56 protein-coding genes and 1 tRNA gene (1 of these 57 only partly in view) are annotated in these 56,262 nt (G+C 69.7%); 27 read left to right on the plus strand and 30 right to left on the minus strand.

The features are described 5' to 3' along the window. Nucleotides 1-122 precede the first annotated feature (122 nt). From xseA to HFP15_RS27375, 5 genes are all read left to right on the plus strand, one after another. Nucleotides 123-1,373 carry an exodeoxyribonuclease VII large subunit gene (gene xseA / locus HFP15_RS27355; protein WP_168519633.1) on the plus strand — a complete coding sequence of 417 codons (1,251 nt, stop codon included), beginning with the start codon at nt 123-125 and terminating at the stop codon, nt 1,371-1,373. 3 nt (nt 1,374-1,376) lie between these two features. Continuing rightward, entirely contained in the window at nt 1,377-1,772 is a 396-nt protein-coding gene (locus tag HFP15_RS27360) for a hypothetical protein (protein WP_168519634.1), read from the plus strand. Beyond that, on the plus strand, nt 1,735-1,965 hold the full coding sequence (locus HFP15_RS27365; RefSeq protein ID WP_168519635.1) for an exodeoxyribonuclease VII small subunit: 231 nt from the start codon (nt 1,735-1,737) through the stop codon (nt 1,963-1,965). The genes HFP15_RS27360 and HFP15_RS27365 overlap by 38 nt, the downstream gene beginning before the upstream one ends. Nucleotides 1,966-2,049: 84 nt before the next feature. Beyond that, the gene (gene glpX, locus HFP15_RS27370) at nt 2,050-3,111 is read left to right on the plus strand and encodes a class II fructose-bisphosphatase (protein WP_168519636.1); all 1,062 of its coding nucleotides are present in this window, start codon (nt 2,050-2,052) and stop codon (nt 3,109-3,111) included. Beyond that, entirely contained in the window at nt 3,108-3,986 is an 879-nt protein-coding gene (locus tag HFP15_RS27375; RefSeq protein ID WP_168519637.1) for a S1 family peptidase, read from the plus strand. Before glpX ends, HFP15_RS27375 begins: the two co-directional genes overlap by 4 nt. Here the strand turns inward: HFP15_RS27375 and HFP15_RS27380 are convergent, their stop codons facing one another. Next, on the minus strand, nt 3,987-4,961 hold the full coding sequence (locus HFP15_RS27380; RefSeq protein ID WP_168519638.1) for an NAD(P)/FAD-dependent oxidoreductase: 975 nt from the start codon (nt 4,959-4,961) through the stop codon (nt 3,987-3,989). A 101-nt stretch (nt 4,962-5,062) separates the two neighbouring features. Between HFP15_RS27380 and HFP15_RS27385 the strand changes: the two genes are divergently transcribed. Then, the gene (locus tag HFP15_RS27385) at nt 5,063-6,460 is read left to right on the plus strand and encodes a class II fumarate hydratase (protein ID WP_168519639.1); all 1,398 of its coding nucleotides are present in this window, start codon (nt 5,063-5,065) and stop codon (nt 6,458-6,460) included. 114 nt (nt 6,461-6,574) lie between these two features. Continuing rightward, nucleotides 6,575-8,278, plus strand: coding sequence for a PstS family phosphate ABC transporter substrate-binding protein (locus tag HFP15_RS43965; protein ID WP_168519640.1), 1,704 nt, complete (start codon nt 6,575-6,577; stop codon nt 8,276-8,278). Nucleotide 8,279: 1 nt separating this feature from the next. Here the strand turns inward: HFP15_RS43965 and HFP15_RS27395 are convergent, their stop codons facing one another. After that, entirely contained in the window at nt 8,280-9,008 is a 729-nt protein-coding gene (locus tag HFP15_RS27395; protein WP_168519641.1) for a zf-HC2 domain-containing protein, read from the minus strand. Nucleotides 9,009-9,159: 151 nt separating this feature from the next. On the opposite strand from HFP15_RS27395, the gene HFP15_RS27400 reads away from it, so the two are divergent. Next, complete coding sequence (locus tag HFP15_RS27400; RefSeq protein WP_168519642.1) at nt 9,160-9,714, plus strand: sigma-70 family RNA polymerase sigma factor; 555 nt, start codon at nt 9,160-9,162, stop codon at nt 9,712-9,714. On the opposite strand, the gene HFP15_RS27405 is transcribed toward HFP15_RS27400, so the two are convergent. Continuing rightward, nucleotides 9,703-10,068, minus strand: a complete 366-nt coding sequence (locus HFP15_RS27405; RefSeq protein WP_210717944.1) for a hypothetical protein — start codon at nt 10,066-10,068, stop codon at nt 9,703-9,705. The two genes, HFP15_RS27400 and HFP15_RS27405, sit on opposite strands and share 12 nt — an antisense overlap. A gap of 267 nt (nt 10,069-10,335) precedes the next feature. On the opposite strand from HFP15_RS27405, the gene HFP15_RS43970 reads away from it, so the two are divergent. From HFP15_RS43970 to HFP15_RS27420, 3 genes are all read left to right on the plus strand, one after another. After that, the gene (locus HFP15_RS43970; RefSeq protein WP_312871770.1) at nt 10,336-10,839 is read left to right on the plus strand and encodes a DMT family transporter; all 504 of its coding nucleotides are present in this window, start codon (nt 10,336-10,338) and stop codon (nt 10,837-10,839) included. Next, a complete protein-coding gene (locus HFP15_RS27415; RefSeq protein WP_312871777.1) occupies nt 10,740-12,215 on the plus strand; it encodes an ATP-dependent DNA ligase in 1,476 nt (491 codons plus the stop codon). Before HFP15_RS43970 ends, HFP15_RS27415 begins: the two co-directional genes overlap by 100 nt. 348 nt (nt 12,216-12,563) lie before the next feature. Next, nucleotides 12,564-14,288, plus strand: coding sequence for a hypothetical protein (locus tag HFP15_RS27420; protein ID WP_246272084.1), 1,725 nt, complete (start codon nt 12,564-12,566; stop codon nt 14,286-14,288). Here HFP15_RS27420 and HFP15_RS27425 read toward each other — a convergent pair. Genes HFP15_RS27425 through HFP15_RS27435 form a run of 3 tightly spaced genes read right to left on the minus strand, consistent with a single transcriptional unit; the run spans nt 14,264 to nt 17,881 of the window. Further along, nucleotides 14,264-15,649: a sensor histidine kinase gene (locus HFP15_RS27425; protein ID WP_312871771.1), complete on the minus strand. Its 1,386-nt coding sequence runs from the start codon at nt 15,647-15,649 to the stop codon at nt 14,264-14,266. The genes HFP15_RS27420 and HFP15_RS27425 overlap by 25 nt on opposite strands. Beyond that, on the minus strand, nt 15,646-16,317 hold the full coding sequence (locus HFP15_RS27430; protein WP_168519644.1) for a winged helix-turn-helix domain-containing protein: 672 nt from the start codon (nt 16,315-16,317) through the stop codon (nt 15,646-15,648). The genes HFP15_RS27425 and HFP15_RS27430 overlap by 4 nt, the downstream gene beginning before the upstream one ends. 37 nt (nt 16,318-16,354) lie before the next feature. After that, nucleotides 16,355-17,881, minus strand: coding sequence for a CehA/McbA family metallohydrolase (locus HFP15_RS27435; protein WP_210717945.1), 1,527 nt, complete (start codon nt 17,879-17,881; stop codon nt 16,355-16,357). A 124-nt stretch (nt 17,882-18,005) separates the two neighbouring features. On the opposite strand from HFP15_RS27435, the gene HFP15_RS27440 reads away from it, so the two are divergent. Continuing rightward, on the plus strand, nt 18,006-18,611 hold the full coding sequence (locus HFP15_RS27440) for an MBL fold metallo-hydrolase (protein WP_168519646.1): 606 nt from the start codon (nt 18,006-18,008) through the stop codon (nt 18,609-18,611). Here the strand turns inward: HFP15_RS27440 and HFP15_RS27445 are convergent. Continuing rightward, nucleotides 18,608-19,048 (minus strand): DUF309 domain-containing protein, encoded by a 441-nt coding sequence (locus HFP15_RS27445; protein ID WP_168519647.1) that lies wholly within the window; start codon nt 19,046-19,048, stop codon nt 18,608-18,610. The two genes, HFP15_RS27440 and HFP15_RS27445, sit on opposite strands and share 4 nt — an antisense overlap. Before the next feature lie 34 nt (nt 19,049-19,082). Between HFP15_RS27445 and guaB1 the strand changes: the two genes are divergently transcribed. The 3 genes from guaB1 (at nt 19,083) to HFP15_RS27460 (ending at nt 22,383) form a co-directional block, all read left to right on the plus strand. Further along, nucleotides 19,083-20,522, plus strand: coding sequence for a GMP reductase (gene guaB1, locus HFP15_RS27450; RefSeq protein ID WP_168519648.1), 1,440 nt, complete (start codon nt 19,083-19,085; stop codon nt 20,520-20,522). Between the two features lie 77 nt (nt 20,523-20,599). Further along, the gene (locus HFP15_RS27455) at nt 20,600-21,577 is read left to right on the plus strand and encodes an ABC transporter ATP-binding protein (protein ID WP_168519649.1); all 978 of its coding nucleotides are present in this window, start codon (nt 20,600-20,602) and stop codon (nt 21,575-21,577) included. After that, nucleotides 21,574-22,383, plus strand: a complete 810-nt coding sequence (locus HFP15_RS27460) for an ABC transporter permease (RefSeq protein ID WP_168519650.1) — start codon at nt 21,574-21,576, stop codon at nt 22,381-22,383. The genes HFP15_RS27455 and HFP15_RS27460 overlap by 4 nt, the downstream gene beginning before the upstream one ends. Before the next feature lie 55 nt (nt 22,384-22,438). Here the strand turns inward: HFP15_RS27460 and phoH2 are convergent, their stop codons facing one another. Beyond that, nucleotides 22,439-23,725: an RNA 5'-3' helicase PhoH2 gene (gene phoH2 / locus HFP15_RS27465; protein ID WP_376768900.1), complete on the minus strand. Its 1,287-nt coding sequence runs from the start codon at nt 23,723-23,725 to the stop codon at nt 22,439-22,441. A gap of 445 nt (nt 23,726-24,170) precedes the next feature. Then, nucleotides 24,171-24,947 carry an isoprenyl transferase gene (locus tag HFP15_RS27470; protein WP_168519652.1) on the minus strand — a complete coding sequence of 259 codons (777 nt, stop codon included), beginning with the start codon at nt 24,945-24,947 and terminating at the stop codon, nt 24,171-24,173. Between the two features lie 86 nt (nt 24,948-25,033). Between HFP15_RS27470 and trhA the strand changes: the two genes are divergently transcribed. Then, on the plus strand, nt 25,034-25,702 hold the full coding sequence (gene trhA, locus HFP15_RS27475) for a PAQR family membrane homeostasis protein TrhA (RefSeq protein WP_168519653.1): 669 nt from the start codon (nt 25,034-25,036) through the stop codon (nt 25,700-25,702). Nucleotides 25,703-26,070: 368 nt separating this feature from the next. Here trhA and HFP15_RS27480 read toward each other — a convergent pair whose 3' ends face one another. The 7 genes from HFP15_RS27480 to mca all read right to left on the minus strand — a co-directional run bounded on the left by HFP15_RS27480 (nt 26,071) and on the right by mca (nt 32,677). After that, complete coding sequence (locus HFP15_RS27480) at nt 26,071-26,265, minus strand: helix-hairpin-helix domain-containing protein (protein ID WP_168519654.1); 195 nt, start codon at nt 26,263-26,265, stop codon at nt 26,071-26,073. Nucleotides 26,266-26,289: 24 nt separating this feature from the next. Continuing rightward, nucleotides 26,290-26,745, minus strand: coding sequence for a GNAT family N-acetyltransferase (locus tag HFP15_RS27485; RefSeq protein ID WP_312871772.1), 456 nt, complete (start codon nt 26,743-26,745; stop codon nt 26,290-26,292). A gap of 58 nt (nt 26,746-26,803) precedes the next feature. After that, nucleotides 26,804-28,693: an acyl-CoA dehydrogenase family protein gene (locus HFP15_RS27490; protein ID WP_168519655.1), complete on the minus strand. Its 1,890-nt coding sequence runs from the start codon at nt 28,691-28,693 to the stop codon at nt 26,804-26,806. A 39-nt stretch (nt 28,694-28,732) separates the two neighbouring features. Beyond that, nucleotides 28,733-29,314 carry an ATP-binding transcription factor AbmR gene (gene abmR, locus HFP15_RS27495; RefSeq protein WP_168519656.1) on the minus strand — a complete coding sequence of 194 codons (582 nt, stop codon included), beginning with the start codon at nt 29,312-29,314 and terminating at the stop codon, nt 28,733-28,735. 66 nt (nt 29,315-29,380) lie between these two features. Next, nucleotides 29,381-31,393: a thioredoxin domain-containing protein gene (locus tag HFP15_RS27500; protein ID WP_168519657.1), complete on the minus strand. Its 2,013-nt coding sequence runs from the start codon at nt 31,391-31,393 to the stop codon at nt 29,381-29,383. A gap of 49 nt (nt 31,394-31,442) precedes the next feature. Next, on the minus strand, nt 31,443-31,769 hold the full coding sequence (locus HFP15_RS27505) for a hypothetical protein (protein ID WP_168519658.1): 327 nt from the start codon (nt 31,767-31,769) through the stop codon (nt 31,443-31,445). Continuing rightward, nucleotides 31,766-32,677: a mycothiol conjugate amidase Mca gene (mca, locus tag HFP15_RS27510; RefSeq protein ID WP_168519659.1), complete on the minus strand. Its 912-nt coding sequence runs from the start codon at nt 32,675-32,677 to the stop codon at nt 31,766-31,768. Before mca ends, HFP15_RS27505 begins: the two co-directional genes overlap by 4 nt. Nucleotides 32,678-32,781: 104 nt before the next feature. On the opposite strand from mca, the gene HFP15_RS27515 reads away from it, so the two are divergent. The 3 genes from HFP15_RS27515 (at nt 32,782) to HFP15_RS27525 (ending at nt 34,769) form a co-directional block, all read left to right on the plus strand. Further along, on the plus strand, nt 32,782-33,204 hold the full coding sequence (locus tag HFP15_RS27515) for a DUF4307 domain-containing protein (RefSeq protein WP_168519660.1): 423 nt from the start codon (nt 32,782-32,784) through the stop codon (nt 33,202-33,204). Between the two features lie 196 nt (nt 33,205-33,400). Further along, nucleotides 33,401-33,898: a transcription elongation factor GreA gene (gene greA, locus HFP15_RS27520; RefSeq protein WP_168519712.1), complete on the plus strand. Its 498-nt coding sequence runs from the start codon at nt 33,401-33,403 to the stop codon at nt 33,896-33,898. Between the two features lie 73 nt (nt 33,899-33,971). Then, on the plus strand, nt 33,972-34,769 hold the full coding sequence (locus tag HFP15_RS27525) for an MBL fold metallo-hydrolase (protein ID WP_168519661.1): 798 nt from the start codon (nt 33,972-33,974) through the stop codon (nt 34,767-34,769). On the opposite strand, the gene HFP15_RS27530 is transcribed toward HFP15_RS27525, so the two are convergent. Both HFP15_RS27530 and ilvA read right to left on the minus strand, forming a co-directional pair. Beyond that, the gene (locus tag HFP15_RS27530) at nt 34,745-35,221 is read right to left on the minus strand and encodes an Lrp/AsnC family transcriptional regulator (RefSeq protein WP_168519662.1); all 477 of its coding nucleotides are present in this window, start codon (nt 35,219-35,221) and stop codon (nt 34,745-34,747) included. The two genes, HFP15_RS27525 and HFP15_RS27530, sit on opposite strands and share 25 nt — an antisense overlap. Before the next feature lie 11 nt (nt 35,222-35,232). Beyond that, nucleotides 35,233-36,441 (minus strand): threonine ammonia-lyase, encoded by a 1,209-nt coding sequence (gene ilvA, locus HFP15_RS27535; protein ID WP_168519663.1) that lies wholly within the window; start codon nt 36,439-36,441, stop codon nt 35,233-35,235. Nucleotides 36,442-36,519: 78 nt separating this feature from the next. Here ilvA and HFP15_RS27540 point away from each other — a divergent pair, with 78 nt between their 5' ends. Then, nucleotides 36,520-36,798: a hypothetical protein gene (locus tag HFP15_RS27540; RefSeq protein ID WP_168519664.1), complete on the plus strand. Its 279-nt coding sequence runs from the start codon at nt 36,520-36,522 to the stop codon at nt 36,796-36,798. Here HFP15_RS27540 and HFP15_RS27545 read toward each other — a convergent pair. The 5 genes from HFP15_RS27545 to HFP15_RS27565 form a co-directional block, all read right to left on the minus strand. Beyond that, on the minus strand, nt 36,795-37,943 hold the full coding sequence (locus HFP15_RS27545) for a cystathionine gamma-synthase (RefSeq protein ID WP_168519665.1): 1,149 nt from the start codon (nt 37,941-37,943) through the stop codon (nt 36,795-36,797). The two genes, HFP15_RS27540 and HFP15_RS27545, sit on opposite strands and share 4 nt — an antisense overlap. 9 nt (nt 37,944-37,952) lie before the next feature. Next, a complete protein-coding gene (locus HFP15_RS27550; protein WP_168519666.1) occupies nt 37,953-38,390 on the minus strand; it encodes a hypothetical protein in 438 nt (145 codons plus the stop codon). Between the two features lie 4 nt (nt 38,391-38,394). Continuing rightward, a complete protein-coding gene (locus HFP15_RS27555) occupies nt 38,395-38,868 on the minus strand; it encodes a hypothetical protein (protein WP_312871773.1) in 474 nt (157 codons plus the stop codon). A gap of 139 nt (nt 38,869-39,007) precedes the next feature. Then, nucleotides 39,008-40,327, minus strand: coding sequence for a hypothetical protein (locus HFP15_RS42265; RefSeq protein WP_210717946.1), 1,320 nt, complete (start codon nt 40,325-40,327; stop codon nt 39,008-39,010). A 110-nt stretch (nt 40,328-40,437) separates the two neighbouring features. Next, a complete protein-coding gene (locus HFP15_RS27565; protein ID WP_168519667.1) occupies nt 40,438-41,814 on the minus strand; it encodes a cystathionine beta-synthase in 1,377 nt (458 codons plus the stop codon). Nucleotides 41,815-41,959: 145 nt separating this feature from the next. Here HFP15_RS27565 and HFP15_RS27570 point away from each other — a divergent pair, with 145 nt between their 5' ends. Beyond that, entirely contained in the window at nt 41,960-43,180 is a 1,221-nt protein-coding gene (locus HFP15_RS27570; protein ID WP_168519668.1) for an acetyl-CoA C-acetyltransferase, read from the plus strand. A gap of 70 nt (nt 43,181-43,250) precedes the next feature. On the opposite strand, the gene HFP15_RS27575 is transcribed toward HFP15_RS27570, so the two are convergent. Next, nucleotides 43,251-44,081, minus strand: a complete 831-nt coding sequence (locus HFP15_RS27575; RefSeq protein ID WP_168519669.1) for a Bax inhibitor-1/YccA family protein — start codon at nt 44,079-44,081, stop codon at nt 43,251-43,253. A 219-nt stretch (nt 44,082-44,300) separates the two neighbouring features. On the opposite strand from HFP15_RS27575, the gene HFP15_RS27580 reads away from it, so the two are divergent. Further along, on the plus strand, nt 44,301-46,295 hold the full coding sequence (locus HFP15_RS27580) for an SDR family oxidoreductase (protein WP_168519670.1): 1,995 nt from the start codon (nt 44,301-44,303) through the stop codon (nt 46,293-46,295). 69 nt (nt 46,296-46,364) lie between these two features. Further along, entirely contained in the window at nt 46,365-47,396 is a 1,032-nt protein-coding gene (locus tag HFP15_RS27585) for a coiled-coil domain-containing protein (protein WP_168519671.1), read from the plus strand. A 4-nt stretch (nt 47,397-47,400) separates the two neighbouring features. Here the strand turns inward: HFP15_RS27585 and HFP15_RS27590 are convergent, their stop codons facing one another. The 3 genes from HFP15_RS27590 to HFP15_RS27600 all read right to left on the minus strand — a co-directional run bounded on the left by HFP15_RS27590 (nt 47,401) and on the right by HFP15_RS27600 (nt 51,124). Then, the gene (locus HFP15_RS27590; protein ID WP_168519672.1) at nt 47,401-48,717 is read right to left on the minus strand and encodes an amidase; all 1,317 of its coding nucleotides are present in this window, start codon (nt 48,715-48,717) and stop codon (nt 47,401-47,403) included. A 15-nt stretch (nt 48,718-48,732) separates the two neighbouring features. After that, nucleotides 48,733-50,019, minus strand: coding sequence for an MFS transporter (locus HFP15_RS27595; RefSeq protein WP_168519673.1), 1,287 nt, complete (start codon nt 50,017-50,019; stop codon nt 48,733-48,735). Nucleotides 50,020-50,095: 76 nt separating this feature from the next. Next, the gene (locus tag HFP15_RS27600; protein WP_168519674.1) at nt 50,096-51,124 is read right to left on the minus strand and encodes a DNA polymerase IV; all 1,029 of its coding nucleotides are present in this window, start codon (nt 51,122-51,124) and stop codon (nt 50,096-50,098) included. Nucleotides 51,125-51,314: 190 nt separating this feature from the next. Here HFP15_RS27600 and HFP15_RS27605 point away from each other — a divergent pair, with 190 nt between their 5' ends. The 4 genes from HFP15_RS27605 to HFP15_RS42270 all read left to right on the plus strand — a co-directional run bounded on the left by HFP15_RS27605 (nt 51,315) and on the right by HFP15_RS42270 (nt 53,925). Beyond that, the gene (locus HFP15_RS27605; protein ID WP_168519675.1) at nt 51,315-52,007 is read left to right on the plus strand and encodes a superantigen-like protein SSL4; all 693 of its coding nucleotides are present in this window, start codon (nt 51,315-51,317) and stop codon (nt 52,005-52,007) included. 12 nt (nt 52,008-52,019) lie between these two features. Next, a complete protein-coding gene (locus tag HFP15_RS27610) occupies nt 52,020-52,778 on the plus strand; it encodes a putative protein N(5)-glutamine methyltransferase (RefSeq protein ID WP_168519676.1) in 759 nt (252 codons plus the stop codon). Between the two features lie 126 nt (nt 52,779-52,904). Beyond that, on the plus strand, nt 52,905-53,072 hold the full coding sequence (locus tag HFP15_RS27615) for a hypothetical protein (RefSeq protein WP_168519677.1): 168 nt from the start codon (nt 52,905-52,907) through the stop codon (nt 53,070-53,072). A gap of 427 nt (nt 53,073-53,499) precedes the next feature. Continuing rightward, nucleotides 53,500-53,925 carry a Fic family protein gene (locus tag HFP15_RS42270; RefSeq protein WP_210717947.1) on the plus strand — a complete coding sequence of 142 codons (426 nt, stop codon included), beginning with the start codon at nt 53,500-53,502 and terminating at the stop codon, nt 53,923-53,925. 385 nt (nt 53,926-54,310) lie between these two features. On the opposite strand, the gene HFP15_RS27625 is transcribed toward HFP15_RS42270, so the two are convergent. The 3 genes from HFP15_RS27625 to HFP15_RS27635 all read right to left on the minus strand — a co-directional run. Then, nucleotides 54,311-54,384, minus strand: a tRNA-Leu gene (locus HFP15_RS27625). 62 nt (nt 54,385-54,446) lie between these two features. Then, a complete protein-coding gene (locus HFP15_RS27630) occupies nt 54,447-55,772 on the minus strand; it encodes an NAD(P)/FAD-dependent oxidoreductase (RefSeq protein ID WP_168519678.1) in 1,326 nt (441 codons plus the stop codon). 85 nt (nt 55,773-55,857) lie between these two features. Further along, a protein-coding gene (locus HFP15_RS27635; RefSeq protein ID WP_168519679.1) for a uracil-DNA glycosylase crosses the window boundary here: on the minus strand, nt 55,858-56,262 show its 3' portion. It continues 294 nt past the right edge of the window; only the last 405 of its 699 coding nucleotides appear in the window; its start codon lies beyond the right edge, outside the window — the gene reads right to left on this strand; the stop codon is at nt 55,858-55,860.

A 56,262-nucleotide genomic window follows, 5' to 3' on the forward strand; every position in this document is an offset into this window, starting at 1 on the left:
GGGCCACACGACAGCCCCCGCCCCCGCCGGGCGTGGCGTGACCGGGCGGGCGAGGCGAAGCTGGGCATGATGAGACACGGCGCCCACCCCACGGCCGTGGCTGCAGGAAGGACACGCGAAACGTGAGCAACGAAGCGGCGAAGGAACAGACCACCGCCGAGAATCCGTGGCCTGTGCGGACCGTTGCGCGCAAGATCGCCGACTGGATTCACCGGCTGGGCGCCGTGTGGGTCGAGGGGCAGGTCACCCAGATCTCCGCGCGTCCCGGCACGCAGACCGCCTTCATCACGCTCCGCGACCCCTCTGCCGACGTCTCCATGACCGTGACGTGCCCGACCCGCCTGCTCAAGGGCATCGATCCGCCGCTGCGGGACGGGGCCAGTGTCGTCGTCTACGCGAAACCGACCTTCTTCCTCGGCCGCGGCACCATCAGCCTCCGCGCCAGCGAGATCCGCGCCGTCGGCATCGGCGAGCTTCTCGCACGCATCGAGCGGCTGCGGCGCCTGCTGGCGGCGGAAGGCCTGTTCGCGCTCGAGCGTAAACGTAAGCTTCCCTTCCTGCCCAAGGGAATCGGGCTCATCACCGGTCGCGCGTCCGCTGCGGAGCACGACGTGCTCGCCAATGCGCACGCCCGCTGGCCCGCCGCCCCGATCCAGGTCGTCAACACCGCCGTCCAGGGCCCGACCGCGGTGCCACAAATCCGCAAGGCGCTGTCCATTTTAGACGCGGACCCGAACATCGACGTCATCGTGATCGCGCGCGGCGGCGGCAGCGTCGAAGACCTGCTGCCCTTCTCCGACGAGGCGCTCTGCCGCGCGGTCGCCGCCGCGGGCACCCCCGTCGTCAGCGCGATCGGCCACGAACCGGACACTCCGCTGCTCGACCACGTCGCCGACCTCCGCTGCTCCACCCCCACCGACGCGGGAAAGCGCATCGTGCCCGACGTCAAGGAGGAGACCGCCCGCGTGCACCAGATGCGCGACCGGGCCCGGCGCGCCCTGCACGGCTGGGTCGACACCCAGTGCCGCCTCCTCGACCAGCTGCGCAGCCGTCCCGTGCTGGCCGACCCGCTCGGGCCGATCGACCGGCGCGCGGCCGACGTCGAGACCCACCGCGAGCGCGCCCGCCGCGCGATGCTCAACACGCTGTCCCACGAACAGGCCGCCATCGCCTCCGCGCGGGCCCGTCTCACCGCGCTCGGCCCCGCCGCGACCATGGCCCGCGGCTACACCGTCGTGCAATATCCGGACGCGGCAGGCAACCTTCAGGTGCTCCGATCCATCTCTGAAGTTGCGGAGGGCACTCCGCTGCGCGTACGCGTCGTCGACGGCGCCGTGCACGCGACCGCAACTTCGACCGAACCAGGAGAGTAGGAAGTGCGCCCCACGTTCCTCCCGCTCACCACCGACGCGGCGACGCGGACCGGAGCTCACGTCGTGCTGCATCGCGCCGCCGAGGCCGACGAAGCGGCCAACGCCTGCTGGACCTCGCTGCTCGCGGGCTGCACGGGCGCCGTCCGCTGGGACCTCGACACGCGGTTGCGCCGGCTCTCCGAGGCCACGTCCGTGCACGTCGGCACGAAATGGTGGTTCGACGCGGGCGCCGTGCACCGGCGCCGGGTGGCGCACGCACAGGGCAGTATCGAGGGCGCGATCACCGAAGGTGACGGGCAGGAGTTCGCGCAGGCCTTCATGGGGTACGACCACGCGATGGCCAGCGCGCTAGTCTGCGCAGGTGAGCGAGGCCCCGGAAAACACCGAACTCGGCTATGAACAGGCCCGCGACCAACTGGTGGAGGTCGTGCGCGAACTCGAGGCCGGCGGGCTGTCGCTGGAACAGTCGCTGGCCCTGTGGGAGAAGGGCGAGCATCTGGCCAAGGTGTGCGAACGCCATCTGGAAGGCGCCAGGGAACGCATCGAAGCCGCCCTCAAGTCCGTCGAGGAGGACGAGGACGACGCGGAGTGAGGTTCACCATGTCCGGTGACGCCTGCGGGGCTGGCGCCGTCTGAGAGAATCGGTGTCCGCCCAGCATCAACCCGGGAGGCATCCATGTCGAGCGGCACCCCGTCCACCAGCCCCGCCCGCCGCAAGGAGGCGCCCGACCGCAACCTCGCGATGGAGCTGGTGCGCGTCACGGAGGCGGCCGCGATGGCCGCGGGACGCTGGGTCGGCAAGGGCGACAAGAACGGCGGTGACGGCGCGGCGGTCGACGCCATGCGCCAGCTGATTTCCACCGTCTCGATGCGTGGCGTGGTCGTCATCGGCGAGGGCGAGAAGGACGAAGCGCCCATGCTCTACAACGGCGAGGAGGTCGGCAACGGCGACGGCCCCGCGTGTGACGTCGCGGTCGACCCGATCGACGGCACCACGCTGATGTCCAAGGGCATGCCCAACGCCCTGGCCGTGCTCGCGGTCGCCGAGCGCGGGGCCATGTTCGACCCGTCCGCCGTCTTCTACATGGAGAAACTGGCCGTCGGCCCGGAGGCCGCGGGCACGGTGGACCTCGCGGCGCCGATCGCGGAGAACATCCGCCGCGTCGCGAAGGCCAAGCACTCCAGCGTCTCCGACGTCACGGTCTGCATCCTGGACCGGCCGCGCCACGAGCAGATCATCAAGGAGGTCCGCGAGGCGGGCGCGCGCATCCGGTTCATCTCCGACGGCGACGTGGCCGGCGCGATCGCCGCGGCCAGGCCGACCACCGGCGTCGACCTGCTGCTGGGCATCGGCGGCACCCCGGAGGGCATCATCGCGGCCTGTGCGATGAAGTGCCTCGGTGGCGAGCTGCAGGGCCGGTTGTGGCCGAAGGACGACGCCGAACGCGAGAAGGCGCTGGCCGCCGGGCACGACCTGGACCGGGTGCTCACCACGGACGATCTGGTCAAGGGCGACAACGTGTTCTTCTGCGCGACCGGCGTGACCGACGGCGATCTGCTGCGCGGCACCCACTACCGGGCGGGCGGCGCCACGACCCAGTCGATCGTGATGCGGTCCAAGTCGGGCACCGTGCGGCTGATCGACGGCTACCACCGGCTCACCAAGCTGCGTGCCTATTCGTCGATCGACTTCGACGGCAACCTCGGTGACGAAGACGAGATGCCGCCGCTGCCGTGAGGCGTGTCGTCATCATCGTCAGCTGCCTGTTCGGCGTACTCGCGCTGACCGTGCCCGCGCTCGCCGTCCAGCCCACGCTGGTCGGCGGTGTGAACGCCGACCAGCCCTACCCGTTCGTCGTGTCGTTGCAGGCCAGGGCCGGTGACCTGTTCTGCGGCGGCAGCCTGATCGACCCCTCCTGGGTCCTGACGGCCGCGCACTGCCTCACCGACCGGCAGCCCGCCGGGGTCACCGCGAGGGTGGGCAGCAACGACCGCACACAGGGCGGTGAGGTCGAGACGCCGGACAAGTTCGTGATCCACCCGGACTACAACCCCTCCGGCGCGGGCGGCGACATCGCGCTGGTGCACCTACCCAAACCGGCGAGCGCGGCACCGGTCGCGATCGGCACCGCGACCGACGTGGGCACCGCGGTGCGGCTGCTCGGCTGGGGCCAGACCTGCCCGGACCCGGGCTGCGGCGCCGGGCCGGCGATGCTCCAGCAACTGGACTCGCACCTGGTCGACCCGGCCAAGTGCACGGCCGCGTTCGATCCCAAGGTCGAGCTGTGCACGGACAGCCCGGACGGGAAATCGGGCGCGTGCTACGGCGACTCCGGCGGGCCGGAGATCGTGCGGGCGGACAACCGGTGGCTGCTGCTGGGCGTGACGAGCCGTCCCGGCGGCAACGCCGCGACCTGTGTCGCCGCGCCGTCCATCTACACCTCGGCCGTGGCCTACGCGCCGTGGATCTCCCAGCAGCTGGCACCGCCGCCGACGTCCACACCGAGCCCGACGTCCAGCCCGAGCCCGACACCCAGCCCGAGTGCCACGCCGTCGCCCACGCCGACCACGCAGACCACGCAGACCACGCAGACCACGACGACGAGCGCGTAGCTACTCGACGTTGCTGGAGTGGCCCGGGAACAGGTGCGCGTCCGGGTCGAGTGCGACCGCGATGTTGTTGATCGCCGTCGCCGCTTCGCCGAACCCGGTCGCGATGAGCTTGACCTTGCCGGGATAGGCGGCGACGTCGCCCGCCGCGTAGACCCGCTCACGAGCGGTCGCCATCCGGGAGTCCACGTTGATCGCCCGGTGGTCGATCTCCAGCCCCCAGTTCTCGATCGGCCCGAGATCGGCGGTGAACCCGAGCGCGGCGACGACCGTCTGCGCGGGCAGTTCGACCGGGGCGGAATCCTTGGCCTCGATCAGCACCGACTCCAGCTCGCCGTTGCCGCGCAGCTCGGTGACCTCGGCGTCGGTGATCATCCGGACGCCGAGGTCGCGTACCTCCCGCACGATGGAGTCCGCCGCGCGGAACTTCGCACGCCGGTGCACGAGGGTGACGCTGGCCGCGATCGGATGAAGGGCGAGCACCCAGTCGAACGCCGAATCGCCGCCGCCGACGACGATCACGTCCTGGTCGGCGTGCGCGGCCAGCGACGGCACGAAATGCACCATGCCGCGGCCGAGCCAGCCGTCGCCGGCGGGCAGCGGGCGCGGGGTGAACTCGCCGATACCCGCCGTGATCAGCACCGCCCCGGTGCGGACCACGTCGCCGCCGTCGAGCGTCACCTCCAGCCCGGACTCCGCCTGCGCCAGCGCTTCGGCCTTGCGGCCGAGCAGGTAGGTGGGATTCCACGGCGCGGCCTGCTCGACCAAACCCTTGATCAGGTCGCGGCCGCGTACGGCAGGGAAACCGCCGACGTCGTAGATCATCTTCTCCGGGTACATCGCGGTGACCTGCCCACCTGCCTCGGGCAGCGAGTCGACGACCGCCGTCGACAGCCCGCGGAACCCGGCGTAGTAGGCGGCGAACAATCCGGTCGGTCCTGCGCCGACGATCACCACGTCGACCGAAAGCGTGCCCATCCTGGCTACCGCCTTCCGTGATCGGGAACACCTCGATCGTAGTCAGCTCGCGTGCGCAAGCACACGAAGCGAGTTCGAAGCGGCTGCGCGAGACTGGCGTTATGGCTGAACAGGAATACCGGATCGAACACGACACGATGGGCGAGGTCAAGGTCCCCGTCGACGCGCTCTACCGCGCCCAGACCCAGCGAGCCGTGGAGAACTTCCCGATCTCCGGCCGTGGTCTCGAACGGGCCCAGATCCGGGCTCTCGGCCTGCTCAAATCCGCCGCCGCGCGGGTCAACTCCAAGCTCGGGGTGCTCGAAGCCGACGTCGCGAACGCCATCGCGGAGGCCGCCGACGAGGTCGCCGAGGGCAAGCACGACGCGCACTTCCCGATCGACGTGTTCCAGACCGGCTCGGGCACGTCCTCGAACATGAACGCCAACGAGGTGATCGCGACACTGGCCACCCGCAAGCTCGGCGTGGACGTGCACCCGAACGACCACGTCAACGCGTCGCAGTCGTCGAACGACACGTTCCCGACGACCATCCACGTCGCCGCGACCGAGGCCGTGCTCACCGACGTGATCCCCGCGCTCGACCACCTCGCTTCGGCCATCGAGCGGCGGGCGGCGGAGTGGCAGGACATCGTGAAGTCCGGGCGCACGCACCTGATGGACGCCGTGCCGATCACGCTCGGCCAGGAGGCGGGCGCGTGGGCCGCGCAGGTGCGCTACGGCATCGAGCGTCTGGAGTCGGGCGCGTCGCGGCTCGGCGAGCTGCCGATCGGCGGCACGGCCGTGGGGTCCGGGCTGAACGCGCCCGAGGGTTTCGGCGGGCAGGTGGCCGCGGAGCTGGCGAAGATCACGGGCCTGCCGCTGACCGAGGCCCGCGACCACTTCGAGGCGCAGGCGAGCCAGGACAGCGTGGTCGAGACCTCGGCGAACCTGCGCACGGTGGCGGTCTCGCTGAACAAGATCGCCAACGACCTGCGGTGGCTGGGTTCCGGTCCGCGCACCGGGCTCGCCGAACTGGCCTTGCCCGATCTGCAGCCGGGCTCCTCGATCATGCCGGGCAAGGTGAACCCGGTGATCCCGGAGGCGACGCTGCAGGTCGTCGCGCAGGTCATCGGCAACGACGCCGCGGTCGCGTTCGCCGGATCGCAGGGCAACTTCCAGCTCAACGTCAACCTGCCGGTGATCGCGCGCAACGTGCTGGAGTCCGCGCGCCTGCTCGCGGCCGTGTCCCGGCTGCTCGCGGACAAGGTGTTCGACGGCATCACCGTGAACACCGACCGCACCACGGCCTACGCCGAAGGCTCGCCCTCGATCGTCACGCCGCTGAACTCCTACATCGGCTACGAGGAGGCCGCCGCGGTCGCCAAGCAGGCGCTGAAGGAACTCAAGACCATCCGCGAGGTCGTCATCGAGCGCGGCTACGTCGAGCAGGGCAAGCTCACCGAGGCCCGGCTCGACGAGGCGCTGGACGTGCTGCGCATGGCGCGCGGCGGGAAATGACCGTCCGGGAGATGAACGCGCACTGAACGGATAGGAAAACGGCGCCGTCGCCGCTCACCCGAGGGATAGCGTTGGGCATTCTTCGCTTCGCTGGGGAAAGGATGCGCGACCGCGGTGGGCCTTGGCCAGTTGCTGAAATCGATCGCCGATCTGGCCGGCGCCCGCTTCGGCTTCGGCGGATTCGCGGCGGCCGCCGTTCTCCTTGTCGCCGGGTATCTGGTGGACACCTTGTGGGTGCGCAGAAAGCGCATTCACTGGCGGATCCAGTACAACTCGAAACTCGGCCTGATCCCGAACCACATCACCGATCCGCACCAGAGCTCGCCCGAGGCCAATCCGCAGATCGAGCATCTGGCCAAGGCGCTGGACCGGATGAGCATCGTCGTGATCCGTTTCCGCAACGCGAGCGGGTTCGACATCGACGCCGACCATTTCGAACAGCAACCCTATGTCCACTTCGGACGACGGGTCGTGTGGGACGCCCGCGTCTCCGATCCGACCGACGAGCCGCTGCGCGACCTGATCAGCGGCAACCTCAGCTTCTCCCGTGACGAGAGCGCCGCCGAGCCCGCGGCGAACGGGGCCGTGCAGCTCAACGGGGTGCGCGCCCGGCTGCCCCGGGTCCTTGCCCGGCTGCTCGGCCAGGAACCGCCGGTGGCCGACGAACCCGAGTGGCACGCCGTTCACCTGACGAAACTCTCCTTGAAGCGCAAGGAAAAGTTCAAGCTCCTGGTGGTGCTCGGGGAACCGGAGGACAACACCAGCGGGGAGATCAGCAAGGACGACATCAAGGTCAGCGGTCGGATCAAGAACGGCAAGTTCAGCGACGAACGCCGCATTCCCCGGTTCAGCTGGCCGAAGGCCTCACTGCTGGCCGGCGTGCTGGCCGCCGGTGCGGCGGCGACCGCACTGGTCCTCAGCATGGTCGTGGCGCCCGCCGCGCCCGCCGACGCCGCCCTCGAGTGCGGCAGCGGCGCCCTGCGGATCGTCGGTTCCAGCGCGTTCATGCCGATCATGGACCAGGTCCGGGCCGGGTACACGAGCCGCTGCCGTGACGCGACGATCAGCACCGAGGCCATGGGCAGCATCGACGGGGTGCGCGAACTGAACAAGCCGGGCCTGCGCGGCGATTCGCTGGCCGCGCTCTCGGACGGGCAGCCGACCTCCGAGCCGACCGCCGGCCTCGTGCCGCAGCCGGTAGCGGTGGTCGTCTACGGGGTGATCGTGAACAATTCGGCCGGTGTGGACCGCCTGACGTTGCGGCAGCTCCAGGACATCTACGCCGGCCGCTACCGCGACTGGAACGAGCTGCGGCCGGGCCCGTCGGTGCCGATCGACATCGTCGGGCGCGGCCAGGAATCGGGCAGCAGGCAGATCTTCGAAAGCCAGGTCCTGCACGGTTCCGAAGGCGAGCTGTCCTCGAACTCGTGCGCCCGGCAGGACCGGCCGGTGCAAGCGGCGACGACCCGGTGCGAACGGGGCAGCACGGCCGACGTGATCCAGCTCGTCGCGTCGACACCCGGCGCGATCGGCTACGCGGACGTCCCGGCGGTCGGCGAGGCCACCGCGAGCGGGCAGCCGCTGACCACGGTCAAGCTCGACGAGAGCTACCCCGACGTGTCCTACATCCCGCGCGGCTATCCCTTTTGGACGGTCGAGTACCTCTACACCAAGGGCACGCCGGAACCCGGATCGCTGCTGCGCAAGTTCCTTGGCTACCTGCGCAACGACAGCGCCCGCGCCACGCTGCAGGACGCCGGCTACACGCCCTGCATCGGCAAGGACGGGCTTGTTTCGCCCCTGTGCACGAAGCGCTGACTCACGCGACGTCGCGCCGGGCGGCCGGAGGCCTGCGCCAGTGCGCGGGCCGGACCGGGGCCGCTTCCTCGTGGCGCGGATCGCCGGTGCCGGTGCGCTCCCGCGTTTCGGTGGAGGCCCGGTTGCCCGGCCACGGCCATTTGCCTTCCCGTGAGCCGATCAGCACGGTGCACACCACGCCGAGCAGCATCGGCAGATGACTCGCGAGCCGGTACCAGCCGACGTTGCCGCCGACGACGTCGATCAGTGACAGCGTGACGAGCAGAGCCGCGAAGCTCAGCAGCACCGGCAGCTGGCTGCGTGCCCGCCGCGGCCGGGCCACGACCCACACCAGCGCGACGCCGACGGCGAAGTTGAACGCGGCCGCCTCGTGCTCCATGTGCGACCCGGGTGCGACGGACATCCCCTTCGCCACCGGCTGCGGCAGGAACAGCAGCGACACCACGAGCGAGAACTGCGACACCGCCGCGAACGCCAGCGCCCAGCGCGGCCAGTCGACCGGCGCGGGTTTACGCGGTGGCGCGAACCTTTCCAGGACGTGCTCGATGACATCCGGCGGCTCGACGGCACGTTCGATGCGCACCAGCCTGCTCACCGCCGCGGCGTCGTCCTGCCACGCGGTGCAGGCCGCGCAACTCGCCACGTGTGCGTCGAGCGCGGCGAGCGGGACGCCGGGGTCCTCGCCGTCGAGCGTGGCCGAGATCGCCTCACGCGCTGTCGCACAGTCCATACCGGTATTGTCGCGCGTGCCGCCGAAATAGTTCCCTCACCGTTCGCGGAAACCGCGATGAGGGCGATTTCACCAATCGGACACATGCCCTTGATTCGGTGTTTCACCGGCACCATAAAGTCCTCTGCACGAGGTTGGAGAGGACGCCGAAGTGGACGATGACGAGATCACCCGGTACGCCTTCCGTGCCGCCCGCGGCGACGAGGCGGCCGCGGAGCGATTCGTCTCCGGGACGCAGCGCCAGCTGCACCGGCTGCTGACCTACCTGTCCAGCCCGGCCGTCGCCGAGGACCTGATGCAGGAGACCTACCTGCGCGCGTTCGGCTCGCTGCCCGGCTACGAGGGGCGCTCCCCGGCGCGGATGTGGCTGCTGGCGATCGCGAAACGGGTCGCGGCCGACCACCTCCGCTCGGTCAAGCGGCGTCCGCTCAACAGCCTCGCCGAGGACTGGGTGGCCGAGGCCGAGCGGCAGGGCGCGCACACCCCGGATCACGGCAGGCTCGTGGTGCTGCGGCGGCTGGTCAACGAACTGGAGCCGGAACGACGCGAGGCGTTCGTGCTGACCCAGGTGATCGGGCTGTCCTACGCCGACGCGGCCGAGGTGTGCGACTGCGCCGTCGGCACCATCCGCTCCCGGGTGTTCCGCGCGCGGGAGGACCTGACGGCCGCCATGCGCAGCAACGAGCGGCACGCCTCAAACGGCTGATTCGAGCAGCTGCGTCGCGATGCGCCCGGCGTCGGCGACCGCGCCGGGCAGCACGCCGAGCGAGGCCGCCACCGTCGCGCCCTCCAGCAGGACGAACAGCGATCCCGCGAGCTCGGCGGGACGGCGCGGACGAGTTCGGTCAGGTAGCCCAGCATCCACCGCTTCTGCGCCTGGATCGCCTGCCGTCCCGGATGCGCGCCCTCGGGCAGTTCGGCGTGTGCGTTGACGAAGGCACGGCCGCGGGTTCTCCGTGAGCATCCACTGCTCCAGCGCGTCGAACACCAGCAGCGGGCGCCGTTGCGGTGTGGCGCGGCCGTGTTCGGCCACCGCACGGACGTGGGCGATCGAATCCACTCCGACGGCGTGAATTCCGTTGGCACTGGAGATCCTACGTGGACATTCGGACTGAGCGCCGCGTTCGTGCTGACCTGGAGCTCGGGCTTCATCGGCGCCTCGCTCGGCGCGGGCTCGGCGGCGCGATCGCGCCGCCGGCCTGGCGTTTCCTGGCCGCGGGCCTGCTGTTGCTCGCGTGGCGGCGGGGCACCGCGCTGACCGGCAGGCAGATCGCCGTGCAGGCGGGGCTCGGCCCGCTGTCCCAGTCCGACCGCGCTCGGCCAGTTCGTGCTCGGCGAACGCGCCGGGCCCCGACGGTGGATCGGCCTGGTCATCGGGCTCGCGGGAGTCGCGCTCGTGGTGGGCGGCGACCTGGCAGGCCATCCGGGCACGCCGGTGTGGGCGTACGCGCTGCCGTTCGCCGCGATGCTCTCCCTGGTCGCGGCCACGCTGGCCGAGCGCAAGACCCCGCCGGCGCCACTGGCCGACTCGCTGCTGGTCCAGTGCCTGACCCCGGCCACGATGCTGCTCGCGTGGCCGATGTCCGGCCAGCACCTGACCGGGCGCGGGCTGCTCGGCCTGCTGATCTGCCTCGCCGGGGTCGCGCTGGTGCTGCTCCCCCGGAAATTGTCGGTGGGTGCGGGCATGATGGGCCCATGCTCCTCGCCGACGTCGTCGCCACCTCCGCGGCGCTGGCGGCCACCCGCTCCCGCAAGAGCAAGATCGCCGCGCTCGCCGAGCTGCTCACCCGCGCCGGGCCCGGCGAACTGCCCGCCGTCGTCGCGTTCCTGACCGGGCAGCCGACGCAGGGCCGTATCGGCGCGGGCTGGCGCACGCTGGCCGAGCTCGGCGCGGCGCCGGCCGGTGCGCCCGAGCTGACGGTGGCGCAGGTCGACGCGGCGCTCGGCGAGGTCGCGAGCGCCAGCGGCAGTGGTTCGGCCCAGCGGCGCACCGTCGCACTGCGGGGGCTGTTCGCGCGCGCCACACAGGACGAGCAGCGGTTCCTGTTCCGGCTGCTCACCGGCGAGCTGCGGCAGGGCGCACTGGAAGGGGTCATGGTCGACGCCATCGCGACCGCGGCCGCGGTGCCCGGCGAGGTGGTGCGGCGGGCGTTCATGCTGTCCGGACGGCTCCCGGTCACGGCTTCGGCGGCGGTCACCGGCGGCGAGCGGGCGCTGGGCGAGTTCCGGCTGGCGCTCGGGCGGCCGATCCGGCCGATGCTCGCCTCCCCGGCCGAATCACTGGAAGAGGCGATCGCGGAGCACGCCTCCGCGATCGTCGAGTACAAAATGGACGGTGCGCGCATCCAGGTGCACCGCGAGGGCGACGAGGTGCACGTGTACACGCGCACCCTGCGCGAGATCACCGGTTCGGTCGGCGAGCTGGTGGAGCTGGTGCGCGCGCTGCCGTGCCGGTCGGTCGTGCTCGATGGCGAAACCCTCGCCCTGTCCGACGACGGCAGGCCGCGCCCGTTCCAGGAGACGATGAGCCGCTTCGGCAGCACCCGCGACGAGCAGGTGCGGGCGCTGCTGCTGCGGCCGTACTTCTTCGACTGTCTTCACCTCGACGGCGAGGACCTGCTGGACGCCCCGTTGCGGGAGCGCAACAACGCACTGCGCACGGTGGCTGGCGCACACCTGATCCCCGGCGAGTCCGAGCCCGGCGCCCCGGCCGAGATTCTGGAGTCCGCGCTGGAGGCAGGGCACGAGGGCGTGATGGTCAAATCCCTCGATTCGCCGTACGCGGCGGGACGGCGGGGCCGTGCCTGGTTGAAGGTCAAGCCGGTGCACACGCTCGATCTGGTGGTGCTGGCCGCCGAATGGGGCCACGGCCGTCGCACCGGGTATCTGTCCAATCTGCACCTCGGCGCACGCGATCCCGACGGCGGCCCGCCGATCATGGTCGGCAAGACGTTCAAGGGCCTGACCGACGAGCTGCTGGCCTGGCAGACCAAGACGTTCCCGGAGCTGGAGACCCGGCGCGACGATTGGACCGTCTACCTGCGCCCGGAACTGGTCGTGGAGATCGAGCTCGACGGCGCGCAGGTCAGCACGCGCTATCCCGGCGGAGTCGCGCTGCGGTTCGCGCGGGTGGTGCGCTACCGGCCGGACAAGCAGGCGCACGATGCCGACACGATCGACGCCGTGCGCGCGACCCTGAAGGGCTGACTGCTCGTAGATCTTCACACAGGCCGCTTCGGCGCGCGTCTTGCCGTTGTGCTTGACGATCGCGCCGCACACCTTCGAGTTGTTCTTGAAGTTTTGTCGACATAGACACCGTGGCTGTTGTCGTACACCGACGTGCACAGGATCGCCGGCTTGCCGTCGAGTTCGCTCTTGGTGCAGCCCTGCGAGTTGGCGCTCGCGGTCGGCGCGGCGAAGGCGGTCGCGCCGACCGCGATCCATCGCCTGGCTCCACGCCGGGAGGCCTTACTCCACAAAGGACTGGGGCGTTTCGTACACAACTAACGATCGACTGTCACAGAACTGGGACAAACCGGCCCTAGGTTCACAGCCATGGCGATTGTCACCGCGCTCGAACCTGCTCGCAGAACGGAGCCCGGGGACCCGCTCAGACGCCCGCGACGGTGGCCCGCCGTCGTCGCCGTACTGGCCGGGGTGGCGTTGATCGGCTGGCGGGCGGCGCGGTACGGCCGGTGGCTCGTGGACGACGCGGCGATCACCTTCGCTTACGCCCGCAACATCGCCGAAGGCCTCGGCCCGGTCGCACAGCCCGGACTGGCCCCGGTCGAGGGCTTCTCGAATCCGACGTGGACGGCCCTGCTCGCCGTCGGGCGCCTGCTCGGCCTGTTCGACCGCGGCACGTTGTTCGGCGTTCCCGACTACGTGGTGTTCCCGAAGGCGCTGGCCCTGTTGTGCTGCGCGGGAATCCTGGTCGCGATCCACGCCGCCGCAACCCTCGTGACACGCAAGGCGTGGCTGCTCACCCTCGGCGCGGGCGCCGCACTCGCCGCCGTTCCGTCCTTTGTGGTCTGGTGTTTCTCCGGAATGGAGAACTCGCTGTTCGCGCTGGCCGCCACGGTGCCGGCGGTGGTCGTCTTCCGCGCCGTGCTGCTGGGCAGGCTGCTCACGGCGAAGGTCGCGGTGATCGCCGGGCTGCTCGCCGCGGCGGCGGCGCTGACCAGGCCGGACGGCGCGATCTACCTGCTCGTGTACCCGATCGTCGTGCTGATCCACCTGCGCCGCGGCAAGATCAAGGACAGCCTGCGCGGCGTCGCGTTCTCGGCGGCGGCGTTCGCCGTGCCGTTCGGTGGCTACGTGATCTGGCGGTGGTTCGAGTTCGGTCGGCTGGTGCCCAACACCGCGATCGCCAAATCGCAGGACCTCCCGCAGCTGAGCCAGCTGGTCCGCGCCGGCGACCTCGTGCAGTACGCGGGTGCGTTCGCGGTGCTGGTCTTCATGGTGGCAGCCGGGCTGGCCATGTCCCGGTCCTCATGGTGGCGCGACGGGCTGTGCACATTGCTGGTGCCGCTCGGCCTCGCGCTCACCGCGTACGCGGTGATGGAGAAGGACTGGATGGGCGAATACCGGTTCGCCACGCCGGTGTGGCCGCTCGCCGCGCTGGCCGCCGCGCCGGCGCTGACCGAGGCACTGCGCGGGGCCGGGCTGCGCGGCCGGATCCTGCTTTCGCTCGCGGTCGTGGTGGCGCTGCTGCCCTCGGGTTCGGCGCTCGCCTCGGCGGGCGAGAAGTTCCGCACCACGCCGACATTGCCGATGTGCTTCATCGCCGACCGGTTCGGCCGCATGTTCAACCAGTACGCGGACATGCTGGACGTGAGGCAGGGCTCGATACTGGAGCCCGACCTCGGCGGCAGCTCGCTGACCAGCAGGCTGCCGATCGTCGACCTCGCCGGGCTCACCGACCACCGGATCGCCGACTACTTCCACGACGGCGACAAGGCCGGGGTACCGGAGTACGTGTTCGAGGAGGTCAAGCCGACGTTCATCCACTTCCGGATGTACTGGGGCGCGGTGACCGGCCTCGCGAACGATCCCCGGCTCACCCGTGACTACGTGCCGCTCTACGTCTACCCGGCGCCTGCCGAGTACGGCGGCGACTTCGTCCGCAAGGACGCGGTGCCCAGCGAAGCCAAGCTCGCCGCCGCGCGGGAGTACGCGTCGACGATGATCCCGCAGGTCGAGGGCAACATCTACACGTGGCCGCGCCGCTCCTGCGGCGACACGCTGCGCCCCGGTCAGACGTCCGTCGCACTGCCATGAGGTGCGCGCGGGATCGTGACCGTGAAGACGGCGCCGCCGGAGTTCGCGACCGTGATGTGACCGCCGTGCGCGCGGGCGTTCTCCAGTGCGATGGCCAGGCCCAGCCCGCTGCCGTCGGTGGCGGAGCGGGCCCGGTCACCACGCACGAACCGGTCGAACACCAGCGGCAGTAGTTCTTCGGGCACGCCGGGACCGGAGTCGGCGACGCGAATCGTGACGGTGTCCGCGTCCGTGCCGTCGATGGTCACGGTGACCGGTGGGGCGCCGTGCTTGAACGCGTTGGCCAGCAGGTTCCGCGCGATCGTGTGCAGCCGGCGAGGATCCCCGGTCAGTGCGAGATCGCCGCGCGTGCGCAGCTCGACCTCACCGCCGGTCAGCTCGATCGCGTCGCGCCACACATCGGCGAGGTCGAGGTGGTCCGGCCGGAACTCGGCGACGCCCGCGTCGAACCGGGACATCTCCAGCAGATCCTCGATCAGGGTGCCGAGCCGCCGTGCCTGCACCCCCATCAGCTGCGCGGACCGGTGCCCCAGTTCGGGATGGTCGAGCCCGTCGGCGGCGGCCACCATCGCCGCGACCGGCGTGCGCAGATCGTGCGCCGCGTCGGCGACGAACCGCCGCTGCTGCTGGTCCTTGGCCCGTAGCTCGGCGATGGACTGTCCGACCTGTGCCGCCATGGAGTTGAACGAGCTCGCCAGTTCCGCCAGCTCGTCGCGGCCCCGCACCGGCACCCGGATGTCGAGCGCGCCACGCCCCAGCTGCCGTGCCGCGTCCGCGACGGCCTGCACCGGCCGCTGCAACCGCTTCGCCGCGACGAGTGCCGCGCCGACCCCGAGCGTCGCGACCACGATCGCGATCATGGACAGGCTGCGCCGCAGGGCGATCAGTTCGTCCTCCAGCGGCTGCATGTTGTAGAACTCGACCAGCACCACGTAGGGCGTCGTGGTGCCGGCGAACACGACGAACGGCTGGTTCTCCGGTTCCCACATCACCGGGCTCGACGAGTCCACGGCGGTGTCCACCAGCCACTCCGGCACCTCGACCGGCGACGGATCGCCGACCCTGTTCGCGGGCAGGCCGGGTACCCGCTCGAACAGGCACCACGTGATGCCGCGCTCGCGGGACATGTAGCCCTGCACCAGTTCGGCGGCGCTGTCCCCGCCCGGCACGTACTGCGCGACGAACTTCGCCTGGATCGCGTCGGACCGGAAGCTCGTGCGGGCGGCCGCGATGAACCGGTCCCTGGTGGTGCTCGCCTGCAATTGGTAGGCGGCGAAGGCCACCATGACGGTGGCGAGCACCGTCACGAGCACGACCGCCGCGGCGATCCTGGCCCGAAGTCCGAAGTAGGGCCTGCTCACGGTTTCGTGAGCCGGTAGCCGAGCCCGCGAACGGTTTTGAGCAGGGCGGGATTGGCGGGGTCACGTTCGATCTTCGCGCGCAGCCGCCCTATCGCCGCGTCCACGAGCCGGGAATCGCCGACGTAGCCGTAGTCCCAGACGCGTTTGAGCAGCGTCTGCCTGCTCAGCACCTGCGCGGGATGGCTCACGAACTCCAGCAGCAGCTTGAGTTCGGTCGCGGTGAGGTGCAGTTCCTCGCCGTCCGCGGTGACCGTCATCGCCGCGGTGTCCACGACCAGGTGCCCGACTTGGACGGTCTGGTCACGCTGCTCGGACGTGACGCGCCGCAGGATCGCCTTGATACGCGCGTCGACGACGCGTGGTTCGGCCGGTTTGACGACGTAATCGTCGGCGCCGCATTCCAGGCCCACCACCACGTCCACCGGATCGCCGCGCGCGGTCAGCAGGATGACCGGGACGAGGCTGCGTGCCCGGATGCGCCGGCACACCTCGAACCCGTCGACCCCGGGCAGCATCACGTCGAGCAGCACCAGGTCGAAGTCGAGCGCGGTCTCCAGCGCCTGCTCGCCCGAACCGGCGACCTCGACCTCGTGACCGAGGCCGCCCAGCGCGAGTGAGAAGGCCTCGGCGAGCGCGTCGTCGTCCTCCACCACCAGCAACCGCGGCATCCGGCCCCCCGTCGATCAGCCAGGGGCCACAATACCGTCAGCGTTCACCGAGGAAGATCGGGTTGGTCATGGCCGCCATCGCGCCGAAGTTCAGATCGGCCGAGAGTGCGGGCGATCCGGCGCTGCCATCGGCCTTGGGATGCCGCACCTCGGCCCGCACGTAGGCCGACACGTCCGGGGTGGTCGTCCAGTTGACCGTGCCCTCGCCATCGGCGGGCAGGCTCGTCTGCAGGATCTGCCCCTCGTCGGTGATCAACCGCACCGTGCCGTTCGGCACGCCCTTGACCTCCAGCCGCACACCGACCTTGTCCCCGGGTGCGACGTCGAGGCGCTCGCCGATCCCGGCGGACTGGCCGCGCGGTCCGGCGGCGGCGAACGACAGGTTGACGTCGGCGGATTCGGCGAGCCAGTTCCGGCCGGCCTTGATCCCGGCCAGGATCGCGTCGCGGGTCAGCGCGTCGGCGAGCACCACGTTCTGGGGCAGGCCGATCACGTTGCCGGGGTTGTGCGCGTCGCTGTTGCCCATCGCGGGCAGCCACTGGGTGCCGCGCTTCACCGACTCGACGAGCATGTTGTCCCAAGTGGACACTGTCGCGTCGTCGTCCCAGGTCCACGGCCCGTTCCACACCTCGACGGCGTCGAAGTCGGAGTACCCGAACTTGAAGTTGCAGGCGACCCACGGGCAGTACGGGTGCGCGGCGACGGCGAGACCGCCCGCGCGGTGGATGTCACGCAGGTAGCCGGAGATCTCGCCGTCGCGTGCGCGGTAGCGCCAGTCGATGAACTGGCCGGGCTCGATGCCGAGCGCGAGCCAGTGGCCGTTGCGGGTGGTGACCTCCTCGCCGAGCATGATCAGCAGATCGGAGCCGGCCAGCGGCCCCCACACGCCGTGCGAGGACGTCGTGTTGTGGTCGGTGGAGGTGATGAAGTCGAGTCGTGCCTCCCTCGCACCCGCGGCGACCTCCTCGGGCAAACGTTTGCCATCGGAGTAGACCGTGTGCAGGTGGCAGTCGCCGCGATACCAGGCGCGGCCACGGCCGCCCGCCCGCGTCGCGGGGTATTTCGGCTGGTACGGCGCGCCGGGCGGGCCGTGGGTGAGCGTGACCTCGACGTGGTAGTTCATGCCCTGCGGTGCGACCTGGTACGGGCCGAGCGCGACGTTCCAGGTGCCCGGCATGACATCGCCGGGCAAATAGCCGGGGGTGGCCTCGCCGCGGCTGATCGAGAAGCGGTCGCGGAAACCGCCGGACCAGCCGCGGAAACCGGTGCCGCCGAGGCCGGTGCCGCGCGCGTCGAACACGCCGATATCGCAGGAGTTGCCGGGCGTGCCACTGGGCACCGACGGCTTGTCGTAGCTGTACACGACGGAGATCTGGCTGACCCCGGAGGGCACCTGCACGGGCAGGTAGACGAAGTCCGGCACCCCGGGATCGAGGTGACCGGTGATCACCTTCGTCTCGGTCTGCCCCTCTGCCGCCTCCGCGAACGCGACGGGCGCCAGCGCGACCCCGGTGCCGATTCCGGCCGCGGCAAGGAAACCCCGGCGCGATACCCCGCAATTCATGCACATGCCCGCACGTTTTCAAGCACCGGTGAAGGTCGCGAACCGATCAGTGGTCCGGCGGGTGTCGTTCAGCTGAATCTCGAAGGCTCGCGCGAGGTCACGGGAGCTGGTAAGTGTCGTGAGCATGACGGCCAAGGTGCAGAACGTGGTGACCTCAGGCGTTTTCCAGCTCGACGGCGGAAGCTGGGACGTGGACAACAACGTGTGGCTGATCGGCGACGACCGCGAGGTGTTCGTCATCGACGCGGCGCACGACGCGGCCGCGATCGCCGAGGCGGTCGGCGACCGGAAGGTGCGGGCGATCATCTGCACGCACGCGCACAACGATCACGTCAACGCCGCGCCGGAGCTGGCCGAGCGCACCGGCGCGCCGATCCTGCTGCACCCGGACGACCGCGTGCTCTGGGACCTGACGCATCCCGATCAACGGCCGGACGCGGAACTCGAGGACGGGCAGATCCTGACCATCGCGGGCACCGATCTGTCCGTGCTGCACACGCCGGGGCACGCGCCCGGCGCGGTCTGTCTCTATTCGCGTGAGCTGGGCACCGTGTTCACCGGCGACACCCTGTTCCACGGCGGCCCTGGCGCGACGGGCCGGTCGTACTCCGATCACCCGACGATCGTGAAATCCATCAAGGAGAAGCTGTTCGCGCTCCCGGACGACACCGTGGTCAACACCGGCCACGGCGAGTCGACCACGATCGGCGCCGAGAAGGCGAACGTCTAACGCAGCCGCGGCATCGGGCGCGAGAACATGTCCTCGCGCACCCACTTCACGAGCGCGGCCACGTCGAGACCGTGCGGAGCGCTGGACGCGTAGGGCTCGATCGCGTCGGCGCCGCGGTTCAGCAGTGACACCGCGCCCTTCTCGTTGCCCCGCGCGGCGTGGGTCAGCCCGACCGCCAGTTGCGCGAGGCCCTTCCACAGGCCGCGCTCGGCCCCGTCGGTGCTCTTCCACGCGTCCTCGAAGACCTCGTGCGCGTGAAACGGCTTGCCCTCGTCGAGCAGGCGCTGCGCCTCGGTCAGCGTCTCCTCGGCGGTCCGGACCACACCCTCCTGCTGTCGCGGCACCCCCTCCGCGCCGTAGGGCAGCGGGCGGCCCAGCCCGTCACGCGGCCGGGCGTTGCGTGCCCGGCCCTGCTCATCGCGGTCCCGGTCCGACATGCCCCGATTCTGACATGACGTATTCTGGGGACTCGTGCGCTTCATCGATGGCCACGGGCCCGCCCACGATCTGACCTACGACGACGTGTTCCTCGTGCCGAACCGTTCGCACGTGGAGTCGCGTTTCGATGTCGACCTCGCCACCGTCGACGGCACCGGCGCCACCATCCCGATCGTCGTCGCCAACATGACCGCCGTCGCCGGCCGCCGGATGGCCGAGACGGTCGCCCGCCGGGGTGGGCTGGTCGTGCTGCCGCAGGACGTCGACCCGGCCGCGGTCGCCGACATCGTCGCCTGGGTCAAGAGCCGCCACACGGTGTGGGACACCCCGCTCGTGCTCGGCGGCGGTGACGCCGTCGCGGACGCGCTCAACCTGGTCGGCAAGCGTGCGCACGGCGCCGTCGTGGTGGTCGACGAGCAGGGCCGCCCGGCCGGGATCGTGGACGAGACCGCGTGCGCCGGGGTGGACCGGTTCGCCAGGCTCGCCGAGGTCGCCGAGCCCGCCGCCGTCACCTGCCCGCTGGCCACCCCGACCCGCGAGGTCTTCGACCGCCTGCACGAGGCCGGCGCGCGGCTCGCGCTGGGTGTGGACGCCGAGGGCAAGCTGGCCGGAGTGCTCACCCAGACCGCCGCGTTGCGGGCCGAGATCTACACCCCGGCCGTGGACGCGCGCGGGCAGTTGCGGGTCGCGGCCGCGATCGGCGTGAACGGCGACGTCGCGGCGAAGGCCGAAGCGGTGCTCGCCGCGGGGGTCGACGTGCTCGTCGTGGACACCGCGCACGGCCACCAGGAGAAGATGGTCGCCGCGCTCAAGGCCGTGCGGTCGGTGTCGCCGAAGGTGCCGGTGGTGGCCGGCAACGTCGTCACCGCCGACGGTGCGCGGGACCTGATCGACGCGGGCGCGGACGTGATCAAGGTCGGCGTCGGCCCCGGCGCGATGTGCACGACGCGGATGATGACCGGTGTCGGCCGCCCGCAGTTCTCGGCGGTCGCGGAGTGTTCGGCCGCGGCACGGGAGCTGGGCAAGCACGTGTGGGCCGACGGCGGAATCCGTCACCCGCGCGATGTCGCGCTGGCGCTGGCCGCCGGGGCGTCCGCGGCGATGGTCGGGTCCTGGTTCGCGGGCACGCACGAGTCGCCGGGCGATCTGCGCTACGACGAGCACGGCCGCCCGTACAAGGAATCCTTCGGCATGGCCTCCAAACGCGCCGTCGCGGGACGCACGCGCAGTGACGATGTGTTCGACCGTGCGCGCAAGGCGCTGTTCGAGGAGGGCATCTCGTCCTCGCGGATGCTGCTGGACCCGGCTCGGCCGGGCGTGGAGGATCTGCTCGACTCGATCTGCTCGGGTGTGCGTTCGGCGTTCACCTATGCCGGTGCGCGCGATATCGCGGAGTTTTCCGAGCGCGCGGTGCTCGGCGTGCAATCGGCGGCCGGTTTCGCGGAAGGGCGGCCGTTGCCGTCGGGCTGGTAGAAAAGCGGCTTTTGCCGCATTCTTCTGGCAGAGAAAATACATGTGCCGAATAGGATCCGGCTCCTATTCTGGGGCACATGACTGACGCCGTCGTCGTGGACGATCTGGTCAAACGTTATCGCCGAAATGCCCCGCCCGCCGTGGCCGGACTGAGCTTCACCGTGCCACCGGGCGAGGTTTTCGGCCTGCTCGGACCCAATGGCGCGGGCAAGACCACCACCGTCGGCGTGCTGACCACGCGGGTGCTGGCCACGTCCGGCCGAGCCCTGGTTTACGACGTGGACGTGCGGAAATCGCCGAGTCAGGCGCGGCAGTTGCTGGCCGTGGTGCCGCAGCGGAACAATCTCGACCGCTCATTGTCGATCCGGCAGAATTTGATCTTTCACGCCATTTATCACGGAGTCGGCCGGGCGGAACGAAATCGCCGCGCGGACGAGATTCTCGATCGGATGGGTCTGACCGATCAGGCCAGCGCACGGCTGGATTTCGTCTCCGGCGGGCAGTCCCAGCGTGTGATGATCGCGCGCGCATTGATGCACCGTCCGAAGGTGCTGTTCCTGGACGAGCCCTCGACCGGCCTGGACCCGCAGGCGCGGCTGTTCGTGCACGAGCGGGTCGCCGAACTGCGCGACGACGGGGTCACCGTCGTGCTCACCACGCACGACATGGACGAGGCGGCGAAACTTGCCGACCGGGTGGGCATCGTCGATCACGGCAAACTGCTGGCGCTCGACACACCCGAGGCGCTCACCAAATCCCTGCCGGGCAGCACCACGCTCAGTGTCACGGTCAGCACCGGGGGCCACGCGCCGGACCTTCTCAGCGACAGTCTGTCCACAGTGGATGGCGTGGAACGGGTCGAGCGGATCGCGGGCGGGCCCGATCCCGCCGACATGGCGCAGTTCCGGCTCTACACCGGCTACGAGCCCGCGGCCGTGCTGCCGCCGGTGCTCAAGACGCTCGCCGGACTCGGTTGCGACGTCAGCGATCTGTCCATCGGCACGCCGAGCCTGGAGGACGTGTTCATCCGCCTCACCGGGAGGGAGCTGCGATGACCACCGTGGAACTGGAGATTCCCCGCGCGGGCGCGGGAGTCGCGGCACGCACCTTCTTCGCCGTGTTGTGGCGGGACACGTTCGTCACCGGACGCGAGCTGCTGCCGTTTCTCGCGCAGGTCGTGGTGCAACCGTTCTTCATGCTGTTCATCTTCGGCAAGGTGCTGGCCGGGATCGGTTACGTGCAAGGGAACTTCGCGCAGATCCTGCTGCCGGGAATGGTCGCCCTCACCGGGTTCCTCACCGCGCTGCAGAACACCACGATGCCGCTGATCCTGGACTTCTCGTGGACGAGGGAGATCGAGGACCGGCTGCTGGCGCCGATGCCGATTCCGTTGGTGGCACTGGAAAAGATGGTGTTCGGCGCGCTGCGCGGGATCGTCGCGTCACTGCTGATCGTGCCGATCGGCTATCTCATCCTCGACGGCATCGACTGGCCCGCCTCAGCCTGGCCGGGCGTGCTGGGCCTGATCGTGCTGGGCTCACTCGCCGGTGCGGCGATCGGCATGACGGTGGGCACGCTGGTCAATCCGCGGCGGATCCAGATCATGTTCGCCGTCGTGCTCATGCCGCTGATGTTCACCGGTTCCACGCAGTTCCCGTGGCATGGCCTGACGCACCTGCGCTGGTTCCAGGTGATCTGCGCACTCAACCCGCTCACCTACGTCAGCGAGGGCATGCGATCGTTGCTGCTTCCCGGGCTCCAGTCGATTCCACTGTGGATCGACCTGCCGGTGATCGTGGTCGCGTTCGCGGTGTTCGCCGCCATCGGTATCAAGGGCTTCCTGCGCCGCGCGATCGACTGACCTGCGGGGCTCCCTCGTGGCGCATACGGCCACGAGGGAGCCCCGCACGGCATTGTCAGCCGTGGTCCTCCAGCATCTCCGTCACCAGTGCGGCGATCGGGGACCGCTCGGACCGCGTCAGGGTCACGTGCGCGAACAGCGGGTGGCCCTTGAGCTTCTCGATCACCGCAGAGACACCGTCGTGCCTGCCGACGCGCAGGTTGTCGCGCTGCGCCACGTCATGGGTGAGCACCACCCGTGACGCCGTGCCGAGCCGCGAGAGCACGGTCAGCAACACGTTGCGCTCCAGTGACTGCGCCTCGTCCACGATCACGAAGGCGTCGTGCAGCGAACGGCCCCGGATGTGGGTCAGCGGCAGGACTTCCAGCATTCCCCGGTCGAAGACCTCGTCCAGCACCTCCTGGCTGACCAGCGCGCCGAGGGTGTCGAACACCGCCTGCGCCCAGGGCTGCATCTTCTCGCTCTCGGAGCCGGGCAGATAGCCCAAATCCTGGCCGCCGACCGCGTACACCGGGCGGAACACCACGACCTTGCGGTGCTCGCGGCGTTCCATCACCGACTCCAGGCCCGCGCACAGCGCGAGCGCGGACTTACCGGTGCCGGCCCGGCCACCCAGCGACACGATGCCGACCTCGGGGTCGAGCAGCAGATCCAGCGCGATCCGCTGTTCGGCCGAACGGCCGTGCAGCCCGAACGCCTCCTTGTCACCCCGGACCAGGCGCACCCGCTTGTCCGCGGTGATCCTGCCCAGCGCGCTGGAACTGCCCGCGAGCAGCCGCAGACCGGTGTGGCAGGGCAGTTCCCCGACATCGGGCAGGCCGAAGTCGGCGAGGTCGACGGTGTTGTTCGTGAACAACGCGTCGAGCGCCTCCTGCGGCACGTCCGCGTCCGCCGTTCCGGTCCACCCCGAGGGAGTGACCTCCTGGGCGCGGTACTCGTCCGCGTCGAGGCCGACCGAACCGGCCTTGACCCGCAACGGGATATCCTTTGTGACGAGCGTCACACTTGTCCGCTCGACCGCGAGATTCAGCGCGCAGGCCAGGATCCGGTGGTCGTTGGAGTCCGTGCGGAATCCCGGCGGAAGCACCGTCGGATCGGAGTGGTTGAGCTCGACGTGCAGGGTGCCGCCGTGTTCCCCGATCGGGATCGGCGCATCCAGCCTGCCGTGGGTTCGCCGCAGGTCATCGAGCAGGCGCAGGGCTTCCCGCGCGAACCAGCCCAGCTCTGGGTGATGCCGTTTCGCCTCCAGTTCGCTGATTACGACCAGCGGCAACACGACGGCGTGCTCGGCGAATCTGGTGACCGCCCAAGGGTCGGAGAGCAAGACCGAGGTGTCGAGCACGTAAGTGTGCCGCTGGATTCCGGGGGATTGCGGACCTTCCGATGACTCACCAGCGACTTCGACGCTGGTCGAGTCCTTTCGGGGCGAACGCTGCGCAGTCAACGACGGCATCTCCCTCGTGGGCGTGGCACCACGCCCGCACTCGCTGGGCCGGGCCTGCCCCGGTTGGTCGTACCCGCCGACTTCCGTCAGCGGGTATGGCCACGAGGGCCGGGTGCCGGCCCCCTCGAGCGTTTCGCGAACGGCTTCGCGGCTGCTACCGCCGCCGTTCCCTCAGCTACCGCCACGACCAGGGCCTCCCGCGATGTCCCGCAAGGTCACGGACCATCACTTCGGAAGTTACCTGCGAATCGAAGATCGTGCAGGCAGCCAGGCAGGTGATTCGTGAACTCGTCACCTCACCGTCGGTAGAGTTCGCGCGACCAGGCGTTTACCGACCGTGATGTCAAGTACCGAATCGGCGGTGCCGCCAGGCGTAATCCCGCAGCGCACGCAGGAAATCGACCCTGCGGAATGCGGGCCAGTACGCCTCGGTGAACCAGAACTCCGAGTGAGCGGACTGCCACAACAGAAAACCGGACAATCGTTGTTCACCGGATGTTCGAATGATGAGATCCGGATCGGGCTGGCCCGAGGTGTAAAGGTGCTCGGAAATGTGGTCGACGTCGAGGATCTTCGCCAGCTCGCGGATCGAAGTGCCCTCGTCGGCGTGCTGGAGCAGCAGCTTCTTGACCGCGTCCGCGATCTCCTGGCGGCCGCCGTAGCCGACCGCGATGTTGACCTCCATGCCTTTGCGGCCCTCGGTGCGTGCCGCGGCGGCCTTGAGGCTCGTGGCCATGTCGGCGGGCAGCAGTTCCAGCGCGCCGACGATGCGCAGCCGCCACGGCGTCTCCGGCGCGGCCAGCTCGTCGACCACGTCGACGATGATCTTGAGCAGCGGCACGATCTCGTCCTGGGCGCGGCCGAGGTTGTCCGTCGACAGCAGCCACATCGTGACCACCTCGACGTTGGCCTCTTCGCACCAGGACAGGAAGTCGGCGATCTTCCCCGCGCCGGCGCGGTGCCCGTCCGCGACGTCGGTGAAACCGGCTTCGCGGGCCCAACGGCGGTTGCCGTCCAGCATGATCGCGACATGCCGGGGATGCCTGCCCGCGGTCTGCTGTTGCAGCCGGCGGCCGTAGGCGCCGTAGAGAACCCTGGAGGCGAACGAGCGAAGACTCACGTCGGTCTAGCGTACGCACCCGGCGGGTGAACGTGGCTCCGGCCACGGGCACTGGCGGAAAACCTACGGACCCGTAACCTAGAAGCGTGACCGTCGCGACCGAAAACCCCGTGCTCGACAGCCGCCCGAGGCTTCGTGGTCATATCCATTTCTGGTCGTTCTTCGGTGCCTTCGCCGGAGCGGTGACGCTCGTGGCGATGGCCGGTTCGACCGTGTCCGCGCTGGCCGCGTTCGCCACGGCGATCTACGGACTCACCGTGATGGGCGTGTTCGGCGTGAGCGCGCTGTACCACCGTCGGCTGTGGAGCCCGCCCGCGTACAAGTGGATGAAGCGCGCCGACCACTCGATGATCTTCCTGTTCATCGCCGGCACGTACACCCCGTTCACGCTGCTGTCGATGAGCAAGCCGACCGGGTACGTCATCCTCGCCGTGGTGTGGGGCGGGGCGCTGCTCGGGGTCGCGCTGAAGATGCTGTGGCCGGGCGCGCCGCGCTGGCTCGGCGTGCCGATCTATGTGTGCCTCGGCTGGGTCGCGGTGTTCGTGCTGCCCGAACTGGCCCGCAACGCCGGGATCGCGGCACTCGTGCTGCTGCTCGTCGGCGGCCTGTTCTACACGATCGGTGCGATCTTCTACGGCGTGAAATGGCCCAACCACTGGCCCGACACCTTCGGCTACCACGAGTTCTTCCACGCGTGCACCGTGCTGGCGGCGATCTCGCACTACATCGCCATCTGGCTGGCGTTGTACGCCTGAGGACGCGACCAGGCAGCGGCGCTATGTGTCCGCAACCTCCAAGCCGGGCCAGTCCGTCGCGTCGATCGCTGCCGCGAGGTCCCAGGTCGGCTCCCAGGCTTCGCGCTTCGGCCGTCAGTGGTTCGGGCCGTCACTGTGAAGCCGGCTGCTCCCCGTAACAGCTCGATCGTGATCTCGGTTCGGTCGCCGTCGGGACCACGTCGGTAGCCGCGATACGTGTGCACGACCTGCGCCACCTCGGCACCACTTGCGCTGCTTACCCTCGCCAGAATCTCCTCATGATGGCCAACTCCCAGCATGCCCATGAGATTACGCCGATCGACTCGCCCGGGTACTCCCTCAAAACTCCGGCGCGGCTTCCTCGCCGGTCAGCCCAGGCTCAGGCCGTGCTCCTCCAGCGCGGCCTGGATGATGCCGAGCGCCTTGGGGCCCATGCCGTGCAGCTTGGCCAGCTCAGCGCGAGCCACGCCCGCGAGCTGGCGTAGCTCGACGTAGCCGGCGGCTCGCAGGGCACGGGTGGCCGGTGCGCCGATCTTCGGTAGTGCGTCAAGTGCGGCTGGCATCGCGTCAGCCTAGCGACGGCACGCCTACAGCGTCAGTGTCATGAAAACGCTGTTGGGGTCCTCCCGGTAATCCCCGAACGGCTCGCAGTACTCGAAGCCGTGCTTGGCGTAGAGGGCGCGGGCGGGCGCGAAGAACTCCATCGAGCCCGTTTCCAGGCTCAGCCGGGAGAATCCCCGTGCCCGTGCCTCCGCGATCAGGTGCGTCAGCACCCGTGACGCGACGCCCCGGCCCCGGTACGCCGCGCCGGTGCGCATCGACTTGATCTCGGCGTGGCCGGGGTCCAGGGCCTTCAGCGCCCCGCAGCCGACGATCACGTCGCCGTCCTTGAGCGTCCAGAACGTCACGTCCGGCTTGCGCAGCCCCTCCAGGTCGAGCGCGTGTTTGCTCTCCGGCGGCGACATGGCCTGCATGTCCGCCAGATGCTCCGCCAGGAACTCCGCGATCTCGGGGCCGGAAAGGTCATCGATCTCGATCCGCACCAGCCAGAGACTAGGCAGCGGCGCGTAGCGTCTCCGTTGAGGGCGCCCGAGGGCCGGCCTATTCGAGCATTTCCGCGCGCAGGAACGGTTCCGGGATCGCGAAGGCGTCCACCAGCGTCCGCGCGTGCGGGCGCAGCTTCTTGCACAGCTCGTTCACCGCCGCGACCACGCTCTTGGCCCGCGCCGAGGTGAGCCGCCCGTGTTCGAGGAACCAGGCGCGATCGTCCTCGATGTTGGACAGCACGTACAGATCGCACACCTGGTCCAGCATCGCCCGCGCCTCGGCGTCCTCGCACCGGTCGATCGCCGCCACGAACGCCTCCAGCACGACCCGGTCCACATGCGCCTTCGCGGCGCGCAGCACGTGGTCCTGCGCGTCGTTGAAGACCGTGAAGGCGTCCCCCTCGGCGGCCCGGCGCAGCCGCCTCGCCGCGCCCTCCAGGACGTGCTTCTCGCGGTCCTCGAACAACGACACCTGCCAGCCCCGGTCGTGGAGCGCATCGTCGTCGTCCCGGCCCGGCGCGGCGTCCACCAGCCGCTCGATGACCTTGCGTGCCGCGGTCCGCTCGATCACGGCGTCGACGAACTGCTCGGCCACCAGCCGCGCCGTCGCCAACGTGCTCATGTCGTGGAAGGCGTCCCGGTAGCTGGTCAGCAGGCCCTTCGCGACCAGCTGCAGCAGCACGGTGTTGTCGCCCTCGAACGTGGTGAACACGTCCGTGTCGGCCTTCAGCGTGGGCAGCACGTTCGCCGCGAGATAACCCGCACCGCCGCACGCCTCGCGCGCGGTCTGGATGCTCTTGGTCGCATGCCAGGTCGCGACGGCCTTGATACCGGCCGCCCGCGATTCGAGCTCCCGCTGGCTGCGCTCGTCCACGTCGTCACCGCCCTGAATGTCGTGCAGGGTGCGCACGAGCTCCTCCTGCGCGAAGTGCAGCGCGTAGGTCGTGGCGATCGCGGGCAGCAGTTTCCGTTGGTGCGCAAGGTAATCCAGCACCACGGTCTCCTGGCCGGTGCCGGGATTCTCGAACTGCCGCCGCCGCTCGCCGTAGCGAACCGCCAGCGCCAAGGCGCGTTCAGTGGCGCTGATTCCCCCGCCCGCCACACTGATCCGGCCGCGGATGAGCGTGCCCAGCATGGTGAAGAACCGGCGCCCGTCGCTTTCGATGGGGCTCGAGTACGTGCCGTCCTCGGCGACGTCGCCGTAGCGGTTGAGCAGCGCGTCCCTCGGCACGCGCACGCCGTGGAAGGTGAGCCTGCCGTTGTCCACGCCGTTGAGCCCCGCCTTGCGCCCGCAGTCGCCGATCTCGACGCCCGGCATGGCCTCGCCGCGTTCGTCCCGGATCGGCACCAGGAACGCGTGCACGCCACGGCTTTCCCCGCCGGTGACGAGCTGCGCGAACACCACCGCCATCCGGCCGTCCCGCGCCGCGTTGCCGATGTAGTCCTTGCGCGCGCCGACATCGGGAGTGTTGATCACGAACTGCCCGGCCTGGGGATCGTAGTTCGCGGTGGTGCGCAGGTGCTGCACGTCCGAGCCGTGCCCGGTCTCGGTCATCGCGAAGCAGCCCGGCAGCTCCAGGTCCATGATGCGGGCCAGGTAGCGCTCGTGGTGCTTTTTCGTGCCGAGCAACTGCACGGCACCGCCGAACAGGCCCCACTGCACGCCCGACTTGACCATCAGCGACAAATCGCCGTAGCCGAGCAACTCGAACGCGACCACCGAACCCCCGATGTCGCCACCACCGCCGTACTCGCGGGCGAAGCCGTAACGCGGCTGGCCGGTCTTGGCGAGCAGGCTCAGCTTGTCCCACACCCAGGCGCGATAGTCCTCTGTGCTCGCCCCGTACGGCTCGTCGTACGCGTGCTCGGCGAGCTGGGCGCGGACCTCGCGGCGCAGCGGCGCCCACCGGCCGTCCAATACGTTCGTCAACGCATCAGGGTTCATGCTCTCCAGCTTGGCGTACCCGGCGAAGATCCGCAGTGCTCAGCCGAGGTCGGGCCCCTTCGAGCGCAGGTCGTCTACTTTGGACATGGCCTCGCGCAGCTCACTCAGCCAGCTGTCGGCGTGCTCGCCGACCAGCCGCACCGCCCAGGCCAGTGCCTCCGAACGCGACCGTGCGACGCCGGAGTCGACCAGGGTGTCGAGCACCATCCGCTCCGGCTGCCGCAGCCGCGTCATCACCGGCACCGACAACGTGGTGAACAGCTCCTCGGTCTCCCCGATCCGCGCGCCCCAGGCCACCTTCCGCTGATAGCGGTGCTCGGCCTGCCGGGCGATCTCGATGCGCTGCTCGCGCGTGTCCTCGCGGAACCGGCTGATCCGGCCCGATTCCGCCGCGGCACGCGCGGCGTCGTCGTCGAATTCCTCACTCAGCGGTGGCAGTTCGCCGACGACGAGGATCTCCTCCCGGTCGACGGTGATGTCCGGGACGCCGGTGAACCACTCGTCCGGCAGCCGCCCGGCGAACCAGCCCGCAGCGTCGTCGGCCGAGGGCGCCTCGCCCTGCTGCCAGCCGCCGCGGCCCTTCCAGCCCGCGCTTCCCTTCCAGCCTCTGTGCGTGCGCATCCCGACCTCCGTGATTACACGATTACATCGATACACACGCTACGCGGATTCGCCGGCGTTGAACCCTCACTTCGCCGAGGGCGAAAGTACTGCCTCCAGTTCGTCCGAGCTGGTCACGGGCCGGTCACACACGTAACCCCGGCAGACGTAGGCGGCCGCGGCGCCCTCCACGAGCGGCCGGTCCTGCAGCAGCGGCACGCTCTCCGGCGGGCCGGCCAGCACCACGCCGCCACCGTGCACCCGCCGCGCCGCCGTCAGGCGCAGTTCGTCCCACGCGGCCGGGTCCGTGCCGACCACCGCGACCTGCACCGGGCCTGCCATGAGCGCCTCCGCCACCGACAGCCAGTTCCCCGCGAACCGCGGCATCCTCGCGGCAAGCTGACCGACGCGGCTCAGCGCGCGTTCGGCCGCCGTGCGATAGGCCGCGGCGCGCTCGTGCCCCACCAGCACGGAGGCGGTCGCCAGCGCGGCGGCCAGTGCCGAGGCGCCCGACGGGCTCGCGTTGTCGCCCGGGTCGGACGGCCGCTGCACCAACGTTTCCGCGTCGTCCGCGGTGTCGTGGTAGGCACCCGGCGCGTCCTTCGAGGCGAACTTCTCCAGCGCGAGATCGAGCAGCCCGGTCGCCTCGGTGAGCCAGCGCGCCTGGCCGGTGGCCTGGTGCAGCGCGAGCAGGCCGTCGGCGAAGCACGCGTAGTCCTCCAGGACGCCGGCCGCCTCGCCGACCCGCCCGTCGCGGGAGCTGCGGCGCAACCGCCCGTCGACGAGGTGGATGTCGAGGATGGCCGACGCGGCGCGCGCCGCCGCCTCGATCCACTCCGGCTCGTTGAGCGCGGCACCCGCCTCGCACAGGGCGGTGATGGCCTGCCCGTTCCAGGACGCGATCACCTTGTCGTCCCGGCCCGGCTGCGGCCGCCGGTCGCGCACCGCCAGCAGGGCCGGCCGCACCCGCTCGTACCGGTCGAAGTCGTCGGGATCCCGCCGCAGCTGCAACACCGACCGGCCATGCTCGAAGGTGCCCGTCTCGGTGACACCGAACAACTCGATCGCCCAGTCACCGTCCTCGCCGAGCACCTCGCGCAGCTCTTCGGGTGTCCAGACGTAGGTCAGGCCCTCCTCGCCGTGCGTGTCCGCGTCGAGCGAGGCGGCGAACCCGCCCTCCGCCGTGCCGAGCCGTTCGAGCAGGAAGTTCCCCGTCATGCGCGCGACGGACAACGCCCGCGAAGAGTCGGTCAGCCGCGCCAGATGCGCGTACGCGCGCAGCAGCAAAGCGTTGTCGTACAACATCTTCTCGAAGTGCGGCACCACCCAGTCGGCGTCCACCGAGTACCGCGCGAACCCGCCGGCCAGCTGGTCGTACATGCCACCGCGGGACATCGCCTCCGCGCACTGCTCCACCAAGGACAGTGCTTCGGCGGAGCCGGTGCGTTCGTGGTGGCGCAGCAGGAACTCCAGCACCATCGACGGCGGGAACTTCGGCGCGCCACCGAATCCGCCGCGCGCACGGTCGGCCTCGCCGCTCAGCTTGGTCACCGCGCCGTCGAGCACGGTCTCGTCCACCGCGGCCTCGGGCAGCGGTCCGGTCTGCCGGGCCAGCTCGGACACGATCTGCCCGGCGCCCTCCCGCAGCTCCTCGCGCCGCTCCTGCCAGGCCTGCGTGACCGCGACCAGCAGATGCGGGAACGACGGCATGCCCGGCCGCGGTTGCGGCGGGTAGTAGGTGCCGCAGTGGAACGGTTCGCCGTCGGGCGTCAGGAAGCAGGTCATGGGCCAGCCGCCCTGGCCGGTCATCGCCTGCGTCGCGGTCATGTAGACGGCGTCGATGTCCGGGCGTTCCTCGCGGTCCACCTTGATGTTGACGAAGTTGTCGTTCATCAACTTCGCCGTTTCGGCGTCTTCGAAGGACTCGTGCGCCATCACATGGCACCAGTGACACGCCGCGTAACCGACGGAGAGCAGGATCGGCACGTCCCGGCGGCGGGCCTCGGCGAGCGCTTCGGCACTCCACGGCCACCAGTCCACCGGGTTCTCGGCGTGCTGCAACAGGTACGGGCTGGTCGCGCTGGCGAGTCGGTTGGCCATGCCCCAAGGGTGTCACGCGTCGGCGCGACCGGCCGGAGGAGGCGGTGAGCTAGGAACTCTTCTCGCGTTGCCTCGGTGCGGGCTCGGTGGAGTCCGTCGCCCCGGGCTCGGCGTCAACGGCCGCCTCGCCCTCACCCGGCTGTTCCTCGGTCTCCTCCGGATCGAAGCTCGCCGGAACCCGCTTGAGGTGCTTGGTCATCGAGCGGACCAAGAACGCCACCGCGATCAGGAAGATCAGCAGCAGCAGGAAGCCCACGGGCGAGGACTTGCCGAAGTCGTCACCCTGCCCGCCGCCGTCGCCGGTGTTCGGCTGCTGCTGGGTGAGCACCAGCGCGACGGTGTTGGCCGGCACGGTGACCGGCGCCAGAAAACTCATGTGGTCACCTTCTCACGTACCCCCGCGAACAGATCGTCCTCCGGCAGCGTGCTGTCCACAAGTGAGCGCACCAGCTCGTAGTCCTCGGTGGGCCACACCTCACGCTGCAGCTCCAGCGGGACCGCGAACCACCGGCTGTTCGGGTCGATCTGGGTGGCGTGCGCCCGCAACGCCTCGTCGCGGGTCTCGAAATACTCGGCGCAGCCGACGCGCGTGGTGACCCGCTCCATCACGTCCGGCCTGCTCGGGTCCCACTTCGCCAGCCACTCGGCGTAGGGCGACTCCTCGCCCGCCGCGACCAGCGCGTCGTGGAACAGCTGCATCCGGCGCCGGGACATGCCGTGGATGTAGTACAGCTTGAGCGGCTGCCACGGCTCGCCCGCGTGGGCGTAGCGGTCCGGCTCGGCCGCCGCGTCGAAGGCCGCGACCGACACCTCGTGGCACCGGATGTGATCGGGGTGCGGGTAGCCGCCGTTCTCGTCGTAGGTGACCACCACGTGCGGACGGAAGTCGCGGATCACGCGGACCAGCTCGCTGGCCGACTCCTCCAGCGGGACACGCGCGAAGCAGCCCTCCGGCAGCGGCGGCAGCGGGTCACCCTCGGGCAGGCCCGAGTCGACGAACCCCAGCCAGTGGTGCTTCACGCCGAGGATCTTCGCCGCGCGCGCCATTTCCTCGCGGCGCAGATCGGTCATGTTCTCGCGGACCTCGGGGCGGTCCATCGCCGGGTTGAGCACGCTTCCGGCCTCGCCACCGGTGCACGTGACGACCATGACCTCGGCGCCTTCCGCGACATACTTGGCCATCGTGGCCGCGCCCTTGCTCGACTCGTCGTCCGGATGGGCGTGCACCGCCATCAGACGCAGGCGCGAACCAGGCTCAGCAATCAGCTCGTCAGTTCCCACCATGCCTGCAACGACCCCTTCTGCAACGCTATTCCGCGCCTGAGTGGATACTCGGTCCGGTACCCATTGTCCCCAGGGGTACGACAGAACGATTCGGAGGCCCGGGTTTGACCACGCGCGCACTGCCGGAAGGCCGCTACGGCCCCGCGCGCAGCGGTGCCGTCAAACGGTGGCGGGCCTGGGCTTATGGCGTGATCGCGCTGGTGGTCAGCGTCGCCGTCGCGTGGGTGGCCTACATCAATCTGGGGCCCGCCCCCATCGACGCCGAACGGGTCGCGTTCGGGGAGCAGCCAGGCAACGCCATGTCCGTCACGATCAACGTCACACGCGACGATCCGGGCAAGCCCGGGGTCTGCATCGTGCGCGTACGTGACATCTCGGGCGCGGAAAGTGGCCGGAAAGAGGTGTTCGTTCCCGCCGGCGATGGCAACAGCCGGCAGACAACCGTTGTCCGCAGCATCGACCGTCCCGTCACCGCGGACGTTTTCGGCTGCTCGTACTCTGTGCCCGCGTATTTGTCAAGTAGCTAGCGGCCAACGGAGTGAAACCGGCGCCGAGCGTCCACAGGACGGGAAATCGGACGGCGCCGGTGGTCTTTTGCGTGCTATCCTGGTCTACCGGCACGGCCCAGACGGGCCGTGTTTTTCCTTTATCACGAGCCCCGCTGGCCCCCAGCCAGTGTGGCCGCCGGCTTGTATACCCATGCCCGGCAGGCACGACGAGGAGATGGTGACCGTGGCCGACACCCAGGTGACCTGGCTGACCCAGGAAGCCTACGACAGGCTCAAGCACGAGCTCGACGAACTCATCGAGAATCGTCCGGTCATCGCCGCGAGGATCAACGACAGCCGGGAAGAGGGCGACCTCAAGGAGAACGGGGGCTACCACGCCGCCCGTGAGGAGCAGGGCCAGGCCGAGGCCCGGATTCGCCACCTGCAGGAGCTGCTCCGCTCGGCCAAGGTCGGGGAGGCGCCCGCCAACGACGGCATCGCGGAGCCGGGCAAGGTGCTCACCGTGCGCTACGACGGTGACGACGAGGAGGAGAAGTTCCTGCTCGCCACCCGTGAAGAGGGCGCGGAGGGTGAAATCGACGTGTACTCCCCCGAGTCGCCGCTGGGCAAGGCCCTGCTCGGCGCCAAGGAGGGCGAGTCGCGCGAGTACGAGCTGCCCAACGGCAACACGATGAAGGTGACCCTGGTCAAGGCGGTCCCCTACACCGGCTGAGTACGTCGGCAAGGGGGTTCCGCGCCGGAAATGTCAGCGCACGGAGCCCCCTTTTCCGGCTAATTTGAACGGTATGACCCTGCCCATTTGCGCCACTTGCGGCATGCAGTACTCAGCGCCGCGGACGGACTGCCCGATCTGCGAGGACGAGCGGCAGTACGTCCCGGCCGGTGGGCAGCGCTGGACGGATCTGGAGACCGTCCGCGCCGAGCACACCGCGCGGATCGAGGAGCAGGGCGCCGACGTCGTCGGCATCGGCTGCGAACCGAAGTTCGCGATCGGGCAGCGGGCGTTGCTCGTACGCACCGGATCCGGCAACTTCCTGTGGGACTGCGTCGCCTACCTCGACGACGAGATCATCGCCAGGATCACCGAGGCGGGCGGGATCAGCGGGATCGCGATCAGCCACCCGCACTACTACTCCACCTCGGTCGAGTGGGCCCGCACCTTCGACGTCCCGCTCCACCTGCACGAGAAGGACCGGCAGTGGCTCGGCCGCTCCGATCCCGGCGTCGACTGGTGGAGCGGTGAGACCAAGCAGGTCACCCCCGATCTGGAGCTGATCAACCTCGGGGTGCATTTCGCCGGTGGCACCGTCATGCACTGGCCGGGCGGCGAAGGCGGCGAGGGCGCGCTGTTCTCCGGCGACATCGTGCAGGTCGTCCCGGACCGCACGCACGTCGGATTCATGTACTCCTATCCGAACCTGATCCCGGAACGGCCACCGGTGGTGCGCCGCGCGGCCGAGATTCTGGCCCGCTACCGGTTCAGCGCGATCTACGGCGCGTGGTGGGACGCGGTCGTGCGCAGTGACGGCTACGAGGTCGTGCAGCGCTCCGCGAAACGCTATCTGGAGTTCGTCTCGTCGTAGGCGATCCGCTCCAGCAGCGGCCGCACGCGGGGCGCGATCGGCGTCGACAGCGCCAGCGACGTGCTCGTGCGCAGCACACCGGGCAGTCCGACCACCTGGTCGATCACGCGCTGCAGGTCCTCGTGGTCGCGCGCCACCATCCGCACGAACAGATCCCCCTGGCCGGTCGTGGCGTGTGCCTCACAGACCTGATCGATCGCGGCCAGCCCCTCGGCGACCTCGACGCGGCTGCCCTGCGCGATCTCCAGCACCGCGAACGCGGTCAGCCCGTACCCCATCGCCGCCAGGTCCACCTCGGGCGGGAAGCCGCCGAGAATGCCCTGTTCGGTGAGCCGGTCCAGCCGCGCCTGCACCGTGCCGCGAGCCACGCCCAGCCGTCGCGCGCATTCGAGCACGCCGAGCCGCGGCGCGTCGGTCAGCAGGAGCAGCAGCCGGGCGTCGAGCGAATCCACCGTCGTCCCTCCTAGTTCCGGACCGGGGTGTAGCCGGCGCGCTCGAGTTCGGCGACGACCTGGCGGCAGTGCTCCGAACCGCGCGTTTCGAGGTTCAGCGCCACCTCGACCTCGCCGAGGGCGAGCGCCCCGGAGACCCGCGAATGCTCGACGTCCAGCACGTTCGCGCCCAGTTCGCTGACCCTCGACAGCATCGACGCGAGCACACCGGGCCGGTCCGGCACGCGCAGCCGCAACGCGAGATACCGCCCGCCCGCCGTCATGCCGTGCTGGATGATCTGCAGCAACAGCAGCGGGTCGACGTTGCCGCCGGACAGGACCGCCACGATCGGCGCCGCGAACGCACCCGGATGCTGCAGCAGCGCCGCGACGGCGGCCGCCCCGGCGGGTTCGACCACGAGCTTGCGCCGCTCCAGGCACAGCAGGACGGCGCGGGACAACGACTCCTCCGACACCGTCACCACGTCGTCCACCAGCGCCTGGACGTGCGCGAAGGTGATCGATCCCGGCTGGCCGACGGCGATCCCGTCGGCCATCGTGTGCATGCCGGGCAGCCGCACGGGCTCGCCCGCCGCGAGCGACGGCGGGAACGCCGCCGCCCCCTCGGCCTGCACGGCGAGGACGCGCACGTCCGGACGGCGCGCCTTGACCGCCACGGCGATCCCGGACACCAGCCCGCCACCGCCGGTGGGCACCAGCACGGTCGCCGCCTCAGGCACCTGGTCCAGCAGTTCGAGCCCGACCGTGCCCTGCCCGGCGATCACGTCGGGATGGTCGAACGGGTGGATGAACACGGCGCCGGTGCGCTCGGCGAACTCGACGGCCTCGGCGAGTGTCTCGTCGAACACGTCGCCGTGCAGGTGCACGTCCGCGCCGTAGCCGCGGGTGGCGGCGAGCTTGGGCAGCGGGGCGCGGTTGGGCATGAACACCGTCGCCTTGATGCCGAGCAGCGACGCCGCGAGCGCCACGCCCTGCGCGTGGTTCCCGGCGCTCGCGGCGACCACCCCGCGAGCGCGTTCCGCTCCGGTCAGCCCGTGTAACCGCGTGTAAGCACCGCGGATTTTGAACGAGCCGGTGCGTTGCAGGTTCTCGCACTTGAAATGGACCAGACCGCCGTGAACCTTTTCCAGGTCCCGTGCGTGTTCCATGGGAGTGACGCGAACGATCCCTTCGAGAAGCCTGCGTGCCTGCTCGATCCGGTCCGGCGTCACCAAGCGCATATGTCGGATCATGCCACCCCTGGCCGGGCCGCTTTGGGTACGCTTGGTCCCGCCAGCACCGGAATTCGAGGAGCAAGGATGCGAAGGCGGAACGAACAGGACGGCAGAGTCAGCCGTACCACTCGTTCGTCCGGGGTGCTGCCCATCGTCGCGGCGGTGACCTCAGCTCTGGCCTTGACGGGCGCGGCTTTCTACACGGTGGACCGGGTCACGTGCGAGGACGCGCAGTACATCCGCCACGACGACCACGTCGAACTCGTCGGTGGCTGCGTCGACAGCTCCGAACTCAACCAGCTGCGCGTCACGCAGACGCACTCCAGCGGCCAGAGCACCGAGCTCAACAACCTCCGCCCCTAGTCCAGGGCCTCGCGCAGGTCCTCGATCAGGTCACGCGCGTCCTCGATCCCCACGGACAGCCGCACCAGGTCGCCGGGCACCTGAAGCAGCGAGCCGGACGTGCTCGCGTGCGTCATCCGGCCGGGGTGCTCGATCAGTGATTCGATCCCGCCGAGGGACTCCGCGAGGATGAACAGCGACGTGCGGGCCGACGCGTCCAGCGCCGCCTGCTCACCGTCGGCGTGCCGGAACGAGACCATCCCGCCGAACCGGCGCATCTGCTTCGCCGCGACCTCGTGGCCCGGGTGGCCCGCCAGCCCCGGGTAGTAGACCTGGGCGACCTTCGGATGCGCGGCAAGCGCCTCGGCGATCCGCTCGGCGTTGTCGCAGTGCCGTTCCATGCGCACCGCCAGCGTCTTGATGCCGCGCAGGGTCAGCCACGCGTCGAACGCACCCGGCACCGCGCCGGCCGCGTTGCGCAGGAAGAACAGCTGTTCGCGCAGCTCGTCTTCGTTGCCGAGCACCGCACCGCCGACCACGTCGGAATGCCCGCCGAGGTACTTGGTGGTCGAGTGCACGACGATGTCCGCGCCCAGCGCCAGCGGCGTCTGCAGGTAGGGGGTGGCGAAGGTGTTGTCGACGACCAGCCGCGCGCCTGCCGCGTGCGCGACACCGGCCAGCGCCGTGATGTCGGCGACGCCGAGCAGCGGGTTGCTCGGGGTCTCGCACCAGATCAGCTTCGTGCCGGGCCGCACGGCCTCGCGCACCGCGTCGATGTCGGCGAGGTTCGCGACGCTGTAGGTCACGCCCCAGCCGGTGAGCACCTTGTCGATCAACCGGAACGTGCCGCCGTACGCGTCGTTGCCGAGCACCAGGTGGTCTCCGGGGCGCAGGGTCGCCCGCAGAATCGCGTCCGAGGCCGCCATACCCGAGGCGAACGCGAGACCGTGCCGCGCGCCTTCGAGCGACGCGAGCTGCTGCTCCAGCGCGGTGCGGGTCGGGTTCGCGGTACGCGAGTACTCGTAGTCACCCTCGCGGGTGCCGCCGACGCCGTCCTGCGCGTAGGTCGAGGTCTGATAGATCGGCACGATGACCGCACCGGTACGCGGGTCGGGCTCCTGACCAGCGTGGATGGCCCGGGTCTCGAAACCGAAGTCGTTCGACATGCCCACAGACTACGACCATCCGCTGGTCACCCACCGTGCGGTGGGCGGCGCGACCGCCAGTGCGAGCGTCGCGACGGCCGGGACGCACAGCACAGCCGTGTAGCCGACCGGCATCGCGGTGTCGGACAGGCCGAGGAAGTGCACGCCGGCCGCGGCGAGCACGAGCACCATCACGTACAGCAGCAGCGCCGCCGCCGCGCCGGTGATGGTGAACATGCGGCCGAACCGCTTGGCCAGGATCAGCCCGACGCCGCCGACGATGAGCAGCGCCGCGACGATCAGGTGCAGCAGGAAGGTCAGCAGTGCGCGGCCGAGCGCGCCGTCCCCGGCGAGCATCACCGCGCCGCCGGCGACGCCGACCAGGTGGAAGATGCCGCCGAGCAGCGCGAGTATCGCGGCGGGGATGCCGGTGCCGCCGCCTCGCGACGGCTGTTCGTCCGTGCTCAACCCGCTACCAGCCCTGCGGGTCGGGCCGGTAGCGCAGATACCGGAACGTGGCGGGCAGTACCGAGAGCACGAACACCAGCGGGCCGCCGACGGCGGCGGACACCCGGACGAACGCGTCGGTCTCAGCGAAGGAGAACATCGCCTTGAAGAACTCCCCGATCAGATGCGGATAGAACAGCAGGGGCTCGGCCAGTACGGCACCGACCGCGGCCAGACCTCCCAACGAGAGCACCACGGCTCCGGTGACGATGCGCAGGAGCGTGACCAGCGCCCCGATCAGCAACAGCAGCGCGGCGCCGAGGTAAAGCCCCAGCATGAGCAGCGCCTTGCCGGGCAGGTCGGTGATGCCGACGTCGATGAACACCCGGACGGGCAGGTAGCCGAGTGCGCCGGCGAGGGCCAGGCCCAGCAATCCCGCGAGGATCGCCGTGGTGCCGCGCGGCCGGGACGGCGCGGGCAGGCGCTGCGGATCGGTCACTGTGATCCCTGGAGGCCGGACGCGGTTCGTGGTGCGCCCACTTTAGCCGCGTTCTGCCCGATTCGGACACGGCGACGGGCGGCGAAAACGCCGATGCCCCCGGACCGCGGAAGTCCGGGGGCATCGGGAGTTCAGCGGGTCACCAGCCCTGCGGCGGCTGCCCCGGCTGCTGCGGCGGCTGACCGTACGGGCCGGGCTGACCGAAGCCGCCTGGCTGCTGTCCGTAGGGACCCGGCTGCTGTCCGTAAGGACCCGGCTGGCCAGGCTGCGGGAATCCGCCGCTGGCCGGGTTGGGCCCACCGGGCTGGCCGTACGGGCCGGGCTGGCCCGGCTGGCCGAAGCCACCACTCGGCGGTCCGAACTGGCCCGGGTGACCGGGCTGCCCCGGCTGACCGAACCCGCCGGGCTGACCGGGGTACCCGCCGGTGGGCGGGCCACCGAAACCACCGCCGGAGCCGGACGAGCCACCGGAGTCGAGGCCGAGGAAGCCCGCCGTCGCCGGAACCAGGCCCAGCGCACCGACCGCGGCGATGATGATGCCGAAGATCAGCTCGAACACGATCCGGGTCGCGAACGAGCCGTCGGCCCCGTAGATGATCGCGAAGATCAGCAGCAGGGCACCGCTGCCCACGAGCACCCAGGTCGCGATCTTGTTCTTCAGGAACAGCAGCACGGCGCCACCGACCGCCGCCAGCGCGGCGACGGCCAACACGATCACGTAGACCCAGGCGCGGGCGGGCACGCCCACCGAGGCGGCGTACTGGTCGCACAGGCTCGGGTTGGCACCGAGCTGCGACATCGAGGCACGGCACTGGTCGAGCTGGCTGCTGCTCGAAGACACGCTGGCGAAGTCACCCATGATCGTGAAGGCCAGGATGGCCCCGATCAGGCCCAGCACCGCGACGACACCGGCGGCGATCCAGCCGATGATCTGGTTGTTGTTGCCGCCCGCGCCCCCGGCGGGCGCACCGTAGGGCGAGGCCCCGAAGCCGGGAGGGCCTCCGAAGCCGCCCGGCTGCCCCGGCGGCGGGCCGAAGCCCTGCGGGGGCTGGCCGTAGGGCTGCTGCGGCTGGCCGAACCCGGCAGGCGGCTGCGGCTGGCCGAAGCCGCCCGGCGGCTGCTGCCCCATCGCGGCCGGGTTGTCCGCGGCGCTCGGCGGCGGCGCGTAGGGGATGGCGGGCGGCGGCTGCGAGCCCGGCGGGACGAGCTGGGTGGACTCGGCGCCCGGCGCCTCGCCCCCGCCCTGCTCCTCACCGGATGCCTGCCCGGGCTGCACGACCTGCGTCGGCTCGGGGGTCTCACCGAACGCGCCGCCCGGCGGCTGCTGTCCGGGCTGGACGACCTGCGTCGGCTCCGACGAACCGAAGGGACTGTCTTGCTGCTGCTGGGGACCGCTCGGCGGGCCCTGTTGTGGCTGCCCGCCACCCCAGGGCTGATTCGGCGGCTGCGGAGCGCTCATGCGGGTCTTGAACCCCCCTAGAGAAGGACAAAAATCGGCTACGGCGGCACACGCTATCGGATACTGCCTGCTGGCGCTCGTAACGCCCCAGACCAAACGAGCGATGTCACCTAGCTCGGCCTGCCTGCGAGGAAGCCGAGCAAGTCGTGCCGGGTGACCACGCCCGCGGGCTTGCCGTCGAGCAGGACGAGCGCCCCGTCGGCGCCGGAGAGCGCTTTCATCGCGGCCCCGACCTGTTCGCTCGCGCCGATGGTGGGCAGCGGCGGCGACATGTGCTTGTCCAGCCGGTCGGCGAGGTTCGCCTTGCCGGTGAACAGGGCTTCCAGCAGGTCACGCTCGTTGACGGCGCCGACCACCTCGGCCGCCATGACCGGCGGCTCGGCGCTGACCACGGGCATCTGGCTGACGTTGAACTCCGACAGGATCGCCACCGCCTCGGCGACCGTCTCGGTGGGGTGGGTGTGCACGAGATCGGGCAGCGCCCCGGTCTTGGCCCGAAGCACGTCACCGACCGTCGCACCGGACTGGTCCGGCGAGAGGAACCCGAACGAGGCCATCCACTGGTCGTTGAACACCTTGCCCAGGTAGCCGCGGCCGCCGTCGGGCAGCAGCACCACGATCACGTCGTCCGGCCCGAGCCGCTTGGCCAGCCGCAGGGCCGCCGCGACGGCCATCCCGCACGAGCCGCCGACCAGCAGCCCCTCCTCCAGTGCGAGACGGCGCGTGATGTCGAACGACTCGGCGTCGGAGACCGCGATGATCTCGTCGGCGACGGCGCGGTCGTAGGTCTCCGGCCAGAAGTCCTCGCCGACGCCCTCGACCAGGTACGGCCGCCCGGTGCCGCCCGAATAGACCGAGCCCTCCGGATCCGCGCCGACGACCGCGACCTTCCCGTCGGAGACCTCCTTGAGGTACTTCCCGGTGCCGGTGATGGTGCCGCCGGTGCCGACGCCGGCCACGAAGTGCGTGATCCGGCCATCGGTCTGCTGCCAGATCTCGGGGCCCGTCGAGTGGTAGTGGCTCGCCGGGTTCTCCGGGTTGGCGTACTGGTTGGGCTTCCAGGCGCCCTCGATCTCCTCGACGAGGCGGTCGGAGACGGAGTAGTACGAGTCGGGGTGCTCCGGCGGCACCGCGGTCGGACAGACCACGACGCGGGCCCCGTAGGCCTTGAGCACGTTGCGCTTGTCCTCGCTGACCTTGTCCGGGCAGACGAACACGCATTTGTAGCCCTTGCGCTGGGCGACCATGGCCAGGCCGACGCCGGTGTTGCCCGAGGTCGGCTCGACGATCGTGCCACCGGGCTCGAGCTTGCCGGAGGCTTCGGCGGCCTCGACCATCCGCAGCGCGATGCGGTCCTTCACGCTGCCACCGGGGTTGAGGTACTCGACCTTGGCCAGCACGAGCGGTTCGAGCCCCTGGGTGAGGGCGTTCAGCTTGACCAGCGGGGTGTTGCCCACGAGGTCCACGACATGCTCGTAATACTCCACGCCGTCAGACTAACGGCCGGTGCACCGGCACGGCCGGGGGAATGCGCGGGGTGGTTCCCGTCGCGTTCCGGTTTGCCGGGGCCGTGTGACAGGGCAGGATATGGGTAAGCACGCGCTTAGTCAGACCCGAAGGAGTGTCCCAACCATGCCGGAAGCCGTAATCGTCGCAACGGCGCGCTCGCCGATCGGGCGTGCCAACAAGGGCTCGCTGGCCACCATGCGCCCGGACGACCTCACCGTGCAGATGGTGCGGGCCGCGCTGGACAAGGTGCCGCAACTGGACCCGGCCGACATCGACGACCTGATGCTGGGCTGTGGTCTGCCGGGCGGCGAGTCCGGGTTCAACATGGGCCGCGCCGTCGCCGTCGAACTCGGCTACGACCACCTGCCCGGCTGCACCATCACCCGCTACTGCTCCTCCAGCTTGCAGACCACCCGGATGGCGCTGCACGCGATCAAGGCGGGCGAGGGTGACGTTTTCATCTCGGCCGGTGTCGAGACCGTCTCGCGGTTCGCCAAGGGCAGCTCGGACTCGTGGCCCGACACGCACAACCCGCTGTTCGCCGACGCGGAGGCCCGCACCGCCAAGACCGCCGCCGAGGGCGGCGACACCTGGACCGATCCGCGTGAGAACGGCCAGGTGCCCGACGTCTACATCGCGATGGGCCAGACCGCGGAGAACCTGGCCCGGCTGAAGAACGTCTCCCGCGAGGAGATGGACGAGTTCGGCGTGCGCTCGCAGAACCTTGCCGAGAAGGCGATCGCCGACGGGTTCTGGGCCAAGGACATCACCCCGGTCACGCTGCCCGACGGCACCGTCGTGTCGAAGGACGACGGCCCGCGCGCCGGCGTCACACTGGAGGGCGTGGCCGGGCTGAAGCCGGTGTTCCGTCCCGACGGCCGCGTCACCGCGGGCAACTGCTGTCCGCTCAACGACGGCGCCGCGGCACTGGTGATCATGTCCGACACCAAGGCGAAGCAACTGGGCCTGACCCCGCTCGCCCGCGTGGTGTCCACCGGCGTTTCCGGCCTGTCGCCGGAGATCATGGGCTACGGCCCGGTGGAGGCGTCGAAGAAGGCACTCGCCAAGGCCGGTCTGTCCATTGGGGACATCGACCTGGTGGAGATCAACGAGGCGTTCGCCGCGCAGGTCATCCCGTCCTACAAGGACCTCGGCATCGACATCGAGAAGCTGAACGTCAACGGCGGTGCGATCGCCGTCGGCCACCCGTTCGGCATGACCGGTGCCCGCATCACCTCCACGCTCATCAACTCGCTGCGCCACCACGACAAGCAGTGGGGCCTGGAGACGATGTGCGTCGGCGGCGGCCAGGGCATGGCGATGGTGCTCGAGCGGCTGAGCTGATCACCTGGCGAAAGCGACAGAGGACGCTCGGACGATTTCCGAGCGTCCTCTGCGTTTTCCGGGTTGGCCGCTAATCGTTTTGCAGGTAGGACAGCAGGCGCAGGATCTCGAGATAGAGCCAGACCAGCGTGGTCATCAGACCGAACGCGGCGAACCAGGCCCACTTCGACGGCATGCCCTCGCGGATCATCCGGTCGGCCATGTCGAAGTCGAGCAGGAAGTTGAACGCCGCGATACCGATCACCACGAGGCTGAAGATGATCGCGATCGTGCTGTTGCCGTCCCGCAGGCCCATGTTCACGCCGAACATGCCGAGCACGAGGTTGGCGAGCATCAGGATGACCACGCCCGCGGTCGCCCCGATGATCCACTTGGTCAGCTTCGGGGTGACCTTGACGGCACCCGTCTTGTAGACCACCAGCATCGCGACGAACACGCCCACCGTGCCGAGGATGGCCTGCAGCGCGATGCCCGGGTAGATCAGCTCGAACAGGCCGGTGATCGCGCCGAGGAAGACACCTTCGGCAGCCGAGTACACCAGCGTCATCGGACCGCTGGGCTTCTGCCGGAAGATCATCACCAGCGACAGCCCGAGCCCGACGAGCATGGCCACGACCATCACGCCGACGATCGTGCCCATCGCCCTGGCATCGGCCTGGCTCTGCGCCCATATCGCGGCGAGCACACCGGTGACCAGCGCGGTCGCGATGCAAAGCCCGGTCTTGATGACGACGTCGTCCACCGTCATCGGCCGGTCGCCCGCACCGGCGGGCGCCTGCGGCATGCCGTATCCGGGCACACCGCCTTGTGGTTGGTTGAAGCCTACGTTCGGCCCGTACTGGCCGTAGCCCGCACCCGCCCGTGGCAGATTGCGGAACGCGGGGTTGCTAGTGGAACGCACCTGATCCTCCTGGATCTACTGGCACCTGCATCCAGGTCAACGGATTGGACCGCCGACCAGTTCCCGTCAAGTAAAGCCGACTTTACCCATTCTGCGGACGTGCCGATCACCGCCGTCGGAAAGACCCTAACCGCCGAGTAGGGGTGACGGTGGTCTCACCGCCTCCGGTGCAGCAGAATGCGCAGTGGTTCCAACGGCACGCGGCGAAGGGTGGGGACCATGCCCGGCTATCTCGTAACCGGCGCCACCGGTTTGATCGGACGCCATTTCACCCGGCTCCTGCTGGAACGGCAGGACGTCGACCAGGTGTATCTGCTGGTCCGCGCGTCGTCGCGGGACCGGCTCGCCCGGCTCGTCGCCGGCTGGCCCGATCCGGGCCGGGTCACGCTCGTGACCGGCGATTTGTCCAAGGAGCACCTCGGCGTCGAGGAGGACGTCCGCGACGAACTCCGCGGTAAGGTCGACCACCTCGTGCACCTCGCGGCGCTCTACGACCTCACCGCGACCGACGAGGAGAGCATCCGCGCCAACGTCGAGGGCACCCGCAACGTGGTCGAGCTCGCGGCGGATCTGCACGCGGGCTGCCTGCACCACGTGTCCTCGGTCGCGGTCGCCGGCGATCACGAGGGTGTGTTCACCGAGGACATGTTCGACGTCGGGCAGCGGCTGCCCACGCCGTACCACCGCACGAAGTTCGAGGCCGAGCGCCTGGTGCGCCAGCAGCACGACGTGCCGTGGCGGGTGTACCGGCCCGCCGTCGTGGTCGGGCACTCCGAGACCGGCGAGATGGACAAAGTGGACGGTCCCTACTACCTGTTCACCGCCATCAACCGGCTGGGCTCGGTGCCGAATGTGCCGCTGGCCGGGCCCGATCTCGGCGACACCAACATCGTGCCGGTCGACTTTGTGGCCAAGGCGCTGCTGGAGCTGACCACGAAGCCGAATCTGGACGGCTGCACGTTCCACCTGGTCAGCCCGGAGCCGCAGCCGGTGGTGTCGGTGTACAACGCCTTCGCCCGCGCGGCGGGCGCGCCGACCATCAACGTGCAGCTGGACAAGCGGTTGTCCGGCGGGATCATGCGGCTGCTCAAGCTCTCCGAGAACGTGCCGGGCGTGTCGCTCGCGCGCGACGCTTTCCTCGCGCGGCTGGGCATTCCGCCCGTGCTGCTGGAAACGCTGTCGTTCCCGTCGGTGTTCGCCTCCGCCGCGACCCGCAAGGAACTCGCCACCTCCGGCATCGACGTGCCCAGGATCGAGGACTACGCGCCCGTGCTCTGGCGCTACTGGCGCGAGCACCTCGACCCGTTCCGTGCGCGCAAGCACGGCAGCCGCGGCGAGCTCGACGGCCGGCGGGTGATCATCACCGGCGCGTCCTCCGGCATCGGTCGCGCCACCGCGCTGAAGGTCGCCGCCGAGGGCGGGGTGCCGCTGCTCGTGGCGCGGCGCAGGCACGAACTGGAAGAGGTGCGCGACGAGATCGTCGCCGCGGGCGGTTCGGCGTCGGTGTACCCGGCCGACCTGACCGACGACGAGACGGTGAACAAGCTGGTCAAGCAGATCATCGACGAGCACGGCCGGATCGACATGCTGGTCAACAACGCCGGCCGCTCGATCCGCCGGTCGATCTCCCTGTCCTACGACCGGTTCCACGACTACGAACGCGCCATGGCGATCAACTACTTCGGCGCGGTGCGGCTGATCCTCGCCGTTCTGCCGTACATGTCGGAGCGGAAGTTCGGGCACATCGTCAACGTGTCGTCGATCGGGGTGCAGGGCATCGCGCCGCGGTTCTCGGCCTACGTCGCGTCGAAGGCCGCGCTCGACTACTTCAGCAAGATCGCGGCCACCGAGACGCACGGGGACGGGATCACCTTCACCACGATCCACATGCCGCTGGTGCGCACGCCGATGATCCGGCCGACCAAGATCTACGACGCGTTCCCCACGAAGTCGCCGAACGAGGCCGCCGAGATGGTGTTGCGCGCACTGAAGGAACGGCCGAAGCACATCGGCACCCCGGAGGGTTACCTGATCCAGGCGGCCTACACCTTCCTGCCGGGCCTGGTCGACGCCGTCGCCTACGAGGGCTACCGGATCTTCCCCGACTCGGCGGCCGCGGGCGGCACCGGCGAGATCAAGCTCGGCAAGGGCGAACGCCGTCTGTCCAAGGCGGCCACCCGGCTGGTGAAACTCACGCGGGGGTTCCATTGGTGAAGTCCACAAAGCCCGGACACACTGTGACCTGACATCACTAACACCCTGTACCCGGGTACCTTCTTCCCTATGGTGCCCGAGCGAGACAACGCCCTGCTCCCGTTGAAGCGCGAGTACAACCAGGCGTGGCACGGCTTCGACCGTGGCCAGGTACTGCAGTATCTGGATCACGTCGAGGTCAGCCTGCGACGGGTGATGGCGGACCGGGACGCGGCGCGGGCGCAGGCGGGCAGCCTGTCCCGCGAGCTGGAGAACGCGCGCGCGGAGATCGTGCGGCTGCGCAACCGGGTGGAGGAGCTCAAGCGCCCGCCGGAGCGGCTGGAGGATCTCGACGAGCGCATGCAGCGCACCGCCGAGCTGGCGAACACGCGTGCCGAGGAGATCGTGTCGCGGGCGCAGGTCGCGGCCGAGGAGCACTGGGCCAAGAGCACCGAGCTGTCGAGCACTCTGCGTGAGCGGTACCAGAAGCTGATCAACGCGCTGGAGACGCAGGCGGACGCGCTGCTCGGCGAGCACACGAACGCGCTGGAGGCCACCCGCAGCGAGGTCCGGAAGCTCACCACCGAGGCCGCGCAGCGCCGCACCGCGCTGGACATCGACGCGGAGCGTAAGCGCCGCACGATCGAGCACGAGTTCGAGCAGTCGATGAAGGCGCAGAAGGCCACACTGGAAAAGCAGGTCGCCGACCAGCAGACGGCGAGCAAGAACCAGGCCGAGCGCCGGATCGCGGACGCGACCGCGGAGGCGAAGCGCCTGGTCGACGAGGCCACCGAGCGGGCGAAGCGGCTGGTCGCGGAGGCCACCGCCAAGGCCGAGCAGCGTGAACAGGAGGCCGACCGCAAGGTCAAGCACCTGAACTCGTTGAGCCAGCAGGCTTCCGACCGGCTGCGCCGGGCCCACGAGGTGCTCGCGAAGAGCCAGTCCTCGCTGGAGCCGCTGCGCGAGGAGTCGGTCGTCGACGAGTCGCGCGCCGCCACGGTCGACCCGCCGACGAAACCGGCCACCGGCGCGTCCGAGAAGGACTCGGACGCGCCCACCAAGCCCGCGGTGGACAAGCCGGACAGCTACGAACGCGCCGGCGCCAAGGGCAACAACCAGTAGCGCTTCAGGGCGTGCGCGGCCAGGGGTTTTCCCGCTCCAACTGCGCCGCCAGCCGCAGCAGCCGGGACTCGCCGCCCGGGGCGGCGACGAGCTGTACCCCGATCGGCAGGCCGCTCGGATGGCGCCCGGCCGGGACGGACATCGCCGGGTAGCCGGCCAGGTTCCACAGCCCGGTGAACCCCGCGACCCGGATCGAGGGGATGGCGTTCGCGGCCCAGGACCGGTCGTGCCACCGCTCGGCCTTCGGCGGCAGCGTGGCGAGCGTCGGGGTCAGCAGCACGTCGTACTCGCCGAAGAACCGTTCCGCCCGCGCCAGCCAGCGCGTTTTCGTGCCGGGCCGGATCAGCCGCGCCGTTCGCAGTGCCTTGCCCAGCCGGACGTGTGCCCGGGTGCGGCGCTGCAGCCGGGCGCGTTCGAGGTCTTCGGCCTGCTCGGCGGGCCCGGCGAACCAGCGGCCGAGGATCCCGAGCGTCGCCGCGGTGCCGTACTGCGGCGTCGCGCGCTCGACCTGGTGCCCGAGCCGCGCGAGCACGTCCGCGACGTGGTCCACCGCCGCCGTCAACGGCTTCGGCACCGGCGCGTGGGTCAGCGGCAGGTCGCTCGACACCGCCACCCGCAGGGGCCGCTCCTGGCCCACTTCCGCGAGCTCCGGTTTCCCCGCCAGCACGGACAACATCAGCGCCGCGTCGGTGACCGTGGTCGCGAGGCTGCCGTGCGCCGACATCCCGTACCAGCCGCCCTCCGCGAGCAGATCCGCGCCGGGCTTGATGCCGACCAGTCCGCACATCGCGGCGGGAAGGCGGATCGAGCCGAGGCCGTCGGTGCCGTGGGCGACCGGCACGAGGCCCGCCGCCACCGCGGCGGCGCTGCCACCGGACGAGCCGCCCGCCGTGTGCGCCGGGTGCCACGGGTTGCGCGCCATACCGTCGGGACCGTCGCTCATCGGCCAGATGCACAGCTCCGGCACCCGCGTCAGTCCGACGATCACCGCACCCGCGGCGCGCAGCCGCCGCACCACCTCGGCGTCCGTTGTGGACACTTCGGTGGGCATGGCCGACGAACCCCAGCCCGCGTACTCCCCGGAGATCTCGGCGACGTCCTTCACCGCGACCGGGACGCCGGCGAGCGGCAGGTCCGCCAGATCCGGCCGTTTCGCCACTTCTCGCGCCTCGGAAAGCGCTTCCTCCGCGCGTACCTTCCGGAACGCGCCCACCACCCGGTTCGCCGCATCGATGCCGTGCAGCGTCCGTTCGGTCAGCGCGACCGGGTCGAGCTCGCCCGCACGTACCGCCGTTGCCAGTTCCCTCGCAGTCGCCACCATGTGGCAACTCTAGGCTCAGCCATCGGCCACGGCGGGCGCGGTGACCGTCCGGTCGGTGCCGAAGTTGATGCCCTTGGCTTCCTTGCCGACGAGCGTGAGCGTGGCGACCACGATCAGCACCGGGATGATCGTCGCGGCGAGTGCGAACGGATAACCGTGGCTCTGCGCCAGCGTTTCCTGGATCGGCAGGTTGAACGCCGCGAGGCAGTTGCCGAGCTGGTAGGTCACGCCGGGGTAGAAACCGCGGATCGCATCGGGCGACATCTCGGTCAGGTGCGCCGGGATGACGCCCCATGCGCCCTGCACCATGACCTGCATCAGGAACGAACCGAGGCACAGCAGTGCCGCCGTCTTCGAGAACGCGAACAGCGGCACGATCGGCAGGCCGAGTACCGCGCAGAACGCGATCGTGTAGCGGCGGCCGAAGCGTTCGGACAACGAGCCGAAGACCAGCCCACCGATGATGGCGCCGACGTTGTAGATCACCGCGATCCAGCTCGCCGTCGCCGCCGACAGCCCGGCGCCGCCCTCGGTGTGCGAGGACAGGAACGTCGGGTACACGTCCTGGGTGCCATGGCTCATCCAGTTGAACGCCGTCATCAGCAGCACCAGGTAGACGAACCGGCGGATGATCTTCGGGTCGAGCAGGATGTCCTTCATGGACGTGCGGGTGACGCGCATCTTCTCCCGTGCGGTCTCCCAGACCTCGGACTCCTTGACCCGCGACCGGATGATCAGGCTGATCAGCGCGGGAATGACGCTCAGCGCGAACAGCCAGCGCCACGACAGCCCGGCCCAGTCCAGCACGATGAGCGAGGCCAGCGAGGCGAGCAGGTAGCCGAAGGAATAGCCCTCCTGCAGCATTCCGGAGAAGAAACCGCGCCGTTTCACCGGAATCTTCTCCATCGCCAGGGCGGCGCCGAGCCCCCATTCGCCGCCCATGCCGATGCCGTAGAGCAGCCGCAGGATCAGCAGCACCGTGAAGTTCGGCGCGAACGCGCAGAGAAAACCGACCACGGAATAGAACACGACGTCGACCATCAGCGGTATCCGCCTGCCGACCCGGTCCGCCCAGAGCCCGAACAGCAGCGCGCCGACGGGCCGCATGAGCAGCGTGGCGGTGGTGATGAAGACGACGTCCGCCTTGTGCATGCCGAAACTCTTGGCGATATCGGCATAGACGAACACGACGATGAAGTAGTCGAACGCGTCCATCGTCCAGCCGAGCACCGCGGCCAGGAACGAGTTTCGCTGATCGGGGGTGAGGCGCTGGCGGGCGCCCGCTGACGACGACTCTGCCATGCTCCGACCCTATTTCGCCAAGGCCTGGCGAACCAGCCGGGCAGCCGATTAGTTTCGAACATTCAGGACGAACTGGTCAAGGCGCATCGAATTCCGCCCGAACGCCAAGCAGACGAATAGGACGTTTGTCATCGAACCGCTCGAGCACCATCAGCGCCGCTCGTTCGATAGCGTCGCCCTCACTCGTCGGTGCGGCGAGTGTGACACTGCGTGTCTGCGTGAGGAACGGCGCGAACCGCACCTTGACGCCGACCCGCGATGCGGGCCTGCCCTCCGCCGCCACGTCCTCGGCCACCCGCCGGGCGAGCGTGGAGACCTCACGCCGGACGTCCGCCGGATCGGTGAGGTTCTGCTGGAACGTGACCTCGCGGCCGCGCGAGCGCGCCACGTACGGGGTGGCCGTGACCTCGGTGTCGCCGACGCCGAGCGCGAGGATGCGGTACCACGGGCCCATCGTCGGCCCGAACCGCGCGGCCAGCGCCTTCGGATCGCTCGCCGCCAACTGCTCGACGGTGGCGATGCCCTGTTCGGCCAGCTTCTTCGCGGTTTTGCGGCCGATGCCCCACAACGCGTCGGTCGGTCGCGCGCCCATCACGTCGTACCAGTTCAGCTTGGTGAGCCGGTAGATCCCGTCCGGTTTGGCGAACCCGGTGGCGAGCTTGGCGCGCAGCTTGTTGTCGCCGATCCCGACCGAGCAGTGCAGGCCGGTCTCGTCCAGGACCGCACGCCGGACGTCGGCCGCCAGCGCCTCGGGCTCGTCGGTCGCGACGCCGAGGAACGCCTCGTCCCAGCCGATCACCTCGACCACGACCGGGAACTCGCGCAAGGTCGCCATGACCCGCGCGGACACCTCTTCGTAGGCGGGGGCGTCGGTCGGCAGGAAGACCGCCTCCGGACAGCGTTTGGCCGCGGTTCGCAGCGGCATGCCGGACTGGACCCCGTACTCGCGCGCCTCGTAGGAGGCGGTGGCGACGACGGCACGCTGCGTCGGATCCCCGGTGCCGCCGACGATCACCGGGCGTCCGCGCAGTTCAGGGTGCCGCGCGACTTCCACCGCGGCGATGAACTGATCGAGATCGACGTGCAGGATCCAGTCCGTGGGCACCTGATCAGTATGGCGAAAAATCGGGCGCGGCCGTGACGTAGACCACTGGGGTTGCGATCAAGCCCGGGGGAGGACTAGAAACCCGAAAGGTTAATCTGGTACTCCGGAAGAAGGACGAAGAAGGGCACGTTCTGTGACGACCGCGACCCACAGCCTCGATACCTCTTCAGGGTCCACGACCGTAGCCGAATTGCTGGCACGCCACGGCGCGGGTTCGGACGGTCCGTCGCGCCGCCGTCGCAGCGCCGAGCCCGCGGGGTCCGGGCAGTTCGGCGGCACTCTCACGGCCATTCCGCCGGTCGAGCAGCCGACCGAGATCATCACGCCGGCGCAGTACCGGTACGACCAGAACACCGTGACGGCGCTGCTCGCCGCGCAGCCCGAGGAACCGGTGGCGGCGGCTGTCGTGCCCGCGCAGACTTCCCGGTACACCGGGCGCAAGATCGCCGGGTTCGCCTTCGCCGGCGCCGTACTCGTGGGCGGCTGGGCGCTTGCCAGCGCGCAGGCACAGCCCGCCGACACGCCGTCGGGTGCCAATCCCGCGCCGGTCAAGGCTCCGGAAAGCCAGGTCGCCCCGACCGGTTTGAATGTCGAGTCGCTCGGCGCGCCGGCCGCGGGTCTCGCGGGCGTTCCGGCGGCCACCGCCGAGATCCCGGCGCCCCCGTCGACGCAGTCGGCCGCGTCACAGCCGGACACGGGTTCGTTCCGCGGCACCCTGCCGACGTCGACGCAGTCGAAGGCCCCGGCGGCGAGCAAGCCCGCGCCGACGACGCAGGCCGCACCGAACTGGCAGGCCTACTACGACGCGTTCCAGAAGGCCGCGCAGTACAACAAGGGGGGCCACGGCGGCAACGACCGGGGCGGGCGGCACGGCGGCCGGTAGGCTGTCCGGTCAGTGACAGAGTGGATCGTCGAACGACTTCGCGCCGCCGGTTGTGTCTTCGCCGAGGATGAGGCGCGGCTGCTGATCGCCGAAGCGGACACCGCCGAGCGGCTCGCCGAACTGGTGGAGCGCCGTGCGGGCGGCCTGCCGCTCGAACACGTCCTCGGGTGGGCCGAGTTCTGTGGACTGCGTATCGCGGTCGAGCCGGGCGTATTCGTGCCTCGGCGGCGAACGGAGTTCCTTGTGCGGCAAGCGGTTCAGCTTGCCCCGTCGCACCCGGTGGTGGTCGACCTCTGCTGCGGCTCGGGTGCACTCGGCGCGGCGTTCCTGGCCGCGGTTCCCGGCGCGGAACTGCACTCGGCCGACGTCGATCCCGCCGCGGTGCACTGTGCCCGGCGCACCGTGCCGAGGGTGTACCAAGGGGACCTGTTCGAACCACTGCCTGCGGCGCTGCGGGGCCGCGTCGACGTGCTGCTGGCGAACGTCCCGTACGTGCCGACGGAAGCGGTCGCGTTCCTACCCCCGGAAGCCCGCGAACACGAACCACGGACGGCTCTGGACGGCGGGCAGGACGGCCTGGACCTCCTACGGCGCGTGGCAGCGGAGGCGACCGCGTGGCTCTCCCCCGGCGGCCACGTCCTGAGCGAGACCAGCGAGGAGCAGGCCCCCGCGGCGGTAGCGGCACTGGTGCGAGCAGGCCTGCAGGCCCGAACGACAACCTCGGAAGAGGCGACGGTGGTGATCGGGATGCGCCCGAGCACGAAGGGATAGCGGGGGCTTCCGTCACGGGCACTGTTCTCGCCGCGCACCGTCACCCCGGCGGCGACGGTGACAAGCGTGAGCTGCGATTGAGCATCGTCTGCGGCACGGTGGCGATGCGCGCGGTAGAAAGGAACGATGGGAAGGCAGGCAGCCGTCGTGCTCTACGTGATCGCGCTGGTGGCCGTCATCGTCGGCGTCGACATCCTGTTCTTCAGGAACCTTTTCTGGGAACGCCTGCTAGTGAACATCGGCATCGTCCTGGTGTTCGCCGCGTTCTATCTGCGGTTCCTCAAGCCCTCATAGGGGAAGTGCCCCGAACACCAAACCTTGGTGGTCGATCCCTCCTGTCACCTGCATCGATGCGCTCGATGAGATGGCGACTGCTCGCATCGCACATGACAGACATGCCCCGACACGGCATGTCAGTGAACAGCCACTTGTATGACATGGCGACCGCTCCCATTGCACATGACAGACATGCTCCGACACGGCATGTCAGTGAACAGCCACTTGTATGACATCGTGCGCTAGCCTGACATCGTGGACCTTGACGCCTTCACCGCCGACGCCCCAGGCAGCCTGGTCGCAATCCATGGCACGGACCCACGGCGTGGCGAGTGGTCACATATGGCATTTGTGCCCAACCCGCTGAAATCCCCGCCTCCTTCGTAGGCCGTCATTGCGAGCTGAGGCGCAAAGCACTTCGGCATTAGAGGGCACTCATGCACCATTGGCCGAAAGTGCGTTCGCTTGGGTTGAGGAAGGTCGCCCTTTAACCGTTAATATACTCGAAGAGCTACAACGAATCCTCGTCCGTCAGACAAAAGGCGAGGGTAAGTCGTCCGGAAAAATACGCGATCACCAAGTCGTGGTAGGGCAGCGCGCGACAGCCCGACTCGGCGATCTCCCGGTACACGCGGCACGTTTCGTACCCCCGCCGCCCGGCCTGGATCTCCAGGCGAACCTTCGCGATCTCCTCGCTTGGATGGCGAGTAAAGACGTGGGGCGAGAGATCGACCCAGTTGTCGCTGCAGCACTCGCTCACTACCAATTTGAGACGCTCCATCCGTTCCATGACGGCAACGGAAGAATTGGTCGCATGTTGATCGTGCGGCGGGCTTGGAGGCTTCGGCGCAACGAACACACGACCGCATGATTAATCTTGTCAAGGTACAGGCAGAAATGAAGGAACGCGTTCGCGAATCAAAACTTCGGGCGGATACCGCACACACCCTTGTCGACTTCGCGGTTTCGAATATATCGTTTACCGTCAGAGCGGTCGAGAAAGAGCTAAAGATATCTTACGGCCGCGCCAATACCTTGGTGAGTCAACTCGTACAATTGGGAGTAATCGCCCCAATGCGTACCACATCTGGCAGTGCACGCAGGTTCTACGCACCGCAGGTTTACGACGTCCTTCTCGGCAACGAACGATAGTCGGGGCGATCCCCGCCAGAGTCGCAATCGGGACGACGAAGGTGGGGCGTCAACGAGGCCGATGATCTTGGCTGGCCGTCAGCCCGGCGCCTGACCAGCGAAAGTGCCCCGAACGGGACTCGAACCCGCACTGAATCGATTTTAAGTCGACTGCCTCTGCCGATTGGGCTACCGGGGCACGCACAGACTACTGCGTGCCCCGCGTGACCCCGGACCGACCGGGACGAAACCGCGCCGGGATCAGGACCTGGAAGCCCTGGTGAACTCTTCCTTCGGGTTGTTGATCTGCCCCAGCGCCACGATCTCGCGCCGGAACAGGCCGCCCAGCATCCAGTCCAGCAGGATGCGCGTCTTGCGGTTGAAGGTCGGCATCGCCTTGAGGTGGTAGGCACGGTGGAACACCCACGCCGGGAAGCCCTTGATCTTGATGTTCAGCGCGTCGGCCACACCCTTGTGCAGGCCCAGCCCCGCAACCGCACCGAGGTTCTTGTGGAAGTAGTCCTTCGGCTGCCCGCCGCGCAGCACGCGGATGATGTTGCCCGCCAGGTGCCGCGCCTGCCGCACCGCGTGCTGGGCGTTCGGCGGGCACGTGGCCGTCGGGTCCTGCTCGGTGCGCGAAAGGTCCGGCACCGCGGCGTTGTCGCCCGCGGTCCACACCTCCGGGTGTCCCACGACCTGCAGCCCGGCCGTGGCCTCGACACGCCCGCGCTTGTCGACCGGCAGATCCGACTGCGCCAGCACCGGGTTCGCCTTCACGCCGGCGGTCCAGATGATCGTGTCGCTGTCGAACTCGGTGCCGTCGGAAAGCACCACATGGCCGTTCTCGAACGATTTCGCCGCGGTCGACAGGAAAACCTCAATGCCGCGCCGCTCCAGCTGCTCGACGGTCCACACGCCCAGCGTCTCGCGCACCTCGGGCAGGATCCGGCCCGCCGCCTCCACCAGCACCCACCGGATGTCCTCCGGCGAGATGTTCTCGTAGTACTCGGTCGCGAAGCGCGTCATATCCTCGAGCTCGGCCAGCGCCTCGATACCGGCGAACCCACCGCCCACGACGGTGAACGTCAGCAAGCGCTTCCTCAGCTCCGGGTCCAGCGTGCTGGACGCCTGGTCGAGCTTGGTCAGCACGTGGTTGCGCAGGTAGATGGCCTCACCGATGGTCTTGATGCCGATGCCCTCTTCGGCCAGACCGGGAATGGGCAGCAGCCGCGACACGGCACCGAGCGCGACCACGAGCACGTCGTAGTTGAGCTGTTCGATGTGCCCGTCCGCGGCTTCGACGGTGACGGACTTACGCGCGTGCTCGATCTTGTTCACGCGCGCGGTCAGCACGTGGCAACGCTTCAGCACGCGCCGCAGCGGCACGACCACGTGCCGCGGTTCGATGGCGCCGGCCGCCGCCTCCGGAAGGAACGGCTGGTACGTCATGTGCGGCTGAGGGTCCACGATCGTGACGGACGCTTCGTTGGCGCGAAGCTTCTTCTGCAGTCCCAACGCGGTGTAGAGCCCGACGTACCCACCGCCCAGGATCAGGATCCGGGTCGGTTCCGACTTAGCTGCGGCCATGCTTGTATCTTCCCACTCTTCCACCCCTGTCGCTCGTGTACCCCAGTCAGTTGTGACCGGGGTCGCCATAGCAGGGCAAAACGATTCAGATCAACCCCGCGCGGGCGCCCGCCCTGGCTAAAACCTCACGCACCATCGCGGGGGTCAGCCGGCCCGTGAACGTGTTCTGCTGTGACACGTGATAACACCCGAACAGGTGAAGTTCGGGGACTCCCTCCAGAGTCACTTCTACTCCGTGCCCGAACTTCGGCAGCGGGCGGGGCAGCGGCCGCACGTCGCCGAGAACCGGCATCAGCGCCTGCCAGCCGAACCCGCCGAGCACCACGATGGCGCGCAGGGTCGGCCGGAGCAGTTCCAGCTCGCGGGCCAGCCACGGGCGGCAGGCGTCCCGTTCGGCGGGCGTCGGCTTGTTGGCGGGCGGCGCGCAGTGCACCGGCGCCGTGATCCGGGTGCCGCGCAGTTCCAGGCCGTCGTCGCGGCGTGTCGAGTC

The sequence above is a fragment of the Amycolatopsis acididurans genome (genome assembly GCF_012328925.1).
GTDB lineage: Bacteria > Actinomycetota > Actinomycetes > Mycobacteriales > Pseudonocardiaceae > Amycolatopsis_E > Amycolatopsis_E acididurans.

Bases quoted from the DNA above. Each gene is read 5' to 3' on its own strand.
- glpX (WP_168519636.1), top strand. From the start codon at position 2,050: ATGTCGAGCGGCACCCCGTCCACCAGCCCCGCCCGCCGCAAGGAGGCG.
- HFP15_RS27380 (WP_168519638.1), bottom strand. From the start codon at position 4,961: ATGGGCACGCTTTCGGTCGACGTGGTGATCGTCGGCGCAGGACCGACC.
- HFP15_RS27385 (WP_168519639.1), top strand. From the start codon at position 5,063: ATGGCTGAACAGGAATACCGGATCGAACACGACACGATGGGCGAGGTC.
- HFP15_RS27395 (WP_168519641.1), bottom strand. From the start codon at position 9,008: ATGGACTGTGCGACAGCGCGTGAGGCGATCTCGGCCACGCTCGACGGC.
- HFP15_RS27420 (WP_246272084.1), top strand. From the start codon at position 12,564: ATGGCGATTGTCACCGCGCTCGAACCTGCTCGCAGAACGGAGCCCGGG.
- HFP15_RS27430 (WP_168519644.1), bottom strand. From the start codon at position 16,317: ATGCCGCGGTTGCTGGTGGTGGAGGACGACGACGCGCTCGCCGAGGCC.
- HFP15_RS27435 (WP_210717945.1), bottom strand. From the start codon at position 17,881: ATGAATTGCGGGGTATCGCGCCGGGGTTTCCTTGCCGCGGCCGGAATC.
- HFP15_RS27440 (WP_168519646.1), top strand. From the start codon at position 18,006: ATGACGGCCAAGGTGCAGAACGTGGTGACCTCAGGCGTTTTCCAGCTC.
- HFP15_RS27445 (WP_168519647.1), bottom strand. From the start codon at position 19,048: ATGTCGGACCGGGACCGCGATGAGCAGGGCCGGGCACGCAACGCCCGG.
- HFP15_RS27455 (WP_168519649.1), top strand. From the start codon at position 20,600: ATGACTGACGCCGTCGTCGTGGACGATCTGGTCAAACGTTATCGCCGA.
- HFP15_RS27460 (WP_168519650.1), top strand. From the start codon at position 21,574: ATGACCACCGTGGAACTGGAGATTCCCCGCGCGGGCGCGGGAGTCGCG.
- HFP15_RS27480 (WP_168519654.1), bottom strand. From the start codon at position 26,265: ATGCCAGCCGCACTTGACGCACTACCGAAGATCGGCGCACCGGCCACC.
- HFP15_RS27490 (WP_168519655.1), bottom strand. From the start codon at position 28,693: ATGAACCCTGATGCGTTGACGAACGTATTGGACGGCCGGTGGGCGCCG.
- abmR (WP_168519656.1), bottom strand. From the start codon at position 29,314: ATGCGCACGCACAGAGGCTGGAAGGGAAGCGCGGGCTGGAAGGGCCGC.
- HFP15_RS27500 (WP_168519657.1), bottom strand. From the start codon at position 31,393: ATGGCCAACCGACTCGCCAGCGCGACCAGCCCGTACCTGTTGCAGCAC.
- HFP15_RS27505 (WP_168519658.1), bottom strand. From the start codon at position 31,769: ATGAGTTTTCTGGCGCCGGTCACCGTGCCGGCCAACACCGTCGCGCTG.
- mca (WP_168519659.1), bottom strand. From the start codon at position 32,677: ATGGTGGGAACTGACGAGCTGATTGCTGAGCCTGGTTCGCGCCTGCGT.
- greA (WP_168519712.1), top strand. From the start codon at position 33,401: ATGGTGACCGTGGCCGACACCCAGGTGACCTGGCTGACCCAGGAAGCC.
- HFP15_RS27525 (WP_168519661.1), top strand. From the start codon at position 33,972: ATGACCCTGCCCATTTGCGCCACTTGCGGCATGCAGTACTCAGCGCCG.
- ilvA (WP_168519663.1), bottom strand. From the start codon at position 36,441: ATGCGCTTGGTGACGCCGGACCGGATCGAGCAGGCACGCAGGCTTCTC.
- HFP15_RS27540 (WP_168519664.1), top strand. From the start codon at position 36,520: ATGCGAAGGCGGAACGAACAGGACGGCAGAGTCAGCCGTACCACTCGT.
- HFP15_RS27545 (WP_168519665.1), bottom strand. From the start codon at position 37,943: ATGTCGAACGACTTCGGTTTCGAGACCCGGGCCATCCACGCTGGTCAG.
- HFP15_RS42265 (WP_210717946.1), bottom strand. From the start codon at position 40,327: ATGAGCGCTCCGCAGCCGCCGAATCAGCCCTGGGGTGGCGGGCAGCCA.
- HFP15_RS27570 (WP_168519668.1), top strand. From the start codon at position 41,960: ATGCCGGAAGCCGTAATCGTCGCAACGGCGCGCTCGCCGATCGGGCGT.
- HFP15_RS27580 (WP_168519670.1), top strand. From the start codon at position 44,301: ATGCCCGGCTATCTCGTAACCGGCGCCACCGGTTTGATCGGACGCCAT.
- HFP15_RS27585 (WP_168519671.1), top strand. From the start codon at position 46,365: ATGGTGCCCGAGCGAGACAACGCCCTGCTCCCGTTGAAGCGCGAGTAC.
- HFP15_RS27590 (WP_168519672.1), bottom strand. From the start codon at position 48,717: ATGGTGGCGACTGCGAGGGAACTGGCAACGGCGGTACGTGCGGGCGAG.
- HFP15_RS27595 (WP_168519673.1), bottom strand. From the start codon at position 50,019: ATGGCAGAGTCGTCGTCAGCGGGCGCCCGCCAGCGCCTCACCCCCGAT.
- HFP15_RS27615 (WP_168519677.1), top strand. From the start codon at position 52,905: ATGGGAAGGCAGGCAGCCGTCGTGCTCTACGTGATCGCGCTGGTGGCC.
- HFP15_RS27630 (WP_168519678.1), bottom strand. From the start codon at position 55,772: ATGGCCGCAGCTAAGTCGGAACCGACCCGGATCCTGATCCTGGGCGGT.